This is a genomic window from Stenotrophomonas rhizophila (genome assembly GCF_003651185.1).
GTDB lineage: Bacteria > Pseudomonadota > Gammaproteobacteria > Xanthomonadales > Xanthomonadaceae > Stenotrophomonas > Stenotrophomonas maltophilia_Z.
On record NZ_RCDC01000004.1, the window covers coordinates 114,942 to 172,612 of the forward strand.

Annotated in this window: 45 protein-coding genes (2 of these 45 cut by a window edge); 15 read left to right on the forward strand and 30 right to left on the reverse strand. The window is 66.8% G+C overall.

Annotation, left to right across the window (positions count from 1 at the left end; all coding sequences use genetic code 11):
* A protein-coding gene (recJ, locus tag BCL79_RS00590) for a single-stranded-DNA-specific exonuclease RecJ (RefSeq protein ID WP_121036691.1) crosses the window boundary here: on the forward strand, positions 1-1,169 show its 3' portion. 586 nt of this gene lie to the left of the window's left edge; the window shows 1,169 of its 1,755 coding nt (coding positions 587-1,755); the start codon falls outside the window, past its left edge; the stop codon is at positions 1,167-1,169.
* Positions 1,170-1,184: 15 nt separating this feature from the next.
* Here recJ and BCL79_RS00595 read toward each other — a convergent pair whose 3' ends face one another.
* Positions 1,185-2,234, reverse strand: coding sequence for a DUF1176 domain-containing protein (locus tag BCL79_RS00595; RefSeq protein ID WP_121036692.1), 1,050 nt, complete (start codon positions 2,232-2,234; stop codon positions 1,185-1,187).
* A gap of 148 nt (positions 2,235-2,382) precedes the next feature.
* Here BCL79_RS00595 and BCL79_RS00600 point away from each other — a divergent pair, with 148 nt between their 5' ends.
* On the forward strand, positions 2,383-5,262 hold the full coding sequence (locus tag BCL79_RS00600) for a VIT domain-containing protein (protein WP_121036693.1): 2,880 nt from the start codon (positions 2,383-2,385) through the stop codon (positions 5,260-5,262).
* 4 nt (positions 5,263-5,266) lie between these two features.
* On the opposite strand, the gene BCL79_RS00605 is transcribed toward BCL79_RS00600, so the two are convergent.
* Positions 5,267-6,493 carry an acyltransferase family protein gene (locus BCL79_RS00605; protein WP_121036694.1) on the reverse strand — a complete coding sequence of 409 codons (1,227 nt, stop codon included), beginning with the start codon at positions 6,491-6,493 and terminating at the stop codon, positions 5,267-5,269.
* Between the two features lie 175 nt (positions 6,494-6,668).
* Here BCL79_RS00605 and BCL79_RS00610 point away from each other — a divergent pair, with 175 nt between their 5' ends.
* The 5 genes from BCL79_RS00610 to BCL79_RS00630 all read left to right on the forward strand — a co-directional run bounded on the left by BCL79_RS00610 (position 6,669) and on the right by BCL79_RS00630 (position 13,929).
* Positions 6,669-7,538, forward strand: a complete 870-nt coding sequence (locus BCL79_RS00610; RefSeq protein ID WP_121036695.1) for a LytTR family DNA-binding domain-containing protein — start codon at positions 6,669-6,671, stop codon at positions 7,536-7,538.
* A gap of 103 nt (positions 7,539-7,641) precedes the next feature.
* Positions 7,642-8,767, forward strand: a protein-coding gene (gene prfB / locus BCL79_RS00615; RefSeq protein WP_121036696.1) for a peptide chain release factor 2 whose coding sequence is annotated in 2 segments (ribosomal slippage) — positions 7,642-7,716 and positions 7,718-8,767 — 1,125 coding nt in all. Because the reading frame shifts where the segments join, the coding sequence is not laid out codon by codon here.
* 127 nt (positions 8,768-8,894) lie between these two features.
* Positions 8,895-10,412, forward strand: a complete 1,518-nt coding sequence (gene lysS / locus BCL79_RS00620) for a lysine--tRNA ligase (RefSeq protein ID WP_121036697.1) — start codon at positions 8,895-8,897, stop codon at positions 10,410-10,412.
* 201 nt (positions 10,413-10,613) lie between these two features.
* Positions 10,614-11,753 carry a response regulator gene (locus BCL79_RS00625; protein WP_121036698.1) on the forward strand — a complete coding sequence of 380 codons (1,140 nt, stop codon included), beginning with the start codon at positions 10,614-10,616 and terminating at the stop codon, positions 11,751-11,753.
* A gap of 1 nt (position 11,754) precedes the next feature.
* Positions 11,755-13,929, forward strand: a complete 2,175-nt coding sequence (locus tag BCL79_RS00630) for an ATP-binding protein (RefSeq protein WP_121036699.1) — start codon at positions 11,755-11,757, stop codon at positions 13,927-13,929.
* Positions 13,930-13,992: 63 nt separating this feature from the next.
* Here BCL79_RS00630 and BCL79_RS00635 read toward each other — a convergent pair whose 3' ends face one another.
* The 4 genes from BCL79_RS00635 to BCL79_RS00650 all read right to left on the reverse strand — a co-directional run bounded on the left by BCL79_RS00635 (position 13,993) and on the right by BCL79_RS00650 (position 20,780).
* Complete coding sequence (locus BCL79_RS00635) at positions 13,993-14,862, reverse strand: crotonase/enoyl-CoA hydratase family protein (RefSeq protein ID WP_121036700.1); 870 nt, start codon at positions 14,860-14,862, stop codon at positions 13,993-13,995.
* A gap of 158 nt (positions 14,863-15,020) precedes the next feature.
* On the reverse strand, positions 15,021-16,697 hold the full coding sequence (locus BCL79_RS00640; protein ID WP_121036701.1) for a long-chain fatty acid--CoA ligase: 1,677 nt from the start codon (positions 16,695-16,697) through the stop codon (positions 15,021-15,023).
* Between the two features lie 248 nt (positions 16,698-16,945).
* A complete protein-coding gene (gene acnA / locus BCL79_RS00645; RefSeq protein WP_121036702.1) occupies positions 16,946-19,702 on the reverse strand; it encodes an aconitate hydratase AcnA in 2,757 nt (918 codons plus the stop codon).
* 175 nt (positions 19,703-19,877) lie between these two features.
* Positions 19,878-20,780, reverse strand: a complete 903-nt coding sequence (locus BCL79_RS00650; RefSeq protein ID WP_121036703.1) for a LysR family transcriptional regulator — start codon at positions 20,778-20,780, stop codon at positions 19,878-19,880.
* A 108-nt stretch (positions 20,781-20,888) separates the two neighbouring features.
* On the opposite strand from BCL79_RS00650, the gene BCL79_RS00655 reads away from it, so the two are divergent.
* The 8 genes from BCL79_RS00655 to acnB all read left to right on the forward strand — a co-directional run bounded on the left by BCL79_RS00655 (position 20,889) and on the right by acnB (position 29,639).
* Positions 20,889-21,995, forward strand: coding sequence for a 4-oxalomesaconate tautomerase (locus BCL79_RS00655; protein WP_121036704.1), 1,107 nt, complete (start codon positions 20,889-20,891; stop codon positions 21,993-21,995).
* 85 nt (positions 21,996-22,080) lie between these two features.
* On the forward strand, positions 22,081-23,127 hold the full coding sequence (locus BCL79_RS00660; protein WP_121041034.1) for an ABC transporter substrate-binding protein: 1,047 nt from the start codon (positions 22,081-22,083) through the stop codon (positions 23,125-23,127).
* Between the two features lie 19 nt (positions 23,128-23,146).
* Positions 23,147-23,980 (forward strand): ABC transporter ATP-binding protein, encoded by an 834-nt coding sequence (locus BCL79_RS00665; RefSeq protein ID WP_121036705.1) that lies wholly within the window; start codon positions 23,147-23,149, stop codon positions 23,978-23,980.
* A complete protein-coding gene (locus BCL79_RS00670) occupies positions 23,964-24,740 on the forward strand; it encodes an ABC transporter permease (protein WP_121036706.1) in 777 nt (258 codons plus the stop codon). The genes BCL79_RS00665 and BCL79_RS00670 overlap by 17 nt, the downstream gene beginning before the upstream one ends.
* Positions 24,741-24,861: 121 nt before the next feature.
* Positions 24,862-26,274, forward strand: a complete 1,413-nt coding sequence (locus BCL79_RS00675) for an OprO/OprP family phosphate-selective porin (RefSeq protein ID WP_121036707.1) — start codon at positions 24,862-24,864, stop codon at positions 26,272-26,274.
* A 99-nt stretch (positions 26,275-26,373) separates the two neighbouring features.
* Positions 26,374-26,598: an AbrB/MazE/SpoVT family DNA-binding domain-containing protein gene (locus tag BCL79_RS00680; protein ID WP_121036708.1), complete on the forward strand. Its 225-nt coding sequence runs from the start codon at positions 26,374-26,376 to the stop codon at positions 26,596-26,598.
* Between the two features lie 7 nt (positions 26,599-26,605).
* A complete protein-coding gene (locus BCL79_RS00685) occupies positions 26,606-27,004 on the forward strand; it encodes a type II toxin-antitoxin system VapC family toxin (RefSeq protein ID WP_121036709.1) in 399 nt (132 codons plus the stop codon).
* A 49-nt stretch (positions 27,005-27,053) separates the two neighbouring features.
* Positions 27,054-29,639, forward strand: coding sequence for a bifunctional aconitate hydratase 2/2-methylisocitrate dehydratase (gene acnB / locus BCL79_RS00690; RefSeq protein ID WP_121036710.1), 2,586 nt, complete (start codon positions 27,054-27,056; stop codon positions 29,637-29,639).
* A gap of 93 nt (positions 29,640-29,732) precedes the next feature.
* Here acnB and BCL79_RS00695 read toward each other — a convergent pair whose 3' ends face one another.
* The 24 genes from BCL79_RS00695 to flhA all read right to left on the reverse strand — a co-directional run.
* Positions 29,733-31,031 (reverse strand): hypothetical protein, encoded by a 1,299-nt coding sequence (locus BCL79_RS00695; RefSeq protein ID WP_147433822.1) that lies wholly within the window; start codon positions 31,029-31,031, stop codon positions 29,733-29,735.
* Between the two features lie 105 nt (positions 31,032-31,136).
* On the reverse strand, positions 31,137-32,207 hold the full coding sequence (locus BCL79_RS00700) for a protein-glutamate methylesterase/protein-glutamine glutaminase (RefSeq protein WP_121036712.1): 1,071 nt from the start codon (positions 32,205-32,207) through the stop codon (positions 31,137-31,139).
* Positions 32,204-32,800: a chemoreceptor glutamine deamidase CheD gene (gene cheD / locus BCL79_RS00705; protein WP_121036713.1), complete on the reverse strand. Its 597-nt coding sequence runs from the start codon at positions 32,798-32,800 to the stop codon at positions 32,204-32,206. The genes BCL79_RS00700 and cheD overlap by 4 nt, the downstream gene beginning before the upstream one ends.
* Positions 32,797-33,657 (reverse strand): CheR family methyltransferase, encoded by an 861-nt coding sequence (locus BCL79_RS00710; protein ID WP_121036714.1) that lies wholly within the window; start codon positions 33,655-33,657, stop codon positions 32,797-32,799. Before BCL79_RS00710 ends, cheD begins: the two co-directional genes overlap by 4 nt.
* A gap of 53 nt (positions 33,658-33,710) precedes the next feature.
* Positions 33,711-35,984, reverse strand: a complete 2,274-nt coding sequence (locus tag BCL79_RS00715) for a methyl-accepting chemotaxis protein (RefSeq protein WP_121036715.1) — start codon at positions 35,982-35,984, stop codon at positions 33,711-33,713.
* A 218-nt stretch (positions 35,985-36,202) separates the two neighbouring features.
* Positions 36,203-38,563 carry a methyl-accepting chemotaxis protein gene (locus tag BCL79_RS00720; RefSeq protein ID WP_121036716.1) on the reverse strand — a complete coding sequence of 787 codons (2,361 nt, stop codon included), beginning with the start codon at positions 38,561-38,563 and terminating at the stop codon, positions 36,203-36,205.
* A 96-nt stretch (positions 38,564-38,659) separates the two neighbouring features.
* On the reverse strand, positions 38,660-39,043 hold the full coding sequence (locus BCL79_RS00725) for a hypothetical protein (RefSeq protein ID WP_121036717.1): 384 nt from the start codon (positions 39,041-39,043) through the stop codon (positions 38,660-38,662).
* 173 nt (positions 39,044-39,216) lie between these two features.
* Positions 39,217-39,708, reverse strand: coding sequence for a chemotaxis protein CheW (locus BCL79_RS00730; RefSeq protein ID WP_121036718.1), 492 nt, complete (start codon positions 39,706-39,708; stop codon positions 39,217-39,219).
* A gap of 215 nt (positions 39,709-39,923) precedes the next feature.
* On the reverse strand, positions 39,924-40,703 hold the full coding sequence (locus tag BCL79_RS00735) for a flagellar brake protein (protein ID WP_121036719.1): 780 nt from the start codon (positions 40,701-40,703) through the stop codon (positions 39,924-39,926).
* Positions 40,704-40,885: 182 nt separating this feature from the next.
* Entirely contained in the window at positions 40,886-43,129 is a 2,244-nt protein-coding gene (locus BCL79_RS00740; RefSeq protein ID WP_121036720.1) for a methyl-accepting chemotaxis protein, read from the reverse strand.
* A gap of 392 nt (positions 43,130-43,521) precedes the next feature.
* Entirely contained in the window at positions 43,522-45,489 is a 1,968-nt protein-coding gene (locus BCL79_RS00745) for a chemotaxis protein CheA (RefSeq protein ID WP_121036721.1), read from the reverse strand.
* 45 nt (positions 45,490-45,534) lie between these two features.
* On the reverse strand, positions 45,535-45,900 hold the full coding sequence (locus BCL79_RS00750) for a response regulator (protein ID WP_088435039.1): 366 nt from the start codon (positions 45,898-45,900) through the stop codon (positions 45,535-45,537).
* Positions 45,897-46,205 (reverse strand): STAS domain-containing protein, encoded by a 309-nt coding sequence (locus BCL79_RS00755; protein ID WP_121036722.1) that lies wholly within the window; start codon positions 46,203-46,205, stop codon positions 45,897-45,899. Before BCL79_RS00755 ends, BCL79_RS00750 begins: the two co-directional genes overlap by 4 nt.
* A gap of 70 nt (positions 46,206-46,275) precedes the next feature.
* Positions 46,276-47,289, reverse strand: coding sequence for a chemotaxis protein CheW (locus BCL79_RS00760; RefSeq protein WP_121036723.1), 1,014 nt, complete (start codon positions 47,287-47,289; stop codon positions 46,276-46,278).
* Positions 47,286-48,068, reverse strand: a complete 783-nt coding sequence (locus BCL79_RS00765; RefSeq protein ID WP_088435041.1) for a ParA family protein — start codon at positions 48,066-48,068, stop codon at positions 47,286-47,288. Before BCL79_RS00765 ends, BCL79_RS00760 begins: the two co-directional genes overlap by 4 nt.
* 5 nt (positions 48,069-48,073) lie before the next feature.
* Positions 48,074-49,075, reverse strand: a complete 1,002-nt coding sequence (motD, locus tag BCL79_RS00770) for a flagellar motor protein MotD (protein ID WP_121036724.1) — start codon at positions 49,073-49,075, stop codon at positions 48,074-48,076.
* Between the two features lies 1 nt (position 49,076).
* Positions 49,077-49,817 (reverse strand): flagellar motor protein, encoded by a 741-nt coding sequence (locus BCL79_RS00775; RefSeq protein ID WP_121036725.1) that lies wholly within the window; start codon positions 49,815-49,817, stop codon positions 49,077-49,079.
* 79 nt (positions 49,818-49,896) lie between these two features.
* Entirely contained in the window at positions 49,897-51,729 is a 1,833-nt protein-coding gene (locus BCL79_RS00780; RefSeq protein ID WP_121036726.1) for a chemotaxis protein CheA, read from the reverse strand.
* 5 nt (positions 51,730-51,734) lie between these two features.
* Complete coding sequence (locus BCL79_RS00785; RefSeq protein ID WP_121036727.1) at positions 51,735-52,349, reverse strand: protein phosphatase CheZ; 615 nt, start codon at positions 52,347-52,349, stop codon at positions 51,735-51,737.
* Positions 52,349-52,741 carry a chemotaxis response regulator CheY gene (gene cheY / locus BCL79_RS00790; RefSeq protein WP_179459007.1) on the reverse strand — a complete coding sequence of 131 codons (393 nt, stop codon included), beginning with the start codon at positions 52,739-52,741 and terminating at the stop codon, positions 52,349-52,351. The genes BCL79_RS00785 and cheY overlap by 1 nt, the downstream gene beginning before the upstream one ends.
* Positions 52,742-52,757: 16 nt before the next feature.
* Positions 52,758-53,504: an RNA polymerase sigma factor FliA gene (locus tag BCL79_RS00795; RefSeq protein WP_019182907.1), complete on the reverse strand. Its 747-nt coding sequence runs from the start codon at positions 53,502-53,504 to the stop codon at positions 52,758-52,760.
* Positions 53,501-54,388, reverse strand: a complete 888-nt coding sequence (locus tag BCL79_RS00800; protein ID WP_019182906.1) for a MinD/ParA family ATP-binding protein — start codon at positions 54,386-54,388, stop codon at positions 53,501-53,503. Before BCL79_RS00800 ends, BCL79_RS00795 begins: the two co-directional genes overlap by 4 nt.
* On the reverse strand, positions 54,375-56,027 hold the full coding sequence (flhF, locus tag BCL79_RS00805; RefSeq protein WP_121041038.1) for a flagellar biosynthesis protein FlhF: 1,653 nt from the start codon (positions 56,025-56,027) through the stop codon (positions 54,375-54,377). Before flhF ends, BCL79_RS00800 begins: the two co-directional genes overlap by 14 nt.
* A gap of 149 nt (positions 56,028-56,176) precedes the next feature.
* Positions 56,177-57,671, reverse strand: the 3' portion of a protein-coding gene (gene flhA, locus BCL79_RS00810) for a flagellar biosynthesis protein FlhA (RefSeq protein WP_121036728.1). The gene runs 608 nt beyond the window's last position; the window shows 1,495 of its 2,103 coding nt (coding positions 609-2,103); the start codon falls outside the window, past its right edge; the stop codon is at positions 56,177-56,179.

Here is a 57,671-nt window from a genome sequence, read left to right on the forward strand (position 1 = left end):
AGGCACTGGCCGGCGTCGGGGTCATCTTCTACGTGTTGATGGCGCTGCGCCGCCACCTGCGCGAGCAGGGCGCGTACGCCACGGCACCTGAGCCGGACCTGCTGACCCTGCTGGATCTGGTCGCAGTGGGCACCGTTGCCGATCTGGTCGCGCTGGATGACAACAACCGCGCCCTGGTCTCGGCCGGCCTGCGCCGGCTGCGCAGCGGCAAGGGCTGCGTCGGCCTGCAGGCGCTGATCGAGGCCAGTGGTCGTGACGCCTCGCGGCTCACTGGCAGTGACATTGGTTTCGCGCTCGGCCCACGGTTGAACGCCGCTGGCCGGCTGGAAGACATGGCACTGGGCATCGAGCTGCTGCTCACTGAAGACCGCGCCCACGCGCGTGAGATCGCCACGACGCTGGAGTCGATCAACACCGAGCGCCGTGCGGTCCAACAGCTGATGACCGACGACGCGGAGCTGGCAGTGTCCCGTGCAGTGCTCAGCGCCGAGGGCGTGCGCCCTGTTGCGGCCTGCCTGTTCGATGCCGAATGGCACCCCGGTGTGGTCGGGCTGGTGGCGTCCAAGATGAAGGATCGGCTGCACCGGCCGGTGATCGCGTTCGCACCTTCAGAGCCCGGCGGCGATTCGCTGCGGGGCTCGGCGCGCTCGATTCCCGGCTTCCATATCCGTGACGCGCTGGCCTTGGTCAACGCGGCGCACCCGGGCCTGATCGACAAGTTCGGTGGCCACGCCATGGCTGCCGGCCTCAGTCTGCCGCATGCGCAGCTGGCCGCGTTCGAGCAGGCCTTCGTGGACGTGGTGGAGCGCACGCTGGATCCGCTCTCGCTGCAGCAGCTGCTGCTCACCGACGGCGAGCTGTTGCCGCAGGAGCTGGATTTCGCCCATGCCGAGGCGCTGCGCCTGGCCGGCCCGTGGGGGCAGGGCTTCCCCGAGCCGTTGTTCGATGGTCACTTCCAGGTGGCGCGCTGGCAGGTGCTCAAAGAGAAGCACCTGAAACTGAGCCTGCGCGTGCCGGGCCGGGCCGAGCCGGTCAGCGCCATCCACTTCAGCGGCTGGAGCGGCAACGCGCCGGCCAACCGCGTCCATATCGCGTACCGCCTCGTCAGCGACGACTACCGCGGCGGTGGCGCGATCCAACTGATCGTGGAGCACTGCGCCGACGCGTAACCGGGCGGGTGCGGATTATTCGCGCACCTGCGTCACCAGTGTCGGCATTTCCCAGGCGCCACCGGCGGCGACCAGGCGGCACAACCCGGTGCTGCTGTCCGCCGTCTTCACGAATTGCGTGCCGTTCCAGCCCCAGGTGGTGGAGTACCAGCAATCGCCGAGGCCACGGCCCTTGTGCGCCTCCTGGATGGTGCGCACCTCATCACCGACCGCTGCCGTGGTGACCAGCCGCGGCTGGTACGGCGCGCGGTCGTTGATCACCCAATAGCCGTCACCGGTGTTGTACGCGCCGCGCCAGCAGCTCAGCGAGACCAGCAGCTTGTCGGCGCTGAGCCGCTGCACCGTCAGCGCTTCGGGTTCCTCGCCGGGTGACAGGCTGCCGCTGGGTCCCAGCGCTTCGCAATCGTCGGCTGACGTCACTGCTGCGAGGGCGGCACGCAGCGCCGGCGATGCGGCCAGCGCGGTGTCCGCCGGGCGGGTGGCCACCGGCTTGCCCAGGTGCACGACCGGCACCGGCAGTGCCGGCGGTACCGAGGATTCGGCGAGGGTGCCTTTGCGCATCAGGGCGCCCGGCGTGCCCAGGCGGCCCTGGAACGCATCCATCTTCAACAACACGGCCGAGGCGCCCTGATCAGAGACCGTCCAGCGCGCGCCATCGTCGCCGATCAGCTCGATGCGGCTGTTGCGTGTCAGCGAGGTAAGCAGGGCAGCGAGCTGCTTCGCAGAAAAGGTGGCGGTGCCCTCGGCGGCATCAAACTGCATCGGGCCCAGCGAGGTGCCGTTGATCTGCAGGCTGAGCCGCTGGGTGGCGGTGTTGTCGTCGTATTGGCCGAGCATCAGTTCGGCCTGCACCGGCTGGTCCGGCCCGCCCGCGCGGGTGAGCAGGATCGAGACCGGGTCGCCGCCATTGTCGTCGGCCTGATAACCGGCGGCGCGGCAGGTACGGGTGTTGTCGCAGGCCAGCGTCCAGTCGTGGTGGGTGAACGTCACGCCCTCGATGGCGGCGGCGGCGTAACCGGGCAGGGCGAGGCCCATCAACAGCGGGGCGGTCAACAACAGGCGCATGCGGCATCCTTGGTCCATCAATCCGTGGAGGGCGATCTTGGCCCAGCACGGATGAGGCGTCCATGACCGGAACAGGCGGTTGCCAGCGCTCAACCCCGTTCTCGTGCGCCGTGCGTTCAATGAGGTGTCATCGGATCAGGAGCGTCACATGGGACTCGCACTGCGCAGTATCGGTCTGCTCGCGCTGCTGTGCTGGCAGCTGCCCAGCGCCCACGCACAGGCGCGGCGTTTCCCGCCGCCACGCCCGCCGATCCTGCAGGTCGCCGGCGCCGAGGTGCCGGTGCGGCTGACCGAGGCCCGTATCGACAGTCGTGTCATGGCGGGGCTGGGTGAGACCACGATCGAGTTGACCTTCCACAATCCCAACGCGCGGGTGCTGGAAGGGCAGCTGGCGTTCCCGCTGGCCGCGGGCCAACAGGTGGCCGGGTTCGCACTGGATATCGACGGTGAGCTGCGCGACGCGGTGCCGGTCCCCAAGGCGCAGGGCCGCCAGGTGTTCGAGGCGATCGAGCGCCGCCAGGTTGATCCGGGGCTGCTGGAACAGACCGCCGGCAATCAGTTCCGGCTGCGGCTCTATCCCATCCCGGCGGGTGGTGAGCGTCGCGTCCGTCTGGTGCTGCGCGACAGCCTGCCGACCGTTCCGCAGGGCCTGCAGTGGTCACTGCCCGTGTTCTTCGCACGCCAGGCCGAGCAGGTGACGGTGAAGCTCGAGGCGAGGGGGACGGGCAAGCCGGTCGCCGTGGGCGCCAATCCACTGGGATTCACAGTGAAGACCGGCGCCTATGCGGCGCAGTGGCAGGGGCGGGGCGCGGATCTGCCTGCACAGCTGCAGTGGAGCCTTCCGCTCGCGCGCAGCACTGACGTGGTCACCAGTCTGCATGAGGGGCAGCGCTATCTGCTGGCCAGCGTGCCGGTGCGTGCGTCCACCGCGCCGCGCGCTCTGCCTCGGCGCATCGGCCTGCTCTGGGATGCATCGGGCTCGGCAGGGTCACGCGACCGCGCGGCCGAACTGGCGGTGCTGGATCGCTACTTCAACGCCCTCGGCACCGGTCAGGTCCAGTTGACCGTGCTGCGTGACCGCAGCGAAACGCCGCGGGAGTTCACCATCAACAAGGGCGACTGGTCAGCACTGCGCGAGTACCTGAGGGCACTGCCCAACGATGGCGCCAGTGCGCTGGGCGACTGGACGCCGAACCCGGCCATCGGCGAGTACCTGCTGGTCAGCGATGGCCTGGCCAACTACGGCAGTCAGACGCTGCCCACGCTGTCGCCCGATCAACGCCTGTATGCGCTGAGCAGCGCCGGTGCGAAGACCGACACCCCGCGCCTGCGCGCCTGGACCGGCGCCCATCACGGGCAGCTGCTGCAGGTGAGCAGTGAGGCAGAGGTGCCGGGCGTGATGTCGCTGCTGCTCCAGCAGCCGGTCGACGTGGCCGATGTTGTGGCACGTGGCGTGGAGGACGTGAACGTGGATGCCGCCAGCGCCACGCAGGGGTGGATCCGTGTCACCGGCCGCGTGCTGCGTCCCGATGCGACGGTGCTGCTGTCGCTGCGCGGTGGCGGCACCGATCCACAACCGATCACGCTCAACGTCGCGAACGCACGGGGGGTGGAAGGCGGAATGGTCGCCCACGCGTGGGCGAATGCGCGGTTGGCCGCGCTCGCCGCTGACCCGGCCGGGGCGCAGGCCGCCAAGGCGCTGGCGCAGCAGTTCGGGATGGTGACGGCCGATACGTCGCTGCTGGTCCTTGAGACGCTGGAGGACTATCTGCGCTACGGCATCCGTCCGCCTGGCCCGTTGCGCGCGGCCTACGACCAGCGCCATGCGTTGACGGTGGCCGATGCGGCAAGCGAGCGGAAGCGCCGCCTGGATGGCATCGCCCGCCAGTTCGCCGAGCGCGAACAGTGGTGGAACACGCGCTGGCCCAAGGATGCGCCGCCGCGACCCAAGCCGGAATCCCGATCCGTCGCCGCGCCAGTCGCCATGGCGATGGCCGCGCCACCGCCGGCACCTGCGGCGCCGATGGCGCTGGACCGTGTCGAGCTGACCGCCTCGGCGGTTGCCGATCAGGAAGAGGCAACCACCGAGCGCCGCGCCAAATCGGCACCCAAAGCCAACAATGGCCAGATCACCCTGACGCTGGCGCCGTGGGCACCGGATTCGGCCTATGCACGCCGCCTGCGCGATGCCACGCCGGCGCAGCTGTATCCACTGTATCTGCAGGAGCGCGAACAGCACGCTGGCAGCAGCGCGTTCTATCTGGACGTGGCCGATCTGCTGCTCGCCAGCGGACAACGTGATCTCGCACTGCGGGTGCTGTCCAACCTGGCTGAGATGCAGCTGGAGAACCGCCACGTGCTGCGTGTGCTCGGCTATCGGCTGATGCAGGCCAAGGCGCCGGCGCTGGCCGTGCCGGTGTTCCGCCAGGTGCTGGCGATGGGCGAGGAGGAGCCGCAAAGTTTCCGTGACCTTGGCCTGGCGCTGGAAGCGGCCGGGCAGTACCAGGCAGCGGTGGCATCACTGTATGAAGTGGTGGTGCGGCCGTGGGATGGGCGGTTCGACGGTATCTCGCTGATCGCGCTGGACGAACTGACCCGGCTGATCGCGCGCGAGCGTGTGGATGCTTCCGCGGTCGACCCGCGCCTGCGCCGTGCGATGCCGTTGGACCTGCGCGTGGTGCTGAGCTGGGACAGCGACAACAGCGACATGGACCTGTGGGTCAACGATCCCAACGGCGAGCGCGCGTACTACGGCAACCGGCTCACCTACCAGGGCGGGCAGATGTCGCAGGACTTCACCGGCGGCTATGGCCCGGAGCAGTTTTCGTTGCGTGATGCCAAGCCCGGCACCTACAGGATCGAAGCGAACTACTTCGGCAGCCGCGAGCAGCTGGTCACCGGCGCCACCACGTTGATGCTGCGCCTGAGCACCAAGTGGGGCAGCCGCGACCAGCGCGACCAGCAGGTCACGCTGCGGTTGAAGGACCGGGCGGAGACGGTGCTGGTCGGGGAGTTCGAGGTGAAGTAGCCGCCTAGCCGGCCCGCGGCGATCCCGCTGCTGCTCCAACGGCGGTGGGACTCTGCCCCTGCAACCGCTGCCGGCGCAGTCCGAAAAGAGGGCGCAACCAATCGACGCGACGGATCAGCCCTTCGTGCAGCAGCAGGCAGCCCGCCACCGTCCCGGCCACGACCAGCAGCGGCTCCCACCACAGCCCAAGATGCAGCGGCTTGAGCCAGAACAGGAGCGCGATGATCAGGCTCTGGTGCAGGATGTACCAGGGATACACCGCCTCGGTGCAGTACGGCAGCCAGCGGAATGGGCGATCCAGGTACACCTTGGCCCAGCCGAGCACGGTCAGCAGCACGGCCCACAGGTACAGCGACTGGCTGGCCATCACCTGCACCGTCCAGATGCTGTCCGGCCACTGCCGCAACAGGGAATCGGCCGGCAACACCCGCCCCAGGATGCGGATGCCGAAGTACCAGCACGCCGCAAAGACCGCCACCCCCAGGGTGAGCCGGCGCAGCTCGACCACGCGTGCCCAGAACGGGGTGGCGCGGGCAAGCAGATAGCCGGCCAGGAACACCGTGCCGTACTTGGCGTGCTGGTACCAATCGCCGAACAGCAGGTTGGTGGAGGGAAACAGGGGATCGAGCCAGGCCACCCAGCCGAAGGAGAGCAGCGAGGGCAATCCGATCAGCATCGGCGCCGGCGCCCGGGCATAGCGCTCCACCGCGCGGCGCACCGCAGGGGTATCCAGTACCGGCATCAGCAGCGCCAGCACCAGTGTGTAGACCCATAGGTAGGCCAGGTACCACAGGTGGTTCCAGGTGATGCGCAGTTGCCAGCCGGCAAACGTGTCCTGCGGCCAGGCCGGCATCTGCCAGTAGCGCAGCAGGAAGGCGCCGAAGCCGGGCTCGATCTGTCCGTTGGTCAGTGCCTCGGCGTAGGGCTGGATCGGCACCACGACGAACATTCCGAACAGCAGCGGCAGCAGCAACCGCCACGTGCGCAGCACGGCAAAGCGCGCGATGCGCGCCTCGGGCCGCATCAGGGCGATGGCGATACCGGAGAGCAGGAACAGCAACGGCATCCGCCAGCGGTTCACCAGCAGCATCGGCCACTGCAGCCACTCGGCGGTGTACTCGCTCTTGAGATGGAAGCCCCAGCCATCCACGTAGGCCATGGCGGTGTGATAGAGGATGAGCAGGGCGAAGGCGAGCACGCGCAGGGCGTCGATGTCGTGGCGGCGTGGCATGGACGGGGCAGGCAGGAAAGGAGACTGCACGGTGCGCAGTCGCCGCGCGGTCCGCCATGGCGGAGGGGCCTGCCGCCGGGGGCAAGTGACGAATGGCGGTCGCCAAGGGACGGGTGGGGCGCACTACCATGGCCTGATGAGTCAGGCTGACGACCCTTTGCGAATGGACGATTCAATGGCGAACGGACGTGCCGCGCGGTGGCGGCCGCGTGCGCGGATGCTGGTGTGGTCGGTCATCCTGTTGACCACGGCGGTGGCCAATGCGCTGGTGGAAGTGATGGATGCGGGCCGCCGTGGCGAAGACCTGGGCCTGTGGCAGCCGATGATCTGGGAGCTGAGCAGCGTCACGATGATCCTGCTGACGCTGCCGGTCCTGTGGTGGGGCTGCCAGCGTTGGCCGCTGCACGCCGATACCTGGAAACGACGGCTGCCGCTGTACCTGCTGGCCAGCGTGGCGTGGTCGCTGGTGCATGTCACCGGGATGATGGGGCTGCGCCATCTCGCTTATGCCGCGCTCGGCTACCACTACCAGGACGATGCCACCTGGCCGGTACGCTTGATGTACGAGTACCTCAAGGATGTCCGTGCCTTCTTCACCTTCGTGGCGATCGAGCACTTCTTCAGCTGGTTCGGGCGGCGCCGGCAGGGCGAGGCCCACCTGCTGGTGGCGCCGGATGATGCGCCCCCGGTGGACGCCGTGGAGCGCCCGGAGCGGTTTCTGGTGCGCAAGCTGGGCCGCGACTTCCTGGTCGCCACCGGTGATATCGAGTACGCCCAGGCGGCCGGCAACTACGTCAACCTGCGGGTGCGCGGGCACGACTACCCGCTGCGCAGCACCATGGCGGCGCTGGAAGAACGATTGGATCCGGCGCTGTTCGTGCGTGCCCACCGCAGCTGGCTGGTGAATGTGCGGCACCTGGTCTCGATCGAGCCGCTGGACGGGGGCGAGGCCCTGCTGCACATGGACGATGGCGGCCGGGTGCCGTGCAGCCGCCGGCAGCTGCCCTCGTTCCGGCAGGCGCTGGCCGTGCAGGGGGCGGCGTGAGATCAATGCGTACGGGGGGGGGGGGCGGCACCCCGCAGGCTTGGCCGGGCAAGCCCCGGATACGCTATGATGGACAGTCTTTTCGCACGCATTAATCGCCGACATGATCGAGCTCAATCCTGTCCGCCAGCGCATCACCGATCTCACCGATCGCGTGCTCTCGCTCAGGGGGTATCTTTGACTACGACGCCAAGAAAGAGCGTCTGGAAGAAGTAACCCGGGAACTGGAAAACCCGGATATCTGGAACAACGCCGAATACGCCCAGAACCTTGGCCGCGAACGCGCCAATCTGGAGAAGACCGTCGGCGGCATCGCCACGATCCTCGACGGCCTGGCCGAATCGGGTGAACTGCTGGAACTGGCCGAAAGCGAACAGGACGAAGAAACCGCCCTGGCCGTGGTCAGCGACCTGGACAAGTACCAGAAGCATGTCGAACAGCTGGAGTTCCAGCGCATGTTCTCCGGGCAGATGGATACCGCGGCGGCCTTCGTCGACATCCAGGCGGGCGCCGGCGGTACCGAAGCCCAGGACTGGGCCGAAATCCTGCTGCGCATGTACCTGCGCTGGTGCGAATCGCGCGGCTGGAAGACCGAGCTGATGGAAGTCTCCGGCGGCGACGTCGCAGGCATCAAGTCGGCCACGCTGCGCGTGGAAGGCGATTACGCCTATGGCTGGCTGAAGACCGAAACCGGCGTGCACCGGCTGGTGCGCAAGTCGCCGTTCGATTCGGACAACCGCCGCCACACCAGCTTCACCTCGGTGTTCGTGTCGCCGGAAGTCGATGACAACATCGAAATCGACATCAACCCGGCCGACTTGCGTACCGATGTGTACCGCTCCTCCGGCGCGGGTGGTCAGCACGTCAACAAGACCGAGTCGGCGGTGCGTATCACGCACATCCCGACCAACACGGTCGTGGCCTGCCAGACCGGCCGCAGCCAGCACCAGAACCGCGACAACGCGATGAAGATGCTGGCCGCCAAGCTGTACGAGCTGGAAATCCAGAAGCGCAACGCCGAGCGCGATGCCGTGGAAGCCACCAAGTCCGACATCGGCTGGGGCAGCCAGATCCGCAACTACGTGCTCGACCAGAGCCGTATCAAGGACCTGCGCACCGGCATCGAACGCTCCGATACGCAGAAGGTGCTGGATGGCGACCTCGACGAATTCGTCGAAGCGAGCCTGAAGTCCGGCCTGGCCGTGGGTGCCAAACGCACCGACGCCTGACCGTCGGGGCCGCCACGCGCGGCCCCGATCCGTTGTGCCCGGGCCACGCCCGGTTTCGCAATCCGCCCCGACCATCGGCATGATGGCGGGGACCGTCCCTCCCCCCCGACATACATAGACCCACGCCATGAACGATCAGACCGCCGCGCCGCAGCCCCCCGTCGACGAGAACAGCCTCATCGCCGAGCGCCGCGCGAAACTGACCGCCCTGCGCGGGCAGGGCATCGCCTACCCGAACGATTTCCGCCGCGAGCACTTCGCCGGCACCCTCCAGGCCGAGTTCGCCGATGCCGAGCAGTGGACCGCCGAAGCACTGGAAGCCAGTGACCGCCAGGTCAAGATGGCCGGCCGCCTGATGGCCAAGCGCGTGATGGGCAAGGCCAGCTTCGCCCAGATCCAGGACGAGTCCGGCCGCATCCAGCTGTTCCTGCAGGGCAGCACCCTGGGTGACGCCTACACCGCCTTCAAGGGCTGGGACGTGGGCGACATCATCGCCGTCGAGGGTGGGCTGACCCGGACCAAGACCGGTGAGCTGTCGGTCAAGGCCACCAGCATCCGCCTGCTGACCAAGTCGCTGCGCCCGCTGCCGGACAAGTGGCACGGCCTGGCCGACGTGGAGCAGCGCTACCGCCAGCGCTACGTCGATCTGATCGTGACTCCGGAGTCGCGCGAGGTGTTCATCAAGCGCTCGCGGATCATCCGCGCCATGCGCGCCTGGCTGGACAACCGCGACTTCCTGGAAGTCGAAACGCCGATGATGCATTACATCCCCGGCGGCGCCACGGCCAAGCCGTTCACCACCCACCACAACGCGCTGGACCTGGACCTGTACCTGCGCGTGGCCCCGGAGCTGTACCTCAAGCGCCTGGTCGTGGGTGGGCTGGAGCGCGTGTACGAGATCAACCGCAACTTCCGCAATGAAGGCGTCAGCACCCGCCACAACCCGGAATTCACCATGATGGAGCTGTACGAGGCCTATGCCACGTACACCGAAGTGATGGACCTGACCGAAGGCGTGATCCGTGACGTGGCCAGCAAGGTGCTGGGCACCACCACGGTGGAGTGGGATGGCGCCACGATCGATCTGGCCCCGGCCTTCCGCCGTTGGCGCATGGACGAGGCGGTGCGTCACCACAACCCGGAGATCAGTGCGGCCGACTGCACCGATCGCGATGCGCTGGTGGCCCACTGCGAGCGCCTGAAGATCCGCATCAAGCCTTCCTATGGCTGGGGCAAGCTGCTGCTGGAGATCTTTGAAGCCACGGTCGAGCACACCTTGATCCAGCCGACCTTCATTACCGACCACCCGGTGGAAGTCTCGCCGCTGGCCCGTGCCAACGATGACCAGCCGGGCTATACCGACCGCTTCGAGCTGTTCATCAACGGCAAGGAGCTGGCCAACGGCTTCTCCGAGCTGAATGATCCGGAAGACCAGGCGGCCCGTTTCCAGGCCCAGGTCACGGCGAAGGAGGGCGGTGATGACGAGGCCATGCATTACGACGCCGACTACATCCGCGCGCTGGAGTACGGCATGGCGCCGACCGGCGGCCTGGGCATCGGTATCGACCGGCTGGTGATGCTGCTCACCGGCAGCAGCTCGATCCGTGACGTGTTGCTGTTCCCGTATATGCGTCCCGAAAACTGAGACGTACGTCCGGGCGTGCTTGGGGCACGTCCGGATGGGGGTTCCGCTCCCGTGGCCGCGCGAGTATGGTTTCTGCGTGGCCTTAGCTAGGTGCTATGGCGTGATGGCCACGGACCATGACGGGTTGCAGGAGGTGCCTACACCGGCATCACACTGTGACGACGATCATGAACTGGGGTGTTCATGACGGGAGGCGGACCCATGCAAGGTGCCAGTGTCCAGAGCGGCGGAGTATCCTCTCCGCAGCATGTTCCAGTGTGGTCAAGGAAGAAGGCAGAAGCAGCCTTGAATATTGTCATCGTTGACGATCAGACGTCCGCGCGTACCATGCTGCGCCATGTCATCGAGGACATCGCGCCGGAATTGTCCGTGCACGACTTCGGCGATCCGCTGACGGCGCTCGCCTGGTGCGAGTCGCATGCCGTGGATCTGCTCCTGCTCGATTACCGCATGCCGGAAATGGATGGGCTCGAGTTTGCCCGCCGGTTCCGCCGCCTGCCCAAGCACCGCGACATCCCCGTGATCCTGATCACCGTGGTTGGCGATGAGCCGATCCGCCAGGCCGCGCTGGAAGCAGGGGTGATCGATTTTTTGGTCAAGCCGATCCGCCCGCGCGAACTGCGCGCGCGCTGCTACAACCTGTTGCAGCTGCGCCAGCAGTCGGAGAACGTGAAGCAGCGCGCGCTGTCGCTGGAGCAGCGGCTGCTGGCCAGCATGCACGAGGTGGAAGAGCGCGAGCGCGAGACGCTCTCGCGCCTGGCGCGGGCGATCGAGTTCCGTGATGCCGGCACCAGCGCCTATCTGGAGCGCATGGCGCACGTGGCGGGCCTGATCGCCGAGCAGCTCGGGCTGCCGGAAGAAGAGGTCAAGCTGATCGAGATGGCCGCGCCCCTGCACGACATGGGCAAGATCGCCATTCCCGATGCCGTGCTGCTCAAGCAGGGCAAGCTGAGCGATGAGGAGCAGGCGATCATGCGCCGGCACCCGCGCATCGGCTATGAACTGCTGAGTGGCAGCCAGAACCGGTTCATCCAGGTCGGCGCGCTGATCGCGCTGCGACACCATGAGCGCTACGACGGCAGTGGCTACCCGGATGGGCTGGTCGGCGATGCCATTCCGCTGGAAGCGCGGATTGTGGCGGTGGCCGATGTGTTCGACGCCCTGATCTCACCCCGTCCGTACAAGGAAGCATGGACCATGGAAGCCACGCTGGCCTATCTGTACGCCCAGCGTGGCCGGTTGTTCGACCCGCGCTGCGTTGATGCCCTGCTGCGCGGCCGCCTCCAGCTTGATGAGATCTGCGCACAGCACTCCACTGCGTCATCCCGCCCGGGGATGTGATATGCGTCGTCTGTACCCGCGCCTGAAGCAACGTCTGGCGCAGCGCCCGGATACCGAGCACGGCCAGGCGATCGTGCGCATCGTGCTGATCACCCTGATCCTGCTGTACGTGCTGATGCCGGGGCCGCGGCACGATCTGCCGCCGGCGCAGTACCACGGCGTGCTGGCGATCGTGCTGACCGGCCTGACCCTCTCGCTTGGGCTGTTCGGCTGGCTGCTGTGGCGGCCGGGGCGTTCGGATCCACGCCGGGTGGCCGGCATGCTGGCCGACTACGGGCTGATCGCCGCCGGCATGGTGCAGATGGGTGAGCCGCTGGCCTGGGTCTACATCGTGGTGATGTGGGTGACGGTCGGCAACGGCATGCGCTATGGCAACAACTATCTCTATGTGGCCGTGGCGATGGCCATGGTCAGCTTCGGCAGCACCGCGCTGCTTACGCCTTACTGGGAACGCAATGCGCGGCTGGCGTTCGGCCTGTGGCTGGGCCTGGCCGCGGTGCCGCTGTATTTCTCCACGCTGCTGCGCCAGTTGACCCGGGCGATGGCCGAGGCGCGCCGTGCGAGCGAGGCCAAGAGCCGCTTCCTGGCCAACATGAGTCATGAATTCCGCACGCCGCTCAACGGGCTGTCGGGCATGACCGAGCTGCTGGCCACCACCAAGCTCGATGAAGAGCAGCGCGAGTGCGTCAATACCATCCAGGCCTCCTCGCGCAGTCTGCTGGCGCTGGTGGAAGAGGTGCTGGACATCTCCGCGATCGAAGCGGGCAAGCTGCGCGTCACCGCCGAGGATTTCGCGCTGGCCGATGTGATCCAGGCGATCGGGCTGATCCTGCTGCCGCAGGCCAAGGCCAAGCGATTGGACTACCGCGTCAAGGTCGCCGATACCGTGCCGCCTTTGTTGCGCGGCGATCTCGGTCACCTGCGCCAGATCCTGCTCAACATCGCCGGCAACGCGGTCAAGTTCACCGACCATGGCCGGGTCGAAATCCGCGTCGGCGTGCTCAATGCCGAATCCAATGGCGGGGTGCGGCTGCGCTTTGACATCCTCGATACCGGCATCGGCGTTGCGCCGGAAATGCGCCCGCGTCTGTTCGAAGCCTTCGAGCAGGCCGATGTCAGCATGGCCCGCCGGCACGAAGGCACCGGCCTGGGGACGACCATCGCCAAGGGCCTGGTCGAGGCGATGGGCGGCGACATCGGCTACGAAGAAAACCCGCCGCAGGGCAGTCATTTCTGGTTCGAGCTGCCGTTCGCGCCGCCGCGCGTGCCGTTGGGCGCGGTCACCCCGGCCCTGGTCGGCGACGGGCTGCCGGACCGCAACGGCAATGTCATTGCCTTCGCCGATCCGTTCCTGCGCCACCGCGCGCGCGTGCGCAGCATGCACATCCTGGTCGCCGATGATCATGAGGCCAACCGGATGGTGCTGCAGCGCCTGCTGCAGAAAGCGGGCCACAAGGTGCTGTGCGTCAACGGTGGCGAAGCGGTGCTGGATGCGATGGCCGAGAGCGATTTCGATGCCGCCATCGTCGATCTGCACATGCCCGGCATGAGTGGCCTGGACATGCTCAAGGAGCTGCGCGTGATGCAGGCCGGGGGCGGTCCGCGCACGCCGGTGCTGGTGCTCAGCGCCGATGTCACCCCCGAGGCGATCCAGCGCTGCACCCAGGCCGGTGCGCACACGTTCCTGGCCAAGCCAGTGGTGGCCGTGCGGCTACTGGACGTGCTGGCCGACATCGCCTCCAACGGGCAACTCAAGGCCAGCGCGCCGATCGTGCGCACCGCCACCGTATTGGATGGCGTGCTGGATCCCGGCGTGCTCGACGAGTTGGCTTCGCTCGGCATGGGCGATGGCTTCGAGCGCGAGTTCATCCGCCAGTGCCTGGCCGATGCCGAGCAGTGCGTCGGTGTGGCGCTGGCCGACGGCGAGCGCGGCGATTGGGTGCATTTCCGTGAGCAGGCCCACGCGATCAAGGGCGTGGCCAGCAATCTGGGCCTGGTCCGCGTGGCCAACCGCGCGGGCGACCTGATGCGCATGGCCGATTGGCAGCTCAAGAGTGAGTGGCGTCAGCGCGTGACCCTGCTGCAGGCCGGGATCAAGGAGGGCCGTCAGGCACTGGATGCGCGTGCCCAGCGCAAGGCACAGGGGCACGCCGACGACGGCGGCGACATGCGCTGAGCGGGCAACACTAAAAAAAGCCCGGCGGCAGCCGGGCTTGAACAACACAGGGGAGGGGAGGACTCAGGCGACGTCGAGGGTGGCGCGGCGGGTCTGGGCCTTGATCAGGCGGTCCATGGTGCGCAGCGACTTGTCGCCCAGCGCCAGCGCCGAATCGACCCACACTTTGGTGATCTCCAGCAGTTCGTCGTAGCGCACGGCCTGGGCCAGGTTGCGCGCGGCATTCATCGCCAGGTACGAGTGCGGAATGCGCTGATGCTGGCGGATCAGATCCTCGACCGCCTTGACCCCCTGGCCCTTCGGCACCAGCACGTCGACCACGCCCATGGCGTGCATCTCTTCGGAGGAATACACGCGGCCGTCCAGGATGATCTTCTCGGCCAGTTGGGGGGCCACGCGCTTGCACAGGAACGAGTACGCGCCCATGCCCGGGAACAGGCCGAACAGCACTTCCGGCAGGCCCATGCCGCAGCCTTCCTCGGCCACGATGGTGTGGCAGGCCAGCGCCATCTCCAGGCCGCCGCCGAGCGCGTCGCCCTGGATCAGCGCGATCGAGCGCACGTCGCCACCGAAGCCGGTGTGCAGGTGGTGCACGCCTTCCACGCAGCGCTGTGCGTAGGTCAGCAGGCGGTCGCGGTTGCCCTCGCGGATCAGGCGGGTGAACAGATCCAGATCGCCGCCCAGGTTGTAGGCATTCGCATCGGAGGCGAGCACGAAATGGCGCAGCTTGCCGCTGTTGCGCTCGGCCGGTGTGCGGGTGATGGCGCTCATGAAATTCCACATTTCATCGAGCATGTCCTTCCGGCAGCACGGGCGGATGCCGCTGGCGGCATCGGCGTGCATGTACAGCCAATGGGCATCGTCGTTGCCCGTGGTGTCGGTGCGGATGGTGGCGTAGCGGTGGTTGACGGGCAGCTTTTCAATGGTGCTCATGGCGATTTCCTCGGAGGCTGGCCCGCTGGGAGGACGGTGGGCGGCGGGCCTGACGGGTCCACACGCCGCGATCCTACACCCCCGGCATCTCACGCAATGCAAAAGGCCCCCGCCGTTGCCGGCAGGGGCCCTGTGAAGATGCAGCCGTTGGGGAACCGTTACGGCGCGGGCGTATCGCGCAGCTCGCGGCGCAGGATCTTGCCGACGTTGGTCTTCGGCAGCTCCTTGCGGAACTCCACGATGCGCGGATGCTTGTAACCGGTCAGGTTGGCACGCGCATGCTCCTTGACCATTTCCGCGGTGAGGTTGGGGTCCTTCTTGACGATGACCACCTTGACCACTTCGCCGGATTTCTCGTCGGGCACGCCGACCGCGGCGACTTCGAGCACGCCGGGCATCATCGCGATGACGTCTTCAACCTCGTTGGGATACACGTTGAAGCCGGACACCAGGATCATGTCCTTCTTGCGATCCACGATGTAGAAGAAGCCCTGCTCATCCATGCGCGCCATGTCGCCGGTGTGCAGCCAGCCCTCGGCATCGACCGCCTGCGCGGTGTCCTCCGGGCGCTGCCAGTAGCCCTTCATCACCTGCGGGCCCTTGATGCACAGCTCGCCGACTTCGCCGGCGGCCAGCGTCTTGCCGGCGTCATCCTTCACGCAGGCATCGGTGGACGGGATCGGCAGGCCGATCGCGCCGTTGTACTCGGCCAGGCTGAGCGGATTGATGCAGGCGGCCGGCGAGGTCTCGGTCAGGCCGTAGGCCTCGACCAGGGTCACGCCGGTGACCTTCTTCCAGCGCTCGGCGACGGCGCGCTGCACCGCCATGCCGCCCCCCAGGGTGACCTTCAGCGAGGAGAAATCGATCTCGTCGAAGCCGGGCGTGTTGAGCAGGCCGTTGAACAGCGTGTTGACGCCGGTGATCGCGGTGAAGCGGGTCGCCTTGAGCTCCTTGACGAAGCCCTTCATGTCGCGCGGGTTGGTGATCAGGTAGTTGCAGCCACCGAACTTCATGAAGACCAGGCCGTTCGCCGTCAACGCGAAGATGTGGTACAGCGGCAGGGCGGTGATGATCACCTCCTTGCCCATCTCGATCCCCGAGGCGGAAATCCAGGCCGAAGCCTGCTGCATGTTGGCGACCAGGTTGCGGTTGGTCAGCATCGCACCCTTGGCCACGCCGGTGGTGCCGCCGGTGTACTGCAGGAAGGCGACGTCGTCGTGATCGATCTCGACCTTGGGCAGGGTGTGGCGGCTGCCCAGCTTGAGCGCCTGGTTGAAGCGGATCGCACCGCGCAGGCTGTAGTTGGGCACCATCTTCTTGATGTACTTCAGCACGAAGTTCACCACGATGCCCTTGGCGCCGAGCATGTCGCCCAGGCCGGTGGTCACCACCTGCTTGATCGGGGTATCAGCGATGACCTGCTGCACGGTGTCGCAGAAGTTGTCGACCACCACCAGCACGGCCGCGCCGGAATCCACCAGCTGGTGCTTGAGCTCGCGGGCGGTGTACAGCGGGTTGACGTTGACCACGGTCAGGCCGGCACGCAGCACGCCGAAGGTCGCGATCGGGTACTGCAGGCAGTTGGGCATCATCAGGGCAACGCGGTCGCCCTTCTTGAGCTGCAGCTCACCGAGCAGGTAGGCGGCGAACTGTTCGACCAGTGCGTCCGTTTCCCCGTAGGTCAGAACCTTGCCGAAACTGGAGTAGGCGGGGCGGTCGCGGAACTTGGCCACCGAGGTGTCGAAGACGGCCGACACCGAATGGAACTCGTTGACGTCGATCTCGGCGGGTACGCCTTTGGGATAACTCTGCAGCCAGGGTCGTTCCAGACTCATATTCCCCCTCCAGGAAACGTGGATGATGTAACGCGATGACGGAGAGTATCCGTCGTTTCATGCCTCGGCAGCATACCGTCCCGAATGGGAAACGCGAAGGGCCGGTGAAGAAAGGCGGCGGAGAGGGTTCCCGGGCGCGCTGTTTGCGACATGCCAGGTCGATGCCCACGACCAACGGTCGTGGGCTACCGTGGGGATCACGACCGTTGGCGGTGTGACCCGGTGCCGCCGAGCGCGCGGCGGCTGGCTTACTTCTTGCCCGCCAGCTGGCGCAGCACGTACTGCAGCAGGCCGCCGTGCTTGAAGTACTCCACTTCCTTCGGGGTCAGCAGCATCACATGCGCCTGGAAGGTCTTCCTGGTGCCATCGGCGCGGGTCGCGGTGAGGGTGGCCGACTTGCTGGCGCCATCCTCCAGGCCGGTGATGTCCACCACTTCCGAACCGTCCAGGCCCAGGCTCTGTGCGTTGTCGCCGTTCTTGAACTGCAGCGGCAGCACGCCCATGCCGACCAGGTTGGAGCGGTGGATGCGCTCGAAGCTCTCGGCGATCACCGCCTTGACGCCCAGCAGGTTGGTGCCCTTGGCTGCCCAGTCGCGGGAGGAACCGGTGCCGTATTCCTTGCCGGCGAACACCACCAGCGGGACGCCCTCGGCCTTGTACTTGACGGCCGCATCATAGATTGCCAGCTTCTGCGGTTCGCCGCCGTCCTTCGGGAAGTACAGCGTGTTGCCGCCTTCTTCGCCGCCGAACATCAGGTTCTTGATCCGGATGTTGGCGAAGGTGCCGCGCACCATGACGTCATCGTTGCCGCGACGGCTGCCATAGCTGTTGAAGTCGGCCGGCTGCACGCCACGCTCCTGCAGGAAGCGGCCCGCCGGGGAATCCTTTTTGATGTTGCCGGCCGGGGAGATGTGATCGGTGGTGATCGAGTCGCCGAACAGGCCCATCACACGCGCGCCGTGCACGTCGTCGATGTGGCCGACGTCCATGGTCATGCCGTCGAAGTAGGGCGGGTTCTTGATGTAGGTCGAGGTGCCATCCCACTCATACAGATCGCCATCGGGCGACTTGATGGTGTTCCAGCGGGTGTCGCCCTTGAATACGTCGGCATAGTTCTTCTTGAACATCTCCGGCCCGATGGTCGCGGCGATCACGTCGCCGATTTCCTTGTTGCTGGGCCAGATATCGCGTAGGTACACCGGCTGCCCATCACTGCCCGTGCCCAGCGGCTCGGTGGTCAGGTCGATATCGGTGGTGCCGGCGATGGCGTAGGCGACGACCAGCGGCGGGCTGGCCAGGTAGTTCATTTTGACTTCCGGGTGCACGCGGCCTTCGAAGTTGCGGTTGCCCGACAACACCGATGCCACCACCAGGTCACCAGCAGCGATGCCCGCGCTGACTTCGGTCGGCAGCGGGCCGGAGTTGCCGATGCAGGTGGTGCAACCATAGCCGACCACATAGAAACCGATCTTCTCCAGCTCGGCGAGCACACCGGCTTTTTCCAGGTAATCGGTGACCACGCGCGAGCCCGGGCCGAGCGAGGTCTTGACCCACGGCTTGCGGTCCAGGCCCTTGGCCGCAGCGTTGCGGGCGAGCAGGCCGGCACCGATCATCACCGCCGGGTTGGAGGTATTGGTGCACGAGGTGATCGCGGCGATCACCACCGCGCCATCTTTCAGGCGGAATCTGTGACCATCCAGCTCGACATCGCTGTAGCCCTTGGCCAGCTGTTCGTTGCCGACCGCCGCACCGCCGCCTTCGTTGACGAACTTGGAGACGTCGTCATTGCGCTTGTCGCGGTTGGTGGTCAGGCCGACCAGGTTCTCGCGGTAGTTCTGCTTGACGTCTTCCAGCAGCACGCGGTCCTGCGGGCGCTTAGGGCCGGCCAGCGACGGCTTGACCTGACCCATGTCCAGTTCCAGCGTGGCGCTGTAGCTGGCGTGCGCGGTGTTGGCGTCGTGCCACAGGCCCTGGGCCTTGGCATAGGCTTCGACGAGATCGATCTGCGCTTCGCTGCGGCCGGACAGGCGCAGGTAGGTCAGTGATTCCTCATCGATCGGGAAGATGCCGCAGGTCGCGCCGTACTCCGGCGCCATGTTGCCGATCGTGGCACGGTCAGCCAGCGGCAGATGCTGCAGGCCCTCACCGAAGAACTCCACGAACTTGCCGACCACGCCGTGCTTGCGCAGCATCTGGGTGACGGTCAGCACCAGATCGGTGGCGGTGGCGCCTTCGGGCATGCGGCCGGTCAGCTTGAAGCCGACCACCTGCGGGATCAGCATCGACGACGGCTGGCCGAGCATGGCGGCCTCGGCTTCGATACCGCCCACGCCCCAGCCGAGCACGCCGATGCCATTGATCATCGTGGTGTGGCTGTCGGTCCCGAACACGGTGTCCGGGTACGCCACCGCCTTGCCATTCTTGTCCGCGGTCATGACGACGCGGGCCAGGTTTTCCAGATTCACCTGGTGGACGATGCCGGTGTTGGGCGGCACCACCTTGAAGTTGTCGAAGGCCTTCTGGCCCCAGCGCAGGAAGCCATAGCGTTCCTGATTACGCTGGAATTCGATCTTGCCGTTGAGGTCCAGCGCGTCGGGCGTACCGAACACATCGACCTGCACCGAGTGATCGATCACCAGCTCGGAGGGAATCTGCGGATTGATCTGCTCCGGCCGACCGCCGAGCTTGACCACCGCATCGCGCATCGCGGCCAGATCGACCACGCAGGGCACACCGGTGAAATCCTGCAGCACCACGCGGGCCGGCATGAAGGCGATCTCGATGTCGGGCTCGGCCTTGGGGTCCCACTGGGCCACGGCCTGGATGTGGTCCTTGCCGACGGTGACGCCACCATCCTCATGCCGGAGCAGATTCTCCAGCAGGATCTTCATCGAGTAGGGCAGGTGGGAGATGTCGAACGTCTGTCCGAGCTTGGGCAGGCTGAAGTAGTCGTAGGTGGTGCCGCCGACGTCCAGCTGGCTGCGGGTGGAGAACGAATCGCTCATTGCAGATGACTCCTTTGCTGATGGCTTGCAGCGGCTGCGCCGGAACGCGCGCCTGCTTGCGGCTGCCGTCGGGCTCGCTGCGCCCGCCGATCCCTCGCAGTATGCGACAGCGGCGGGGGCGTGCCAGCCCTTGGGCTCAGGACGCAAGGTTACACGGGCATGTGTAGTGCCGATGTCACGGCTGGCCGCGCCACTGGCTCATCAGCATCTGCAGGAAGCGCTCGGCGCTGGGCGAGAGCAGGGCGCCGCGGCGGCGCACGATGCCGATGGTGCGCGAGACCACCGGGTTGCCGATCGGTCGGGTGACCAAGGTCGGGTGCTCGCCATCCGGGGTCGCCATCTTCGGCAACACCGACACGCCGATGCCGGCCTCGACCATGCCCAGCGAGGTGGACAGGTGGGTCACTTCGTAATGCCAGCTGAGCTTGAGGTTCTCGCGCGCCAGCGCGCCATCGAGCAGCGTCCGGTTGCCGCTGGTGCGGTGCACCGTGATCAGCTGATGGCGGGCGAGGTCGGCCCATTCAACCTTCTTCTTTTTCGCCAGCGGGTGGTCGCGGCGGCAGGCGAGCACGAACGGGTCTTCTGCCAGGACGTCGAAATCCAGATTGGGATCGTTGGCACCCATGAAGTTGATGCCGAACTCGACCTCGCCACGTTCGACCGCCTGCAGGCCTTCAGTGGCCGGGATGTCCAGGATGCGGAAGCGCACGTTCGGGAAGGCCTCGTGGAAGCGGGCCATCACACTGGGCAGGAAGTAGAACGCGGCCGTGGGCAGGCAGGCGATGGTGACCTGGGCACCGCGGGTGTCGTCCTGGCCCCGCACCGAGAACAGCGAGCCGTCGAATTCTTCCAGCATGCGCCGCACCAGCGGCAGCAGGTTCTCGCCGACGGCCGTGGTGGAGACGCTGCGCGTGGTGCGCTCCAGCAGCGGCGCCCCGACGGCCTGTTCGAGCTTCTGGATGCGGCGGCTGAGCGCAGGCTGGGACACGTGCAGCGCTTCGGCCGCGCGATGGAAACTGCGCGTCTCGGCGATCAGCAGAAAGGCGCGGAGATCCAGGATTTCGCAATTGATGCTCATGGGGTATCAATCATCCAAAAAAGAGCAATTCACAGATTAATTATGCTCATGCCAGTATCGGATCACAGAAGTTCATTGATCTGATAGGCGCATCAATCTAGCACACGTATGTCCAACGATCTCACCAGCATTCCCTGCGTTCTGATGCGCGGCGGCACCTCCAAGGGGCCGTTCTTCCTCGCCTCGGACCTGCCTGCCGATACCGCCCGCCGCGATCGCCTGCTGCTGGAGGTCATGGGTTCGGGTCATCCGCTTCAGATCGATGGCATCGGTGGCGGCAACGCCCTGACCAGCAAGGTGGCGATCATTGATCGCGCCAGCCGGCCGGACGCCGATGTCGACTATCTGTTCGCCCAGGTCAAGGTCGAGCAGCGTGTGGTGGATACCTCGCCCAACTGCGGCAACATGCTGGCGGCCGTAGGTCCGTATGCGATCGAGAAGGGCCTGGTGGCTGCGCGCCATCCGCGCACCGAGGTGCGCATCCACAACGTCAATACCGGCAAGATCATCCTGGCCACGGTGGAAACGCCGGGCGGCCAGGTGGTGTACCGCGGTGACACGCGCATCGCCGGTGCGCCCGGTAGTGCAGCACCGGTCCGGTTGTCGTTCCTGGATGCGGCGGGCGCACGCACCGGTCGCCTGCTGCCGACCGGCAATGCGCAGGAACAGATCCACGGGGTGACGGTAAGCCTGATCGATTGCGCGATGCCGATGGTGCTGATGCGGGCGTGCGATCTGGACCTGCGTGGCGGCGAGAGCCCGGCCGAACTGAATACGAATGGCGCATTGCTGGCGCGGATCGAAGCGATCCGCATCGAGGCCGGTGCACGCATGGGCATTGCCGATGCCGGGGACAAAGTGATTCCCAAGCCGGTGCTGTTGTCGGCCCCTGAACACGGCGGCGACCTGCAGGTGCGCTACTTCATGCCCCACCATTGCCATACGGCACTGGCGATCACCGGCGGCGTCGGCATTGCCACGGCGGCCGCCACCGAAGGCACCTTGGCCAACACTTTCGTCGGGTGTGTGGACCTGCCTGTGGGGATTACCCTCGAACATCCGAGCGGTGCCCTGGAGGTGGGCTTGAGCCGCAGCTCGGAGCACGCGCCGGTCGTGGCCAGCGTGGTGCGCACCGCCCGTCGCCTGTTCGAGGGTCGCGTGTTCGCCACCTCGTCTCTGGCGACCGACGCCGCCCAATGGACGTCCGCGGCATGACCTGACTTCGTCGGGAGGGGGCGCCGTGCTGGTGTGCCCTCCGGACCCCTGAAAGCAACAACGCACCACAATCCTGGGAGGGATGATGTACAAGCAGATGTTCAAGGCCGCGCTGGTCGCGGCAACGCTGGCGCTCGCCGCGTGCGGTAAAGGTGACGCCGAAGGCGCCGCCGGTGCGGACAACGCGCCGGTCCGCATCAGCGTCGGCTCCTACAACCTCAACAACCTGCCGTTTTTTATCGCCGATGCGAACGGCTATTTCGACCAGGTCGGGTTGAAGGTGCAGACGGAGAATTTCGCCCAGGGCGGCTCGAAGGTTCTACAGGCCCTGGTGGCCAATTCCACCGATGTGGCGGTGGGCTTCTACGATCACACCATCCAGATGCAGGCCAAGCACAAAGAGGTGGTCGGCTTCGTCCTGCTGTCACGCAACTCGGGCCTGGTGATGGCCGGGCGCGAGGACGGCAGCTTCGACCCGGCGCGGCCGGAGACGATCAAGGGCCAGAAGGTGGGCATCACCGCACCGGGCTCTTCATCGGATTTCTTCGTGCGCCATTTTCTTGCCCAGCACGACATCCCGGTGGACAGCATTGCGCTGATCGGGGTCGGCTCGGGTGCCGCCGCGGTGGCCGCACTGGAGCAGGGCAAGATCGATCTGCTGGTGAACTATGACCCGGCAGCGACGCTGATCACCGAGCGCAAGGTCGGGCGCATCATCATCGATGCACGCAGTGATGAGGGCGCGCGTCAGGTGTACGGCGGGCTGTATCCGACCTCGGTGATGTATGCCAACCAGAGCTTCCTGGACAAGCGTCCGGAAGCGGCGACCAAGATCGCCCGTGCCCAGCAGATGGCACTGCGCTTCATCGCCGACAACACCGCCGAAGACATCGTCGCCGCGTTGCCGGATGCCTACATCTCCGGTGACCGCAAGACCTATGCGCGCGCCGTGGAAAACGCCCGCGCCATCTTCACCACCGACGGCCGCTTCGTTCCTGCCGATCTGGAAACTCCGCTGGCGGTGCTGCGCGAGTTCAACAAGGACGTTGCCGGGACCGAGATCGATCTGTCCAAGACCTATACGAACGCCTTCGTCGAACGTGCCAGCGCCTCGGCGCCGGCCCAACCGTAACCCACAAGGGAGACTCCCCATGGCACTCAATGCCACCGTGCGTCAGTTCAATGGCGCGCCGCAGCTGGAGCCTGCGCAGACCATGGTCAGCATCAACCGCATGACCATGTCCTTCGGCGACTTCACCGCCGTCCGCGATGTCGACATCCAGGTCGGCAATGGCGAGTTCCTCGCCATCGTGGGGCCAACCGGCTGCGGCAAGAGCACCATCCTCAACTCCGTCGCCGGGCTGCTCAAGCCGTCGGCCGGCGAGATCGCCATCGATGGCAAGCCGGTCGCCGGCGTACAGGAGGCGGTTGGTTACCTGTTCCAGCAGGACGCGCTGTTGCCGTGGAAGACGGCGTACCAGAACGTTGAGCTCGGCCTGCGTTTCCGTGGCGTTGCCGACGCCGAACGCAAGCAGAAGGTCAACGCCTGGCTGGCCAAAGTCGGCCTGACCGGTTTCGAGCACCGCTACCCGCACCAGCTCTCCGGCGGCCAGCGCAAGCGCGTGCAGATGGCGCAGGCCCTGATCGTGGAGCCCAAGGTGATCCTGATGGATGAGCCGTTCTCGGCCCTGGACATCCATACCCGGCACCTGATGCAGAACGAGCTGCTGCGGCTGTGGCAGGAAGATCGCCGCTCAGTGATCCTGATCACCCATGACCTGGAAGAGGCGATCGCGCTGGGTGACCGCGTGGTGGTGTTGTCCTCCGGCCCGGCTGCACGGGTCGTGCGCAGTTTCGATGTCGATCTTGAGCGGCCGCGCAACGTTGCCGAAATCAAGCTGGATGAACGTTTCACCGACCTGTACCGCGATATCTGGGCCTGCCTGCGCGGCGAAGTGGAGAAGAGCTATGCACGCCAAGACTGACCGTTTCATCCAGATCGCGCTGGTCGTCACCGTCTTCGGTGGCTGGCAGGCCGGCACCACGCTGGGCATCATCGACCCGTTCTTCTTCCCGGCACCGCTGGATATCGGCCGGCAGATGTATGCCTGGCTGGCTGATACGTCGTTCTACCAGCACGTCTACATCACCCTGACCGAAACCGCGCTGGGCTATCTGATCGGCACCGCGCTGGGCGTGGCCGGCGGTGTGTGGCTCGGCCTGAGCCGTCGTTCGGCGCGCATCCTGGATCCGTTCATCAAGGGCTTCAACGCGATCCCGCGCGTGGTGCTCGCGCCGATCTTCGTGTTGTGGCTCGGCCTGGGGTTGTGGTCCAAGGTGGCTCTGGCCGTGACGCTGGTGTTCTTCACCACCTTCTTCAACGCCATGCAGGGCGTGCGTGAAGTGAACCCGGTCGTGCTGGCCAACGCCCGCATTCTCGGTGCAGGCCGCAGCGATCTGCTGCGCCATGTGTACTTCCCGGCCGCCGCGAGCTGGATTCTGTCCTCGTTGCGTACCTCGGTAGGCTTTGCCGTCGTCGGCGCCATCATCGGTGAGTATCTGGGCGCCTCGGCGGGCCTGGGCTACCTGATCGCACAGGCCGAAGGCAACTTCAACGCGGTCGGCGTGTTCGCCGGCATCATCATCCTGGCCGCGTTCGTGCTGGTCATCGATGCGTTGCTCGACGTGGTCGAGAACCGTCTCATCACCTGGCGCCCGAACGCCCAGCAGTCAGCCACCAGCTGACCGATCGCCCGGCGGCGCCGGCTTTCTGGCCGGCGCCGCTGCTGCTGCGACCTCCCACGTTTTTTCCGCACCCCTGCAACAGGCCAGCACCGGCTGCGTGCCGGTTGGCCGGAGAGACCTCATGCATACGTCCCATGTGCTGCCCCGCGCAGCGCTGTCGGTGGCGCTCGGCCTGCTGTTGGCCAGCGGCCATGCCGGCGCCCAGACTTCCACCGCCCCTGCGCCACTGAGCCAGGCCGAACTCAGCCAACTGGTCCAGCGGCAGGCGCTGCAGATCCAGCAGCTTGAAGCCCGGTTGCGTGCAGTGGAGGGCAATGCTGCGCCGGCCGCTGCACCGGCATTGGAGCAGCGCGTCGCCGCCGTCGAAACGGCCCAGTCCAAGGCGCCGAAGGTATCCTGGTCCAAGGGCGCACCGGAATTCAGCAGTGCCGATGGCGAATCCACATTCCGCCCGCGCGGACGCTTGTTCGTGGATCAATCCAGCACCTCCGGATCCGGATACGGTGCGCGCAACCTGTCGGGCACCGAAATCCGTTCGGTGCGCCTGGGCGCGGAGGGCCGTCACGGCGTTCTGGGCTACGTGGTGGAAGGTGATTTCGCCGACAACGCGGTGGCGTGGAAGTCCGTGTACGCCAGCGTGGATCACACGCTGTTCGGGCAGGCGGCTGACCTGACCATCGGCAATCGCCTCAATGACCGCGGTCTGGATGGCTCCAGCAGTACGTCCAACACGCCGTTCCAGGACCGCAACGTGGTCGGCACACTGATGCTGCCGCAACGCGGCCTGTTCGGTGTCGGTCTGACCGAGCGGGTGTACGGCAACGGATGGCACGCCAGCGTTTCGGTGGCCGGCAACGATCTCAACAACAGCGGCAGCGACAATGACAGTCTGACCTGGGCCACGCGCGTGCACTGGAATCCAGTGTTGGGCAGGAACGCGACCGTGCATCTGGCCGGCTGGGCGTTCCACGAGGAGATATCCGCGGGCGCCTCCGGTGTGCTGCGCTCATCTGCGATCAGTGGTCACTTCAATGACGAGATCAAGATTGCGCCGGGCACGCTGCTCGGCGCCGAACGCAGCAATGCCTGGGGACTGGAAGCCGCAGGCTTCTTCGGGCCGTTCTGGACCAGCGGCGAATGGGGTACCCGCACGCTGCGGGGCGTGGATGCGCGGGGCCGCTATGATCTGGATCATGCGGCGTGGGCGGTCGGGGCAGGGTGGTTCGTTTCCGGCGCGCGGCCGTCGTACTCGGCCAAGGCCGGCACCTGGGGCAAGGTCAAGGTCGCCGAGCCAGTCACCGCAGGCGGGCATGGCGCCTTCGAGCTGAAGGCGCGCTATGAGGATGTCGATTACGCAGAACTCCCCACCGGCGGTACCGGCCGGGCCTGGACGGTCGGCGGCAACTGGTACCTGAACGACTACAGCCGGGTGATGCTGGATGTGGTCCGTTGGCGGACCGACAACCGCAGTGGCGCTTACACCGGTCCTGACGAGGGCACGACCTTCAACACCCGCCTGCAGCTGGTGTTCTGAACGCATGGCAGGGGGGCGCTTGAGCCCCGATCGCCCTGGATGCTGGCGGTATGCCCTCGCAGGTATGTATAATTCGTACATACCGAAGAGGGCCTACCCATGGAAGCCACTGTTGCTGAACGCGGACAGATCACGCTGCCCAAGGCCGTGCGTGATGCCCTGGGGCTGACCAAGGGCACCCAGTTGACCGTGGAGCTGGAAGGCGGCCGGATCATCCTGCGCAAGAGCGTGGACGATGCGATCTCGCGCGCCCGCGGCAAATTCGCACTCGATGGCTTCGAATCGTCCGAGGCCGCGGTGAAGGCTGTCCGTGACGAAGAGTGAGCCCGCCATGATCGCCGTCGATTCGCCGGTGCTGATCGAACTGCTCAGCAACGGCCCGCAGGCCGATGCCGTGGAGGCCTGCCTGCGGCAGAGCCTGGTCGGCGGGCGCGTGGTGGTCTGCGGCGCGACCCTGGCCGAGCTGTGTGCCTCGCTGCGCGGCGGCGCCGAAGTGCTTGAGGCCCTGGAGGAGATGGGGGTCCATTTCAACGCGCTGGAGGCGAAATCCGCCCTGCGCGCCGGCGAGATGCAGCGCCGCCACCGGCAGCGTGGCCAAGGCCGGCGCAGCCTGGACGACTTCATGGTGGGGGCCCATGCACTGCTGCAGTGCGATGGCCTGATCACCTGGAACGACACGTTTTACCGCGACTACTTCAAGGGCCTGAAGCTGATCGTGCCGCACGCCTGAGCCCATACTTTTAAACCGCATTCTTTCAAAGAATCACCCGGGAGTTGTCATGTTGGAAGCCTACCGCCACCACGTAGCCGAGCGCGCCGCGCTTGGCATCCCGCCGCTGCCGCTGAGCGCCCAGCAGACGGCCGACGTCATCGAGCTGCTGAAGAACCCGCCCGCCGGCGAAGCCGAGTTCCTGCTGGAACTGCTGACCCACCGCGTGCCGGCCGGCGTCGATGACGCGGCCAAGGTCAAGGCCTCGTACCTGGCCGCGATTGCCCTGGGCAGCGAAGTCAATCCGCTGATCACGCGCGAGCGCGCCACCGAACTGCTGGGCACCATGCTCGGCGGTTACAACGTCGCCCCGCTGGTCCAGCTGCTGGACGACAGCGCCGTGGGTGCCATCGCCGCCGATGCGCTGAAGAACACCCTGCTGGTGTTCGATGCGTTCCACGACGTGCAGGAAAAGGCCAAGGCCGGCAACGCGAACGCCCAGGGCGTGCTGCAGAGCTGGGCCGATGCCGAATGGTTCACCAGCCGTCCGCAGGTGCCGGAAAGCCTGACCATCACCGTGCTCAAGGTGACCGGCGAAACCAACACCGACGACCTGTCGCCGGCCCCGGACGCCACCACCCGCCCAGACATCCCGCTGCACGCCTTGGCGATGCTGAAGAACAAGCGTGATGGCATCGAGCCGGAAGAAGACGGCAAGCGCGGCCCGGTCAAATTCATCGAATCGCTGAAGGACAAGGGCCACCTGGTCGCCTACGTGGGCGACGTGGTCGGTACCGGTTCCAGCCGCAAGTCGGCCACCAACTCGGTGCTGTGGTTCACCGGCGAAGATATTCCGTTCATTCCGAACAAGCGCTTCGGCGGCGTGTGCCTGGGCTCGAAGATCGCGCCGATCTTCTACAACACGATGGAAGACGCCGGCGCGCTGCCGATCGAACTAGACGTGTCGCAGATGAACATGGGCGATGTGATCGAGCTGCGCCCGTACGACGGCAAGGCCCTGAAGGACGGCGCGGTCATTGCCGAGTTCAAGGTGAAGTCCGACGTGCTGTTCGACGAAGTGCGCGCCGGTGGCCGCATTCCGCTGATCATCGGCCGCGGCCTGACCGCCAAGGCGCGTGAAGCGCTGGGCCTGGCCCCGACCGATCTGTTCCGCCTGCCGATGGACCCGCCGGATACCGGCAAGGGCTTCTCGCTGGCGCAGAAGATGGTCGGCCGCGCCTGTGGCCTGCCGGAAGGCCAAGGCATGCGCCCGGGTACCTACTGCGAACCGAAGATGACCTCGGTGGGCTCGCAGGACACCACCGGCCCGATGACCCGTGACGAGCTGAAGGACCTGGCCTGCCTGGGCTTCTCGGCCGACCTGGTGATGCAGTCGTTCTGCCACACCGCAGCGTACCCGAAGCCGGTGGACGTCAAGACCCACCACACGCTGCCCGAGTTCATCTCCACCCGTGGCGGCATCTCGCTGCGCCCGGGCGACGGCGTGATCCACAGCTGGCTCAACCGCATGCTGCTGCCCGACACCGTCGGCACCGGTGGCGACTCGCACACCCGTTTCCCGGTGGGCATTTCGTTCCCGGCCGGCTCGGGCCTGGTCGCCTTCGCCGCTGCCACCGGCGTGATGCCGCTGGACATGCCCGAATCGGTGCTGGTCCGCTTCAAGGGCACGATGCAGCCGGGCGTGACCCTGCGTGACCTGGTCAACGCGATCCCGCTGTACGCGATCAAGTCCGGTCTGCTGACCGTGGCCAAGGCGGGCAAGAAGAACATCTTCTCCGGCCGCATCCTGGAAATCGAAGGTCTGCCGGAGCTGAAGGTCGAGCAGGCGTTCGAACTGTCCGATGCCTCGGCCGAACGTTCGGCCGCCGGTTGCTCGGTGCACCTGAACAAGGAGCCGATCATCGAGTACCTCACCAGCAACATCACGCTGCTGAAGTGGATGATCGCCGAGGGTTACCAGGACGCCCGTTCGCTGGCGCGCCGCATCGAGAAGATGGAAGCCTGGCTGGCCAACCCGGAGCTGCTGGCCCCGGATGCCGACGCCGAGTATGCCGCCGTCATCGAGATCGACCTGGCCGACATCCACGAGCCGATCGTGGCCTGCCCGAACGATCCGGATGACGTCAAGACCCTGTCCGACGTGGCCGGTGCGGCGATCGACGAAGTGTTCATCGGTTCGTGCATGACCAACATCGGTCACTTCCGCGCGGCCGCCAAGCTGCTGGAAGGCAAGCGCGACATCCCGACCAAGCTGTGGGTGGCCCCGCCGACCAAGATGGATGCCTCGGAGCTGACCAAGGAAGGCCATTACGGCACCTTCGGCACCGCCGGCGCACGCATGGAAATGCCGGGCTGCTCGCTGTGCATGGGCAACCAGGCGCAGGTGCGCGAAGGCGCGACGGTGTTCTCGACCTCGACGCGCAACTTCCCGAACCGTCTGGGCCGCAACTCCAACGTGTACCTGGGTTCGGCCGAGCTGGCCGCGATCTGCTCGCGTCTGGGTCGCATCCCGACCAAAGAAGAGTACATGGCCGACATCGGCGTGCTGGATGCCAGCAGCAAGGACATCTACCGCTACATGAACTTCGACCAGATCGAGGACTACCAGGAAGTGGCCGGTACGGTTGCTGCCTGATCCGGGCGCCGGGCGCTGCCCGGCCTTGGTAGCCATCGACCGTTGGTCGATGGATGAGAGACTAAAACACCCGGCGCGAGCCGGGTGTTTTTGTTACGGGAGAACCTGGGTGGCGGAGAGGTCAGCCTGTGGCGGCGCGCCGCTGCTGCCGGTCTCGTCGCCTGACGCGCTCTGCTGTTCGTCCGCCGACTTGCTGCAGGTCTGCGGTGCAGGGCGCACCTGCTGTGGCGACAGGCTGCCGTCGGCCTTCACCTGGCGGATGTGCAGGCGACACATGCTTTCGGCCACATCCATCTCGACCTCGTAGTCCTGACCTGGCCTGGGCACGAACTGTGCCGACAGCGTGCCCGCGCAGTGATAGTTGGCACTGTTTTCAATGCGGGCGTCGACAATGAGCGGTTTGCCGCCCGCCACCTCGTATTCTTCGTAGTTGGGCATGGAAAACAGCACGCTCTTCATGTTGCGCACCGTATTGGTCTCGGGGATGCCGATCACGATGTTCTTCGGGGCGCCGCCGAACAGCCCGCCGATGGCCCGCGCGTTGGACCGCTTGACCTCGATCTTGCCGCGATAGTCAGTGCTGCAGGTCGCCTCGGTATACACGGTGATGCCGCGTCCCGAGGCGCCGAAGATACGTACTCGTGCCGGCGGGACTACGCCGCCCGCATAGTCACTCAGGTCTTCGGTCGCAAGCGGGCGCGGGTAGAACGTGGGCATCTTTCTGGCCAGCTGGCCCACACAGTTCAGCGCAATCTCCGAGGAGGCAAGCTTGACCATGGCGTAGTCGTTGGCCTGCCATTGGTCCAGTGTGGCGGTTCGGTCGCTGTTGCTGCAGGTGGTCACCCCGTCCAACGTTCCATCGGCCCATCGCTGTTCGACCGAGGTACGGTGGTTGAGCCGGTATACCGGATTGTCGCGGCGATTGCCTTGGTGGACCAGCGCCCACTGGCCGACCAGGAACCGCAACGTGCTGCCTCCTGAGGGCAAGGCATCGGGAGCATGGCGAAAGTAGCTGGCCACCATTGCGTTGGCCATTGCGGGCATCAGCGTGATGCCCGGGCTCGGTTGGCTGTCGATGGTGCTACCGGGCAGCTTGTCGCGCAGGTAGTACTTGGGTCGGTTGTCGCCGAACACCTTTCCCAGGCCGGTCTGGTTGAGACTCTTGCTGTCCTCTGGCGTGACGATGCGCAGGACAAGGTCGGTCTGGCCGCGCCATAACGAGGTGGTGTCCGGGGCGCTATCGATCCGCACCCGGTCGGCCCAGTTGGCAGGATTCTCCGGGAGGGTGGCCGCGCCGACATTGTCGTTTGCGGGGGCCGCATTCGCGGCTGCCGAGGCGAGCAGAAGAGGGGCCAACAGGCGCCTGCTTGTGGGGGAAAGGCGTAATGCCATGATCTAACTCCTTGAAGGGCAAAAACAGAAACGCCGGCCATTCCTGGACCGGCGATGTTCATTGTGACGGACAAGAATGCAGGCGTGCGGCTACGCGATCAGCGGTCAACCCCGGGCCAACGCCATCAATCGCTCTGCAATCCGCTCCAGCGGCACCATTTCCTCGGCCGCGCCGATCCTCACTGCGCTGCCCGGCATGCCCCAGACCACGCTGGTGGCTTCATCCTGCACGAGGGTGGGGGCGCCGGCGTTGCGAAGATCCAGCAAGCCGCGCGAACCGTCGTCGCCCATGCCGGTCAGGATCGCGCCGATGGCGTTGGCGCCGGCGCTTTCGGCCACCGAGCGGAACAACACGTCCACCGCCGGCTTGTGCCGGTTGATCGGCGGGCCGTCGTCGATCCGGCAGCGCCAGCGGGCGCCGTCGCGGATCACGCGCAGGTGCTTGCCACCGGGCGGCAGGTAGGCGTGGCCGGGCAGGACCGCTTCGCCGTCGCTGGCTTCGCGCACGGACATTGCAGAATGGCGGTCCAAGCGCTCGGCGAACGGGGTGCTGAACTGTGCCGGCAGGTGCTGGGTCATCACCACGGCCGGGGCATCGGCAGGCAGGCCTTCCAGCACCACGCGCAGGGCTTCGGTGCCCCCGGCGGAGGCGCCGATGGCGATCAGGCGGTCGGTGGTGCGGAACTGGATGGAGCGCGGTGTCGCCACCGGCGCCACGGCACCCAGGGTGATCCGGGGCGGATTGGGCCGGGACAGCGGGCGCACGCGCGAGCGTGCGGCCATCTTGACCTTGGCGATGATCTCGTCGGCGTAGCCCTGCAGGCCACGTGCGACATCCAGCTTGGGCTTGGACACGAAGTCCACCGCGCCCAGGGCCAATGCCTGCAGCGTGGTGTCAGCGCCACGCTCGGTCAGCGAGGAGATCATCACCACCGGCAGCGGATGCAGGCGCATCAGGTTTTCCAGGAAGGCCAGGCCATCCATCCGTGGCATTTCCACGTCCAGGGTGATCACGTCCGGCGCCAGGCGCTTGATCTTCTCGCGCGCCAGCAGGGGGTCGGCAGCGGTGCCGACGACCTCGATGCCGGGATCGCTGGCGAGGATCTCGCTCAGCATCTGGCGGACGACCGCCGAGTCGTCGACGATCAGCACTTTGCAGGGCACACCGTGGGTCATTCGAACAGCTCCACGCCGCCGGTGACCGGGGCCTTGGACAGGCGGGCGCGCACCGCAGATTCGGTCGCGGCCACTTCGGCTTCATGCGCGTGCGGCAGGCGCTGCACGACCACGCGGCCGGTATCGGCGAAGAACCACACCTTGCGTGGATGGATGCCGCACAGGTCCTCGGCGATGATTGGAATGTGCTCGGCCTGCAGGTACTGGCGCACGAACTCGGCGTTGCGGGTGCCGACCGGGTTGCTGGTGAAGCCCTTGAGCACGTTGGCCCCGCCGAACACCTTGGCCTCCAGCCGCTTGCGGTGTGCGCCGCGCTTGAGCAGATCGTTGATCAGCAGTTCCATCGCGTAGCTGCCGTAACGCGCGGGCGCGCCATCACCGACGTTGCCCTCGGGCAGCAGGAAGTGGTTCATGCCGCCGATCTTGAGCACTGGATCGCGCAGGCAGGCGGCCACGCAGGAGCCCAGCGTGGTGGTCAGTGCGGTGTTGTCATCCACGGCGAGGTATTGGGTCGGCAGCAGCTTGGCGGCGGTCACCTGGAAGCGGCTGTCGAAATAGCGCATCACCTCGTCGTTACGGATCGGCAGACTCATACCGGTGCTCCCGGCGCGCGTTTGTACAGCGTGCGGCCGCAGGGCTGGATCAGGTCGGCGGCGTGCAGGTAGTTCTCCGAGTGGCCGGTATAGAGCAGGCCGTCATCGCCCATGTGCTGGATGAGACGCGAGAGGATCCCGCGCTGGGTCGGTTTATCGAAATAGATCATCACGTTGCGGCAGAACAGGGCATCGAACGGGCCGCCGACGTCGTAACGGTTGGCGAGCAGGTTGAGCGGGCGGTAGTCGATGAGGTCACGCAGGGCCGGATTGACCCGGCAATGGCCTTCGTTGGGCCCGGTACCGCGCTGGAAGTAGCGCTTTCGGAGGGCCGGATCCAGCCCGGCGACGCGGTCGATCGCGTACACGCCGCGGCTGGCGGTGGCCAACACCTGGGTGTCCACGTCGGTCGCCAGGATGCGTACCGGCGGTTTGAGCGTGCCGAAGGTCTCGCAGGCCGTGATGGCCATCGAGTAGGGCTCTTCGCCGGTCGAAGCCGCGCATGACCACAGCTGCAGCGTGCCATGGCCGGCGCGAAGGCGCAGTTCCTCGGTGAGCTTCTCGAAGTGGTGCGGTTCGCGGAAGAACGCGGTGAGGTTGGTGGTCAGCGCGTTGGTGAACGCCTGCCATTCGTCACCGCCGTGGGCTTCGAGCTGGTCCAGGTAGTCGCTGAAGCTGCGCATGCCGAGCGCACGCAGCCGCCGCGACAGCCGTCCATAGACCATGTCGCGCTTGGCCGGCGCCAGCGAGATGCCGACGCGCTGGTAGATCAGCTCGCAGACGCGGCGGAAGTCACGGTCGGCGAACTCGAATTCGCGAGCGTTCGGTGAAGCGGCGTTGGCGGGGGGCGTGGACACGGGCGGACTCGCAGGGGAAGGGGGTGCGGTGATCGCGGGATCGCCGCGGGAACTCAGAATGCTTGCCAGTTGCCGTCATCGGCCGGCGTGCTGCGCGGGGTGCGCACCGGGGCGGCGGCAGGCGGTGCCGGCGGTACCGGGCGGCTGGGGCGGCGCATCGGGGCCAGCTCGGCAACCGCACGGGCGGTCACGGCACTGACCGCCTGGGCGACCTGATTGTCCAGCCGGAAGATCGCCACCGCATCGGCCAGCTGGGTGGCCTGTTCTTCCATCGCGCGGGCGGCGGCAGTGGCTTCTTCCACCAGGGCGGCGTTCTGCTGGGTGGTCTCGTCCATCTGCACCACGGTCTGGTTGACCTGGTCGATGCCGGCGGACTGTTCCTGCGAGGCAGCGGAAATCTCGGCCATGATGTCGGTCACGCGCTGCACCGAGGCCACGATCTCGCCCATGGTGGCACCGGCCTGGTTGACCAGCTGGGAGCCCTCGGCGACCTTGCCGACGGAGTCGTCGATCAGGCCCTTGATCTCCTTGGCCGCGCCGGCCGAGCGCTGGGCAAGCGTGCGAACCTCTGAGGCGACCACCGCAAAGCCGCGGCCCTGCTCGCCGGCACGCGCGGCTTCCACCGCGGCGTTCAGCGCCAGGATATTGGTCTGGAAGGCGATGCCGTCGATGACCGAGATGATCTCGGCGATCTTCCTGGAGGAGGTCTGGATCGCGGCCATGGTGGTCACCACTTCGCCAACGACGTTCCCGCCCTGGGAGGCCACCGTGTGTGCGCCGATTGCCAGCTGGTTGGCCTGGCGGGCATGTTCGGCGTTCTGGCGCACCGTGGAGGTGAGTTCCTCCATCGAGGCGGCGGTCTCTTCCAGGTTGGCGGCCTGCTGCTCGGTGCGGCGCGACAGATCGCTGTTGCCGGTGGCGATTTCACCGGCGGCCAGGTTGATGCTGCCGGCGGCCTCCTGGATCTGGCCGACGATCTGGGTCAGCTGCGCAACGGTGGCGTTGGCATCGTCACGCATGGTGGCGAAGACGCCCTGGAAATCGCCGTGCATGCGCGCGGTCAGATCGCCTTCGGCAATGGCCGACAACAACTGCGAGAGCTTGCCCAGGTTCTCATCGCTGACCTGCATCATCGCGTTGAGGTGACCGATCATCCTGCGGAAATCGTGATCGAAGCGGGCGGTATCGCCCCGCTGGCTGAAATCGCCGGCGGCGGCGGCCGCAGCCAGGCGCTGGATCTCGCCATTGATGCTGCCCAGGTTCTGCTTGACCGCATCGACGGTGCTGGTGATGGCGGCCTTCTCCCCCGGGTAGCGCGCGATATCCGCGCTGAGGTCGCCCTGTGCGTAATGCTGCACCACCGCCAGTACTTCGTCCATGGTCTGCACGTGCGCGCCGACCAGGGTGTTGGTCTCGTGCACCATCAGGCCGTACTCGCCGGGGAAGGCGGTTTCGTCCATGCGGTAGCCGGTGTTGCCGGCGTCATGACGGCTGGCCATCTCGCGCTGGCCGCTGATCACCGCGTGCAGCTGTTCCTGCATGCGCGCCATGCTTTCCAGCAGGCGGCCGGGTTCGTCATGGGCCTGCTCGCCGATGCGGCTGTCCAGCTTGCCGCGGGCGATGCTCTCGGCCACATGGGTGGCCTGGCGCAGGGGCAGGGTGATGCGGTTGCCGATCAGCCAGCTCAGCGCCAGCACGATCAGCACCACGCCGCCGCCGGTCGCCGCCATGATGGCGGTGAACACCAATGCCTGCTGCTGCACATCGTCCATGTAGACGCCGCTGCTGATCACCCAGTTCCATGGTGCGTACATGCCGGCATACGCGACCTTCTCCACCACCTTCTCGGTGCCCGGCTTGGCCCACTGGTAGGAGACGAAGCCGCCGCCGAGGCGGGCCATGCCGATCTGGTCGTAGTACACGCGCACCCCGTCATCGGTGCGGTAGTCCTTCATGTCCTGCCCGATCAGCTCCTTGCGGAACGGATGCATGAGCATGCGGTAGTTCGTGTCGTACACGTTGAAGTAGTAGGTGTCGCCGTCGGCACGCATGCTTTCCAGCGCCGTCAGCGCGGCCTGCTTGGCCGCGGCTTCGGTCAGTTCACCGCTGTCCGCCAGCCGGTGGTAGTGCTCCAGGATGCCGTAAGTGAGCTCGACCTGGGTCTTCAGGCTGTCCTTGCGGGTGTCGGTCAGATCCAGGTACTGCATGCGCGCAGCGACCACCGACAGGGCGATGACACCCAGGGCGATCAGCACGGTCAGCAGGTTGAGCTTGCGCCTGACGGACAGGTTGGAGAAATACGGGTTCCAGCGGCGGAATAGATTCATGGGCAGGGCATCTGAGCGGGCAAAAGCACGTGGCGATGCCAGGAGCACGCGGTGGCGATCACCATCCTGGCTGGCCGCGACGACGTGTCGGGCAATGCTGTTATCGGCCGGATCCGGCGAGTATTGAGTGCGTTGCCTATCGGCCATTCAGCCGGCCAACAAAAAACCCCGGTGCCGAAGCACCGGGGCCTGTCATTCACAACACGCCGCAGGGCGGCTTAGAACTCCTGCCAGTCGCCGTCGGCCAGTTCGGTGGCCACCGGTCGCGAGGCCGGGCGACGCACTGCAGCCTGCGCCAGCGGCGCGCGGACGGCGCGCGGCGGGGCTGCCACGACCGGAGCGGGTGCGAGCTCATGCTCGTCCAGCTTGAAGATCGACACCGCATCGGTCAGATGGCCGGCCTGTTCTTCCATCGCACGGGCGGCGGCGGTGGCTTCTTCCACCAGCGCGGCGTTCTGCTGGGTGGTCTCATCCATCTGCACCACGGTCTGGTTGACCTGCTCGATGCCGGCGGACTGCTCCTGCGAGGCCGCGGAGATCTCGGCCATGATGTCGGTCACGCGCTGCACCGAGGCGACGATCTCGCCCATGGTGGCGCCTGCCTTCTGCACCAGCGCCGAGCCATCATTGACCTTGCCGACGGAGTCGTCGATCAGGCCCTTGATCTCCTTGGCCGCACCGGCCGAACGCTGGGCCAGGGTGCGTACTTCGGAGGCCACGACCGCGAAGCCGCGCCCCTGTTCACCGGCGCGTGCCGCTTCGACGGCCGCGTTCAACGCGAGGATGTTGGTCTGGAAGGCGATGCCGTCGATGACCGAGATGATCTCGGCGATCTTCTTGGACGAGGTCTGGATCGCGCTCATGGTCGTGACGACCTGGCCGACCACGTCACCGCCCTGCGAGGCCACGGTGTGCGCACCGATGGCGAGCTGATTGGCCTGGCGGGCATGCTCGGCGTTCTGGCGCACGGTGGACGTCAGTTCCTCCATCGAGGCCGCGGTTTCTTCCAGGTTGGCGGCCTGCTGTTCGGTACGGCGCGACAGGTCACTGTTGCCGGTGGCGATCTCGCTGGCGGCCGAGTTGATCTGCTGGCTGGAGTGCTTGATCCGGGTGACGATGCCGCTGAGCTGCTCGGCGGTGGCGTTGGCGTCGTCGCGCATCCTGGCGAACACGCCCTGGAAGTCGCCGTGCATACGCACGGTCAGGTCGCCCTGGGACAGCGCGGCGAGCAGGTTGGAGACCTGTTCGATGCTGGCCGAGTTGGCATCCAGCAGGCCGTTGAGCTGCTGGGCCAGCTGCAGGAAGAAGCCTTCCTTGCCATCGCTGTCGATGCGGCCGGAGAGGTCGCCGGCTGCGGCCTGGGCGATCACGCGCGCCACTTCGGCTTCCACCAGGGCTTCCGGAGTGCGGTCGCGCCATTCGATGACGTGGCCGACGGTCTCACCCTGTTCGTTGGCGATCGAGGAGATGACCTGGGCGAACTGGGCTTCGCCGAACTGCATCGGGCGGCGGCTGACGCCGTGCTGCTGCAGCTGGGCCAGGGTCTTGGGATCCATTTCGCTGCCGTGCTCCAGCGCGGCGGCCGACTTGCCGATCAGCGAGGCGGCGGCGTCGAAGTCCGGCAGGTCCTTGCGGATGTCGGCTTCGTACTGGCTCAGGGTCTGCTGCAGGGCGCGGTTGCTGTACACGATGGTGTGGTGCGCATCGGTCAGGTAGACGCCAGTGGAGCTGTAATCCAGCGCAGTCCGGATGCGCAGGTTCTCGCGGGCGATGGCCTGGTCGGTTTCGGTACGCTCGCGCAGATCGCGCTGCATGCGCTGCATGGCCTGCAGCAGATCGCCGACTTCATCCTTGCGGCTGACATCGATATGGCCGTCCAGCTTGCCGCTGGCCACATCGTTGGCGACCGAGACGGCGCCGCGCATGCTGCCCACCAGCGAACGGGCAAACAGATACACCAGCACCAGGCCCAGGGCGGCGCCGCCGAGCAGGGTGATGACGGTCAGCGTGGCCGAGGCGGCATAAGTGGATTCGGCTTCTTCGCGGGAGGCGCGCGAGAGGCGGTTGTCTTCGGCGATCAGCGCTTCGAGCGCGGCCGAGGCCTTGCGATGCTTGGCGCGGGTTTCACCGACAAAGGTGTCCACGGCATCGTCGGGCAGGTCCAGCTCGAGCATTTCGGTGACGGCGTCGTAGGACGCCAGCGAGTCCGTCCAATCCTTGGCGAAGGTGTCAAACAGCTTCTTCTGCTGCGGATTGTCGATCAGCGCGGGGTATTTTTTGATCGAGGCATCGATCTGGGTGCGAAGCTCCGCCGCGCGGGACTTGGCTTCGGCCTTGACGTCATCGCTGGCGCGGATGAGGCCCTGGTAAGCGGAGTTGCGGTACTCGCCGACCATGCCACGTAGCTCGCCGGCCATGCGGATGCTGTCCATCCGGGGTCCGGCCAGTTCGGTGGTGACGTTGTTGAGTGAGTGCAGGCCACGATAGGCCACGATGCCCTGCAGCAGCATTACCAGCAGGAGGACGCCGAAAGTCAGCATCAACTTGGGCATCAGTTTGAGGTTGTTGATCCACGGCATGGCAGGTGCGGTCTCCAGTGGCAAACGCGTCCGGCCGTCGGGGCCGGTTGCAGCGACCACGCCGGCCTGGGCCGGCGTGGCAGGGCGTACGGGGAATTACTTGATGTTGGCCAGCTTCAGGCCGGCCGGCGAGCTGACTTCGATTTCAGCGCGCGAGGCATCGCGGGCGATCTTGCCGATCACGCAGACGGTCTTGCCTTCCAGCGATTCCAGCGGGAAGCTGAACTTGTCGCGGTTGGCGCCGGCGATGCGGGCCGAGAAGGTGTGGCGCGGGAAAGCGCCGCCCATGTACAGGAAGGTCGGCTGGCCTTCAGAGCCTTCGGCGTACCGGGCCTTTTCGACCTTGCCGCAGACCATGCCGTCCTTGCCGACCGAGCGCGGGGCCATTTCCGGCGGAATCATTTCACCGGACTGGGCGAATGCAGTAGAGGTGGAAGAGGCGATCACGGCGACCGAGAACAGGGCAAGCAGGGACTTCATCGGGAAGATTCTCCGGGGATATGGGCAGTTGGCCCGGCCATGGGCGATCCAGTGCAGCCGGGTTCTGAAACCAGCTATCGGCCGGTCCGGGCGGAACTGAAGCACGTTTTTTCGTCAGTGGCCGCCACGGTACGTACCGGGCGCAGACAGCGCTTTGTTCTGTGACGTATGTCTCAGGCTGCGACGTCGTCGATGACCGGGGCCTGGCCCATGTCGGCGCTGTCGAGCAGGGTTTCGATATCCAGCAGGATCAGCATGCGATCGTCCTGGGTGCCGATGCCGGAGATGAAGCGGGTATCGACGGCGGCGCCGAACTCGGGCGTCGGGCGGATCTGATCGGCAGCCAGCGGGATGACGTCGGAGACGCTGTCGACGACGATGCCGACGACGCGGTCTTCGACGTTGAGCACGATCATGACGGTGAAGGCGTCGTAGGTGGCATTTTCCAGGCGCAGCTTGAGGCGCAGGTCGATGACGGGGACGATGGTGCCGCGCAGGTTGATGACGCCTTTGATGTAGTCCGGGGCATCGGGGACGCGGGTGACGGAGTCGTAGCCGCGGATTTCCTGGACTTTGAGGATGTCCACGCCGTAGTGCTCGGCGCCGAGGGTGAAGCTGAGGTATTCGCCGCCGTCGCTGGCGGCGTTGGTATTCTTGTCGTTCATCGAGGGGTCCTGGGTCGGGCGTGGCGGTCGAATAACCGGGGGTCACGCTGGATATCGGCCTGGCCGGGGGCGACTTTAGGGTGCTTGGCGAGAGCAACGGCGTTGGCGGTGCTGCGTTCGGCGGCTGGGCTGGTGTGGGTGGGGGCGTGTCCCGCCAACCCACCCGCGCCGACCCAGTCACGCAGCATCAAACCGCCGAGCAGTTGAGGCAGCCATCAACTCTCCCCATTCTTCCTCGCACTGCGCTGCCGGTCGATGCGGAAGATGTAGCGCTGGATCGCGCTGTCGCCACCGCGCGGGAGGTCGTCGAAGCGCATGCCGATGCGCTTCATCTCGACACCGTTGGGCAGCTTGACCGCCAACTGGTTGCAGACGATCAGCGAGACATGCAGCGGGCTGCCGTCGGGGAGGTCGAGCTGGGCGGCGTAGCGTTTCTGCAGGGAGAATACGTTGCAGTCCACCGGCACCGTGACGGCCAGGCCGCCGCCGCTGATGTCCACCACGCGCAACTGCAGGATCTCACTGCGGTCTTCGTTGATCGGGAACTGCAGGTGGGGCGAATCGGTGATCGGCGTTTCCAGCCGGTACAGTTCGCGGCGCTGCAGGTGCACCAGCTCGTCGGGGAAGGGCACGCGGAAAGCAACATGCCCTTCGTTGCGAACGCGTTCCAGGCCATCCAGGCGGAAGCGCACCATCACCCGGTCCAGCTGGGCGAAGCAGAGCAGGTGGCCGGCGTCTTCGGCGGCGCGGTTGGCGGGCTCGGACGGGCTGCCGTCCAGCAGCAGCCAATCGTCGTCTTCGTCCAGTTCCAGCACCGCGGTGGGGAAGGATTGATCGCGGCCGCCCAGATGGGCGTTGATCAACGAACGCTGGTCGATCAGCGCCTGCAGCAACTGCCGGATCTGGCGGGGATTGCGGACCAGGTACCTGTCATCCGTGCCGTCGTCGTGCGCGGCATGGGATCGGTCGTGTGCGTCGAGGCTGCCTTCGGACATGGAATCTGCTGAGTTGGGCGGGTGCTGGCATGCGTAGATGCCGGGGCTCAGTCCGTTTATCGGCAGTAGTTCACATTTATGTAGGGGAATTGTGCGGCTGTGGCGTGGCATGGCACCGGCGAAACGACGACACCCCGCCGGAGCGGGGTGTCGAAGGTCGATCGATCACGTGCCGAACGCGATCAGAATTCCTGCCACTCGGTATCGTTGGCCAGGGCCGGTTCACGGCTCATGACACGGCGGGGCGCGGCCACCACGCTGCGCGGCTTGGCCGGTGCCGCAGCGCGCGGCGGGGCGGGTGCGCGGATGACGGCTGCGGGTGCTGCGTGCGCCTGGCCCTCCAGCTTGAACAGCGCGACCGCATCGGTCAGATGGCCGGCCTGTTCTTCCATCGCACGGGCAGCGGCGGTGGCTTCCTCCACCAGCGCGGCGTTCTGCTGGGTGGTCTCATCCATCTGCACCACGGTCTGGTTGACCTGCTCGATGCCGGCGGACTGCTCCTGCGAGGCCGCGGAGATCTCGGCCATGATGTCGGTCACGCGCTGCACCGAGGCGACGATCTCGCCCATGGTGGCGCCGGCCTGGTTGACCAGTTGCGAGCCTTCGGCGACCTTGCCGACCGATTCGTCGATCAGGCCCTTGATCTCCTTGGCCGCGCCGGCCGAGCGCTGGGCCAGGGTGCGCACTTCGGAGGCGACGACCGCGAACCCACGACCCTGCTCACCGGCACGGGCGGCTTCCACCGCGGCGTTCAGCGCCAGGATGTTGGTCTGGAAGGCGATGCCGTCGATCACGGTGATGATGTCGGCGATGCGGCGCGAGGAGGCGTCGATTTCGTGCATGGTGCTGACCACGCGGCCCACCACGTCACCGCCCTGCGAGGCGACCGAGTGCGCGCCGATGGCAAGCTGGTTGGCCTGACGGGCGTGTTCGGCGTTCTGGCGCACGGTGGAGGTCAGTTCCTCCATCGAAGCCGCGGTTTCTTCCAGATTGGCGGCCTGCTGCTCGGTACGGCGCGACAGATCGTTGTTGCCCGAGGCGATCTCGCCGGCCGCGGTGCTGATGCTGGAGGACGCCTGCTGGATGCGGCCGACGATCTGGGTCAGCTGGGCAACGGTGGTGTTGGCGTCGTCGCGCATCGAGGCGAACACGCCGTGGAACTCGCCCTGCATGCGCGCGGTGAGGTCGCCGTTGGCGATGGACTGCAGCAGGTGCGAGAGCTGGGACAGATTGCCATCGGCGACCTGCATCATCGTGTTGAGGTGCTCGATCATGACCCGGAAGTCGTGGTCGAAGCGCGTCGCATCGCCACGCTGGGTGAAGTCACCTGCAGCAGCGGCCTGGGCCAGCGACTGGATCTGGGTGTTGATCGCCAACAGGCTGGCCTTGGCCGCATCCATTGATTCGTGCAGGATAGCGCGGGTGCCGGGCAGGCGGCGGGCGTTCGGCGAGAGGTCGCCGGCGGCGTACTGGTTCAGGACGTTGATCGCGTCCTTGATTGAATCCAGGTGCTCGAAGATCACCGTGTTGATGCCAGCGGCCAGCTGGCCATACACGCCCGGGAAATCTTCCGGAATACGGTGGCTGATGTCCGGGCCGGCGTGCATTTCCACCATCTGCTGGGTCTGCTCGGAGAAGCGGCGCAGCATCACGGTCATGTCGCGGGTGGCGGTCAGCATCTTGCCGGCTTCATCCTTGCTGGTGGCCTGGATGTTGACCGACAGATCGCCACGGGCGACCGACTGGATGGCGTGCACGGCCTGGCCGAGCGGGCGGGTGATGGCGCGCGAGATCACGACGCCCATCACGGCAGCCAGCAGCGACAGCAGCACGATGCAGCCGAGGATCGCGTAGACGCTGTTCTGGTGCGTGGCGTTGGCGCTCTCGATGCGGCTGGCCATCACGCCGTTGCTGAACTCACCCAGGTCCTTGAGCGCGGCGAACAGCGCACGGCGCGCCGGGCGCGACTGTTCATCGGAAATCTGCTGGGCAGTGACGCCGTCGCCAGCGGCGATGGCATCCTTGATCAGGCCGTTGGCCTTGAAGTAATCGGCGGTGCGGGCGGCAACCACTTCGTACAACTGACGTTCCTTGTCGCCGGCCGGCAGCAGCGCGTAGGCGGCCAGCTCGGCGTTGACGATCTTGCCGGTGTCGGCCATGCGCTTGTCGTAGTCGGCGACCGACTCCGGCTTGTCCAGCACGGTCAGCTGGGCCATTTCGTAGGTGCGGAACTCGCCGAGCTGCGCACGCACTTCGCCCAGGTGCTGCACGGAGGGAATGTCGTTGGTGCTCATCGCGCGCAGCTGGGCGTTGGCTTCGCCCAGGCGGAGCAGGGCGAAGCTGCCCAGGGCCAGTGTCATCAACGTGGTGAGGGTGAAGCCTACCGCCAGCTTGCGGGCGATGGGCAGGTCGTGGAACCACTTCATGATTGGAACTCCGGGCAGGGCAGTGACGCACAGCCGTGGGGTGCTGGGCGGAATCAGCGGGGATGGGAGAGAGTGGAGCGGAGGAGCGCGACGGTTGCCGTAGTCGCTACTTCGGATAGCGGCGCTGATCGACCGCAACTTGATAGTGCTGCGTCACATTTTTTTCACGTTCGCCATCACGGTTCAGCGGGCGGCGATGGTTGCTGTTGCAAGGGTTTGAGCGGGCTGGTCCGTACGCAAGCGGACGGCAGGAGGGGAGGCTCGCTGCCATCGTCCGCTGATGGAGTTCACAGTTCAACGCACCGTGATCACCGACGCCCACGCACGCCCACAAACGAACGCCGCCGCTCCCGGGGGAGCGGCGGCGTCGGGGACAGCATGCTGGAGGCGCGTTATGCGGCCTGTGGCACCTTGAGCGACCGCACCAGGCCGCCGATGTCGACGATCAGCGCGACCCGGCCGTCGCCGAGGATGGTCGCACCGGAAACCCCGCTGATACGGCGGTAGTTGTTCTCGATGTTCTTGACCACGACCTGCTGCTGGCCGACCAGTTCGTCTACTTCCAGCGCGATCTTCTGGCCGTCGCCCTCGACGACCACCACCAGCGGATCGTCCATGGCACGGCCACCGTAGCCGTAGTACTCGCTGAGCGAGAGGATCGGCAGGTATTCGCCACGCACCCGCAGCACCCGGCCTTCGCCGGCCATGGTGCGTACATCGTCGGCCTGCGGTTGCAGGGCTTCGAGCACATAGGCCAGGGGAAGGATCAACGTTTCGCCGGCCACCGAGACGGTCATGCCATCCAGGATCGCCAACGTCAGCGGCAGGCGGATCAGCACGCGGGTGCCGTTGCCGGCCTGGCTTTCCAGCTGTACTTCGCCACCCAGCGCCTGGATGTTGCGGCGGACCACATCCATGCCGACGCCACGACCGGACAGATCCGTGACGGCATCAGCGGTGGAGAAGCCCGGCTGGAAGATGAGATCCCAGACCTGCGCGTCGGTGGGGTTGTCCGGCACGCTCAGGCCGCGTTCGAGCGCCTTGGACAGGATCTTGTCGCGGTTCAGGCCACGGCCGTCATCGCTGACTTCGATCACGATGTGGCCGCCCTGATGCGAGGCCGCCAACGTGATCGTACCGGTTTCGTCCTTGCCCGCTTCGCGACGCACGTCCGGCATTTCCAGGCCGTGGTCGATCGAGTTGCGGACCAGGTGCACGAGCGGATCGGCGATCTTCTCGATCAGGCCCTTGTCCAGCTCGGTGCCTTCGCCGATGGTGCGCAGGCGCACGTGCTTGCCCAGGCGCGAGGACAGATCGCGGACCAGGCGCGGGAAGCGCCGGAAGACCGCGTCCACCGGCAGCATGCGCACGCCGATGACCGCTTCCTGCAGATCGCGGGTATTGCGTTCCAGCAGATCCAGGCCGGTCAGCAGCTGCTCGGCCTGCGCCGGATCCAGCGCGTGCGAGACCTGCTTGAGCATGGCCTGGGTGATGACCAGTTCGCCGACCAGATTGATCAGCGCATCGACCTTGTCCACGCTGACGCGGATCGAGGTCTCGGCTTCATGGGCGGCGGCGGGCGGTGCGGCCGCAGCCGTGGGGGCGACGACGGCGGGTTTGGCCTCGACCGGCGCGCTGGTGGCCAGGCTCGGCGGTGCGGCCGGACGGATGTCCAGTTCGCAGTCGTCCACGACCCAGGCGAAGGTATCTTCGATCTTGCTGCGCGGTACCTTGCCGACCAGGCCGAGGTCCCACGCCAGGTGCGCTTCGAGCGGATCGAGCTGGTCGAAGCCGGGCAGGCGATCCAGGCGTGCGGCGACCTGCAGCGAGCCCAGGTGCTCGAGCTCGCGGATGATGCGCAGCGGGTCGTTGCCGCTCATGAACAGCGACGGCGCCGGCACGAAACCGATCTGCCACGCCTCCGGGGTGTCATCGACCTTGGCGGCGGCGACCGGTGCCGCAGCAGCGGCCTGGCCGGACAGCACCGCTTCCAGGCGCGCCTTGACCTCGGCGACCGCGTGCGGATCTGCGGCCTGGCCGTGTTCGGCTTCGCGCAGCAGGGCGCGCAGCACGTCCACCGACGCCAGCATCGCATCAACCGCGGCCGGCTCCAGCGCCCGCTTGCCGGCACGCAGTTCGTCCAGCAGCGTTTCCAGTACGTGGGTCAACGCGGCGATCGCGTCGAAGCCGAAGGTGCCGGCGCCGCCCTTGATCGAATGCGCGGCACGGAACACCGAGTTGATGATCTCCGGGTCCTGCTGGCCCGATTCGAGCGCCAGCAGGCCAGCTTCCATCGCATCCAGCCCCTCGCGGCTTTCTTCGAAGAAGGTGGCGTGGAAACGTTGCAGATCCATGCTCATGGTGCGGGGTGTCCAGGTGCGAGGGGAGGGAAGGGTGAAGCGGGATCAGCCCAGGACTTTCTGGACGGTGGCGACCAGCTGTTCCGGGTTGAACGGCTTGACCAGCCAGCCGGTCGCGCCGGCGGCCTTGCCTTCGGACTTCTTGTCCGCGGCCGATTCGGTGGTCAGCATCAGCATCGGCGTGAACTTGTAGTCCGGCAGCTGGCGCAGCTCACGGATCAGCGCGATGCCATCCATGTTGGGCATGTTGACGTCGGTGACCACCGCGTTGAAGCGTTGGCCCTTGGCACGACCGAGGGCGACCGCGCCGTCTTCGGCTTCCTCGACGGAAAAGCCGGCCGAGGTGAGGGCGAAAGAGACCATCTGGCGCATCGACGCCGAATCGTCCACCACCAAGATACGTGCGCTCATGCAGCGTTCTCCACAGATTTCAGGTTGTCATGGGGTGCATCCAGGCCGAGGGCCTGGGTGACGCCGAGCAGACGCGCGGCATCACGGAAGGTTGCGGTGCAACCGTGGAATCCGGTGGGATGCCCGGCCTTGCGGCGGGCCTCGACGAATGCGCACAGCACCTGCACCGAGGCGGTATGGATACGGCCGACCTGGCTGGCATCCAGCGTCAGATCGCCGGCCTGATCCACCAGGGGGGCCAAACGTGTTTTCAGCTCGGTGCTGGTCTCGATGCCGAGATCATCACCCAGGGCCACAGTGCTCATCATTGCTCCGGACAAACGGTTCCGAGGTCTATAACGGCAATAACCCGGGAAGCTTTAGCCGTTCCGGCGGTCAGTTCAGCAGCTGCGTCGCATCCAGCAGGATCATCGGCTGGGCGCCACCGCGGGCCACGCCCCGGAAGAGGTCGTTGGAGATCTGGCAGATGCGGGCGGTATCGGGGGGCTCGATCTGCGAATCGGTGAGGTTGGCGACATCCTCCACGGCCGAGACGCGCAGGCCCATGGTCTCGCCGTTCTCTTCCAGCACCACGATGCGGGTATTGGCGTCGTTACCGGCGGCGCTGCTGCCCAGGTGGATGCCCAGGTCCATCACCGGCACCACCTGGCCGCGCAGGTTCATGATGCCCAGCATTGCCGGCGAGGTGCCGCGCAGCGGCAGCAACGGCACCGGCAGGACCACTTCCTGGACCTTGAGCAGTTCCAGCGCGTAGGCCTGGGCGCCGCAGCGCAGGCGCAGCCAGCGGGAGGTGCGTTCGCTGGCGCGACGGTTCTCGCGCGGGCTGGAGGCCGGGTCACGTGCCTGGCGTTGTAGTTCCTCCCAGCTGCCGGGGCGGCTCTGTGCCAGCGAAGGGCTGCCGGCGCGGACGCTGGTGGCGGCCGGCATCGGCGGCATCGGCGTCATGGAGGGCATCGGCCGGGCGATCGGTGCGCGGGCGCTTGGCACCGCCGCGATCGGTGCCGGGGCGGGGGCTGTTGCGGGCGCGTCGGCACCTGTGGCCACGGGATCTATTTCGTAGACGACCTCGGGCGGCAGGTCGTCCCAGCTGGGGCGGGCTTCGTCCACGGGTGCAGGCATCGCGCCGCTGAGGAGGGGGTCGTTGCGCAGTTCATCGAGCAGGTCGTCGAAGCCCGGCGCGACAGCAATTGATTCAGCCGCCGAAGCTGCTTCGGTGACGCCCACGTCGACGGTGGCAGACCCGGCGTCCACTGCTTCGATGGCTTCGGTTGCGGCGAGAGCATCCACCACCTCGGCCACTGCGACCGGCACCGGCGCCTCTGTCGGCGCCGGCATCGCGTCGCCGAGCAGCTGCTCCAGGTAGTCGTCCAGGACGCCGGCGGTGTTCATGCCGCGCGCTCCATCTGCTGCGCATCGTCGGCCAGGATCCATTCCAGGGCGCGGCGGTAGGCGGCCAGGCCACGCCCGGGGTAGTCCTCCGATTGCGGTGGCACGGTGAGGCTGGCGGCGTTGCAGATCCGGGTGTCGACCGGGATCGCGTCTTCCCAGACGCGGTGGCCGTGCTTGTCCTGCATCAGCTTGACGGTTTCGTTGCCAGCGCGGGTGCGGCGGTCGAACAGGGTCGGCAGGATCGACATCGGCAGCGGGCGGCGGCGCGAGCGCTCGACCATTTCGCCGGTGCGGACCATCCCATCCAGGCCGTGCAGGGCCAGCGGCTCGGCCTGGGTGGGGATGATCAGGCGGTCGGCTGCGGCCAGTGCGTTGATCATCAACAGGCCCAGGGTGGGCGCGCAGTCGAGCAGGATGTAATCGTGCTGTCCCTGATGGCGGCCCAACGCATTCTGCAGGGCCAGGCCGAGGCCGGGCTGGTTCGCGCTGCGGCGCTCCAGCGTGGCCAGCGCGGCCTGCGCGCAGACGTAGTCCAGGCCCGGGATGTCGCTGTGGTGGGCGAGGGTGGAAAGCTCGGCCGGTGGCGCGGCGAACAGTTCCAGCACGCCCTGCGGCGGTGGATCCAGCGGCACGCCGAAGGCGCGGGTCAGCGACGAATGCGGATCCAGATCGATCAACAGCACGCGGTGGCCCTGCGTAGCCAAGCCGCGGCCGAGCGCGAGCGTTGTGGTGGTCTTGCCCACCCCGCCTTTCTGATTGGCAACAGCCCAGATACGCATGCGGTTCACTCCTTCATTGCGGGCGGAACGGCGGCGCCAACGCGGCTGCCGGCCGGCACCGGTGGCAACTGCACCGGTGCGATGGGGGTAACAGGGGTGCTGGCGGCCGGTGCCTTGGCCGCATCGGCGGCGTCGGCATCGGCGCTGAGCCGGTCGGTGATCGGATCGATGCTCTGCGCGGTATCGGCCAGGATGATCACCATCACCCGCCGGTTGCGGTTGCGGCCTTCGGCGCTGGCATTGTCTTCGCGCGGGCGGAATTGGCCATAGCCAACCATCGCCAGCCGTGCCGGCTGCAGGCCCTGATCGGCGAACAGGTGCACCACGCTGGCCGCGCGCCCAGCCGACAGCTCCCAGTTGGAGGGGAACAGCGAGGTGGCGATCGGGATGTTGTCGGTGTGGCCTTCCACGCGCACGCCGTTGGGTGCATCACGCAGCACTACGGCCAGCTTGGAGAGGGTGTCGCGCGCGTGCACATCCAACGTGGCCGAGCCGGTCGGGAACAGGATGTCGCTGTTGATCTCCACTTCGATCCACAGCTCTGTGCGACGCACGGTGATCATGCCGCGTTCGATCAGCGGCGCCAGCGTGGCGGTGAGCTTGTCGGCGATGCCGTTGAGCTGACGCTCGGCGCGCTGCAGCTGTTCCTGGTTGCGGATCGAGACCGGCATGCGCATCTGCGAGGCCATCGCCGGCAGCAGGGTCGGGTCGTTGCTGGGGGCGGGGGCGGAGGGGCCGATCTTGGTCCCGGCCCTGATCACCGAGGGGCTGTCCCAGCCGCCCCCCTGGACCTGCTGGTTGCCGACCTGCACCGGGTTGATGGTGCGCGGCGCGCCACCGAAGGCGGTGGTCAGCGCGTCGGCCATGATCCGGTATTTGCCCTCGTTGAGCGAGGAGATGGCGTACATCACCACGAAGAAGGCGAGCAGCAGCGTCATGAGGTCGGCGTAAGGGATCGCCCAGGCCTCATGGTTGGCATGTTCTTCGTGGTGCTTGCGGCGGGCCATGTCAGTGCAGGAACCCGGACAGGTTGGTTTCGATGTTGCGCGGGTTCTCACCCTGGGCGATGGAAATCAGCCCTTCGATGATCATTTCGCGGTCGCGGCTGTTGTGGTGGATCACGCTCTTGAGCTTGGCCGAGACCGGCAGGAACAGCAGGTTGGCCGAGGCGATGCCGTAGATGGTGGCGGTGAACGCCGCCGCGATGCCGTGGCCGAGCTTGCTCGGGTCGGCAAGATTCTTCATCACCGCGATCAGGCCGAGCACCGCGCCGATGATGCCCAGCGTCGGCGCATAGATGCCCATGCCCTCGAACACCTTGGACGCGGCCAGATCCTGGCTTTCCTGGCTGCTCAGCTCGATCTCCATCATGTGCCGGATGGTCTCCGGCTCCACGCCGTCCACCAGCAGCTGCAGCCCCTTGCGCAGGAACGGATCGTCCTGGGCGTCGACCTGCGCTTCCAGACCGAGCAGGCCCTGGCGGCGGGCGATGTTGCTCCACTCCACGATCTGCTGGATCAGGTGGCGGCGGTCGCTGCTCGGCGGCAGGATCACCCACTTCACGATCTTGAAGGCGTGCTTGAACACGGCCGGCGAGGTATGCAGCAGGATCGAGGCGATGGTGCCGACGATGACGATCACGAAGGCGGCCGGCGACCACAGCGACGCCAGACCGGCCCCCTTGAGGATGCTGCCGCCGACCAGTGAGGCCAACGCGAGGAAAAGTCCAATGAGGCTGAGTCTGTCCATGGGTCCGTTATCGGCTTGTGTGAATGGGACTTGAGACGCCGAAGGAATCCAGTGATGCGGCGGTCACACTTTCACGCGGTCAATCGTGGTGGGTACGCAGCCCGTCCACGTCCAGGATCAGCGCCATGCGGCCGTCACCGATGAGGGTGGCGCCGGCATAGCCACGCAACCCGCGCAGGGCTTTCGGAAGCGGCTTGATCACGACTTCCTCGCGGCCGCGCACCTGGTCCACCACCAGGCCGAAGCGGGCTTCACCGGCCTGCAGTACGACGATGGTCAGCAGTGAGGACGGCATCGGCTCGACATCGAGCCAGTGGCGCAGATCGACCAGCGCGAGCGTGTGCGATTTGCGGTCCAGCACGGCGCGGCCGTCGAACCAGCCCAGGGAGGTGTTGGGGGCATGCAGCACCTCCATCACGCGGGCCAGGGGCAGGGCGTAGACGTCTTCGCCGGCCTGCACCAGCAGGGTCGGCAGGATCGCCAGGGTCAGCGGCACGCGGATCATGAAGCGGCTGCCGCGGCCCAGCTCGGATTGGATCTGGATCTGGCCGCTGAGCTCGCGGATGCGGGACTGGACCACGTCCATGCCCACGCCGCGGCCGGAGATGTCGGTGACCTGTTGCTTGGTCGAGAAACCGGGCAGGAACACCAGGTGCAGGCATTCCTCGCTGCTCAGGCGGGCAGCGGCTTCCGGATCGATCAAGCCCTTCTCGCGTGCCTTCTGGCGCAGGCGTTCGGGGTCGATACCCGCGCCGTCGTCCTGCACTTCGATGCTGACGTAGTCGCCTTCCTGCTGCGCGGACAGGCGCACGTGGCCACTGCGCGGCTTGCCCTGGGCCTCGCGCAGGTCCGGCATTTCCACGCCGTGGTCGATCGCGTTGCGGACCAGATGGACCAGAGGATCGGCCAGCGCTTCGACCAGGTTGCGGTCCAGCTCGGTTTCCGCACCGATCAGCTCAAGTTCGACCTCCTTCTTCAGCGAGCGCGCGACATCGCGCGCCACCTTGGGGAAGCGCGAGAACACCTTGCCGACCGGCTGCATGCGGGTGCGCATGACCGCCGACTGCAGGCGGGCGGTGGCGATGTCCAACGTGGAGACCGCACGGTCAAGCTCTTCATCGTGCAGGCGCGCACGCAGGGTCTTGAGCCGGTTGCGTGAGAGCACCAGCTCGCCGATCAGGTTGACGATCGCATCCAGGCGCTTGGTGTCCACGCGCACGGTGTGTTCGGCTTCGGCGACCGGTTTGGCCGGGGCCGGCTTGGCGCCCGGTGCGGCCGGCGCAGCCACGGCGCGCGGTGCAGCCACCGGCGCGGCGGCACCGGCCTTGGCGCCGGGAACAGCGCCACCGTGCAGCTGGTCCAGCAGGGCTTCGAACTCGTCCTCGCCGATCAGGCCGTCATCTTTCTTCGGGGCCGCGATGGCGGTCGGTGCGGCACCGCCATGCAACTGGTCGAGCAGCGCCTCGAACTCATCATCGGTGATCATCTCGCCGCCGCTGGCCGTGGTGGCAGCCGCCGGCGCCGGCGTGGCCGGCCCGCTGACGTCGAACTGGGCGATCAGCTCCGGCGGGGCGTAGCCCGGCTCGGTCCCGGCCGAGACCGAATCCAGCATCGACTGCAGGTAATCCAGCGATTGCTGGGCCGCATCGAAGTGGTGGGCCTGCAGCGTGGCCTGGCCGGAGCGGGCCATGCCGAGGGTTTCCTCGGCGGCGTGGCACAGCTCGACCATCGCCTGGATGCCGAGGAAGCCGGCACCGCCCTTGAGCGTGTGGAAGCCACGGAACACGGCGTTGAGCTGGTCGGCATCCTGGGGCGCCTGCTCCAGCGACACCAGCTGTTCGCCGAGGCGATCCAGGATTTCCTGGGCCTCGAGGATGAAGTCGGCAGCGATATCGTCTGGCACAGCACTCATGATCGTTACAGTCCCAGGTCCGAGAGCAGGTCGTCGGCGTCGTTCTGTGACACCGCATGGCGATCCAGGCCCTTCAGGGCCGGGCCGGCCAGGCCGTTGTTGTCGCGCTTGTTCTCGTCTTCCTGCGGGGGCAGGCCGAGCGCACCGAAGCCCTCATGCACGCGACGCACGATCCCGACCACGCGGCGGATGATCTGCCCGGTCAGGTCCTGGTAGCTCTGGGTCAGCGCGATTTCGGTGAGGTTGTGGCGGATCCGGTCCAGTTGCTGGCCCTGGTCGGGCGTCAACCCGTTGGCGCGCAGCTGTTCGGTGAGCGAGCGACATTCTTCGGCCAGGTCCAGCGTGCGGTGGGTGGCCTGTTCGGTCATCGCCACCACGTGGTCCAGGCGCGCGCAGGCGTCATCCAGCTCGCCGGCTTCGCTGGGCAGGCTGGGCAGTTCGCCCAAGGCCTGGCCGAGCTCGCGGGCCAGGCGGTTCAGGCCGGCCATCATCGGCTGCGTGCGCAGCGCGGCGAGGGCGTCGATTTCCCGGCGCCAACCGGCTTCGTCACCGCTTTCCAGCGCGGCCAGGGCATCCTGCAGGCGCTGCACCAGCGCGGATTTGTCGCTCAGGGTTTCCATCAGGCGCTCGCCGCCAGGCGTTCAAAGATCTTGCCGAGCTTTTCTTCCAGGGTCTGGGCGGTGAACGGCTTGATGATGTACCCGTTCACGCCGGCCTGCGCCGCTTCAATGATCTGCTCGCGCTTGGCTTCCGCGGTCACCATCAGCACCGGGAGCGTCTTGAGCTTGGCGTCGGCACGCACGGCCTTGAGCAGGTCGATGCCGGTCATGACCGGCATGTTCCAGTCGGTGACCACGAAATCGAACGGCTGGCTCTGCAACAGCGCCAGCGCGGCATGCCCGTCCTCGGCTTCGGCCGTATTGGTGAAGCCCAGATCGCCCAGCAGGTTCTTGACGATACGACGCATGGTCGAGAAGTCGTCGACGATCAGGATACGCATGTTCTTGTTCAAAGCACTTTCCTCGATTTCAATGGTTCTCGAGGCCGGCGTCTGCCGCCTCGAAGATCTTCAGCCGGCCCCGCAGGCGCAGCACGGCCTGGCCATGGATCTGGCACACGCGCGATTCGCTGACACCCAACACGGCGCCGATCTCTTTCAGGTTCAGTTCCTGCTCGTAGTACAGCGACAGCACCAGCTGTTCGCGCTCGGGCAGCAGGCCGATCGCGTTGCCCAGCTCACGCCCGAACTCGCCGCGTTCCAGCACCTGCTGCGGGGTCGGGCCGCCCTGGGCGACGGTGTCCAGTTCGCCCTGGTCCTCGATCCGCGATTCCAGGCTCAGCACCTGGCCCCGCGAGGCGTCTTCCATCAGGCGCAGGTAATCCGGCAGCGGCATGTCCATCGCGGCGGCCACTTCGGTGGCGCTGGCGGCACGGCCGGTGCTCTGCTCCAGGCGACGGATGGTCGCGGCGGCATCGCGGGCGCGGCGGTGCACCGAGCGCGGCACCCAGTCGCCACGGCGGATTTCATCGATCATCGAACCGCGGATGCGGATCGAGGCGTAGGTTTCGAACGAGGCGCCCTGGTCGGCGTCGTAGCTGCGCGAGGCCTCGATCAGGCCCATCATGCCGGCCTGGATCAGGTCGTCGACCTCCACGCTGGCTGGCAGACGTGCCGCCAGATGATGGGCGATGCGGCGGACCAGATCCGAGTGCTGGGCAATGCACTCGTTGGCCGCGGTCCGCTGGACTTCTTTGTATTGTGCTGCGCCCTTCATACCGTCACCCCGCGTTGCTTGAGGATGCGTTCCAGGAAGAATTCGACCCCGCCACGCGGCTCGGTCGGGGCCTGCCAGCGGGCGGTGCGGCGCGCGATCTCGGTCAGCGCCAGGGCGGCCGGGCTGGACGGGTAGGCCTTCACCACCGGCTGCTGGCGCTGCACCGACAGGCGCAGCCAGTCATCCTGCGGCACGCAGCCCAGGTAGTTCAGCGAGACATCGGCGAGGAACTTCTCGCAGACGCGGCTCAGCTTTTCGTACAGCACGCGGCCTTCGTTCGGGTCGCGCACCATGTTGGCCACCACCTGGATCCGGTCCACGCCGCGCTCGCGCGAGAGGACCTTGATCAGCGCGTAGGCGTCGGTGATCGAGGCCGGCTCATCGCAGACCACCACCACGGTGTCCTGTGCGGCCTGGCAGAAGGTCAGCACGCCATCGGTGATGCCGGCGGCGGTATCCACGATCATGATGTCCAGCTCGCGCTCGAGCTCGGAGAACACGTTGACCAGGCCGACGTGCTCGGCCGGCTGCAGCTCGGCCATGTGGCGGCGGCCGGAGGCGGCCGGGACCACCAGCACGCCGCCGGGGCCTTCCATGATCACTTCTTCCAGCGTGCAGCGCCCGGCGACGAGGTCGGCCAGGGTCACCTTCGGCTGCAGGCCGAGGATCACGTCGATGTTGGCCAGGCCGAGGTCGGCATCCAGCAGCAGCGTGCGCTTGCCCATGTCTGCCAGCGCCACGGCCAGATTGGCCGAAACGTTCGTTTTGCCCACGCCGCCCTTGCCGCCGGTGACGGCGATGGTGCGGACCGGGCCCAGCGGCTGGCTTCGGGTAGCCGACAACGGGAAGGTCTTGGTCAGCTTGGCGTACTCACGCGACGGCATGGTTCAACTCCGGGTTGCAGGGCATATCGGCCGCGCGGCGCAAATCTTCAAGGCGAAGTACAAGATTGGCCGCACTGGCACGGTGCAGGTCGTCAGGAACGTCCTGGCCATCGGTGACCCAGGTGATCGGCAGGCGGTGATCCACGGCCACCGATAGGGCGGTACCGAAGCGGCCGGTTTCGTCCAGCTTGCTCAGCACCACGCCCTGCGGGTTGGCGGCGCTGAAGCGGCGGACCACCTCGTCCATGTCGCCGAAGCTGGTGTTGGCCGGCAGCACCAGCAGGGTGCGGATCTGCTCGGCGGCACGCAGCCACTGCAGCTGGGCCGCCAGGGCGCGGTCGCGCGGGCCCAGGCCGGCGGTGTCGATCAGGACCAGCTTGTAGTCCTTCAGGCGTTCCAGCAGCTGGTTCAGATCGCTGCCGCTGCTGGCCTCGTGGACGGCGATGCCGAGCTGGCGGCCGAAGCCGTACAGCTGCTCGCGGGCGCCGATGCGGCCGGTATCGGTGGTGACCAGGGCGACATCGCGGGCGGCATGCGCCTCGGCGAAACGCGAGGCCAGCTTGGCGATGGTGGTGGTCTTGCCGGCGCCGGTGGGGCCGACCAGGGCGATCACGCCGCCGGCTTCCAGCGGATCGACCGGGGCGATCGGCAGCTTCTTGGAGAGCAGGCCGAGCATCAGGCCGCGGCCACGGTGGGCCTCGGTATCCAGCGGAATCTGCATGGCCACGTCGCGGCTGATGCCGGCGTCGAAGCCGTATTCGTCCATCAGGTCCAGTGCGGCGGCGCGCACCGGCGAGCCGCGCAGGCGCTCATCGGTGAAGCGGTGCATCTCGCGCTCGATGACATGGCGCATGCCGGCCACTTCATGGCGCAGCTGGCGGATTTCTTCGTCATCGCGCTGGATGACCGTCAGTTCCGGCACGCTGGCCCCGACCGGTGCCGGTTCATTGGCGGCGGCGATGACGGTCTCGGCGATCGGCAGCGGGAGGGCCGGCGGCAGGGCAGCCGCGACGATCGGCAAGGGCGCGAGCGCAGCGGCGACCGGCAGCACGGTCTCGTCCGTCTCCTCCAGTGGCGGATCGATCACGAAGCGGGCGCGGTTGATCGGGGCGGGTGCGGCGATGGCCTCTACCGGTGCGGCAGGCGAGGCGGCGGCGGCCTGCTCGACGTTGAACGGCGCGAAGATCTGCTCCGGCAGCGACGGTTCATTGACGGCAGGGCTGACGCTGGCGCGGGCCAGGGTGGCAGCGAAACCGTCGCTGCCCGGCGGCGGCACGATTTCGTTGGCGGTATCCAGGGTGCGACCGGTCGCGCCGACGGCGGCGCGGGCCAGTGCGGCCACGGCCGAGGTGGTTGCGGCCACCGGCTCGGGCGTGGCGACCGGGGCCTTGCGGCGGGTCACCGCGGCAATCACGGCATCGGCGGCGCTGCGCGGGCGCGGTGCCGGCGGCGCGACGTCCTTGCGGGCCGCTTCCAGCGCACGCTGCACGGCGCTTTCGTCGTAGTTGGCCGCCGCCACGATTTCGACACCTTCGGCGATCCGGCGGTTGGACAGGATCACTGCGTCCGGCCCGTGTTCCTTGCGCACCAGGTTCATGGCCGAGCGCATATCGGAGGCGACGAAGCGTTTGATTTTCATGCTGTGGTACCGGGACTGGGGCGGCGGAGTGGTGGAAGGGAAACGCTGGTTGTCGGTGGTCTGCACGGTCAGGGAGTCCCTTTATTTCCTGCTGCGGTGAAATCGAATGAGGTGTCTGTTTTCTGTCGCGGTGCCGTCGGGTGTCCGGCTCAACTGATCGTGCCGACCAGCTTCAACCGTTTGTCCTCGGGCACCTCGCTGTAGGCGAGTACGGACAGCGAGGGGACGCTGTGGCGTACCAGCCGTGCCAGCGCGGCACGTACCGGGCCGGGCACCAGCACGACCGCCGGCTCGTTCTTCGCTTCCTGCTTGCCGACACATTCGGCCAGGCTTTGATGCAGTCGCTCGGCGAGTCCGGGTTCCAGCGCGGCGCCGTTGCCCTGTGTGGACTCCTGCAAGACGCGTTCCAGTTGCGGGTTGAGGGTGAAGACCGGCAGCTCCGGCGACATCCCGGCGATCTCCTGCACGATGAAACGGCCCAGCGCATTGCGCACGGCAGCGGTGAGCACGGCCGGGTCCTGGCTGGTCGGCGCGCTTTCCACCAGCGATTCAACGATCTTGCGCAGCTGGCGGATCGGAATGCGCTCGATCAGCAGGTTCTGCAGCACGCGCACCACGGCCGACAGCGGCAGCGACTTGGGTGTCAGATCTTCGACCAGCTTCGGCGCGCTCTTGGCCAGGTTGGCCAGCAACTGCTGCACTTCTTCATGGCCAAGCAGCTCCGGGGCGTGCTCGCGGATCAGGTGCGACAAATGGGTGGCGACCACGGTGGCCGGGTCGACCACGGTGTAGCCCATCGATTCGGCATTGGCACGCTGGTGTGGCTGGATCCAGGTCGCATCCAGCCCGAAGGCAGGATCCTTGCCGGCGATGCCCTCCAGCGTGCCCAGGGCGCTGCCCGGGTCCAACGCGAGTTCGCGGTCGGGGTGGATCTCGGCGGTGGCCACCGGCACGCCGTGGATCAGCAGGCGATACGCGGTGGCCGGCAGTTCCAGGTTGTCGCGGATATGCACGGAGGGAATCAGGAAGCCGATGTCGTGGGTGAGCTTGCGGCGCACGCCCTTGATCCGCGCCATCAGCTCGCCGCCCTGGTTCTTGTCCACCAGCGGAATCAACCGGTAGCCGACTTCCAGGCCGAGCGGATCGACCGGGCGCAGCTCATCCCAGGTCAGCTCGGCGGTGGGCGAGGGCGCCGCGCCGGGCAGGCCGAGGGTATCGGGACGGTTGGCGGCGGGAGATTCGGCGGCGCGGGCTTCGGCCGTGCTCTTTTTCCAGGCCTTCCAGGCGATGAAGAAGAGGATCGCGGCCAGCGTCAAGAAGGCGACGTTGGGCATGCCCGGCACCAGGCCGACCACCGCCAGAATCGCGGCGGCGATGGTCAGCGCGCGGTACTGGCCGAACACCTGGCCCATCATGGCCTGGGCCATGTCCTGCGAGCGCGAGGCGCGGGTGACCAGCATGGCGACCGCCGAGGACACCAGCAGCGCCGGGAGCTGGGCGACCAGGCCGTCACCGATGGAGAGCAGGGTGTAGGTCGCGGCGGCATCACCAAACGGCATGCCGTGCTGGAGCACGCCGACCGCCAGGCCACCGACCAGGTTGATGAACAGGATCAGGATGCCGGCGATCGCATCGCCGCGGATG

Bases quoted from the DNA above. Each gene is read 5' to 3' on its own strand.
- acnB (WP_121036710.1), top strand. From the start codon at position 27,054: ATGTTGGAAGCCTACCGCCACCACGTAGCCGAGCGCGCCGCGCTTGGC.
- BCL79_RS00740 (WP_121036720.1), bottom strand. From the start codon at position 43,129: ATGAAGTGGTTCCACGACCTGCCCATCGCCCGCAAGCTGGCGGTAGGC.
- BCL79_RS00730 (WP_121036718.1), bottom strand. From the start codon at position 39,708: ATGAACGACAAGAATACCAACGCCGCCAGCGACGGCGGCGAATACCTC.
- BCL79_RS00670 (WP_121036706.1), top strand. From the start codon at position 23,964: ATGCACGCCAAGACTGACCGTTTCATCCAGATCGCGCTGGTCGTCACC.
- BCL79_RS00660 (WP_121041034.1), top strand. From the start codon at position 22,081: ATGTACAAGCAGATGTTCAAGGCCGCGCTGGTCGCGGCAACGCTGGCG.
- BCL79_RS00800 (WP_019182906.1), bottom strand. From the start codon at position 54,388: ATGCCGTCGCGTGAGTACGCCAAGCTGACCAAGACCTTCCCGTTGTCG.
- BCL79_RS00720 (WP_121036716.1), bottom strand. From the start codon at position 38,563: ATGCCGTGGATCAACAACCTCAAACTGATGCCCAAGTTGATGCTGACT.
- BCL79_RS00775 (WP_121036725.1), bottom strand. From the start codon at position 49,817: ATGGACAGACTCAGCCTCATTGGACTTTTCCTCGCGTTGGCCTCACTG.
- BCL79_RS00675 (WP_121036707.1), top strand. From the start codon at position 24,862: ATGCATACGTCCCATGTGCTGCCCCGCGCAGCGCTGTCGGTGGCGCTC.
- BCL79_RS00780 (WP_121036726.1), bottom strand. From the start codon at position 51,729: ATGAGTGCTGTGCCAGACGATATCGCTGCCGACTTCATCCTCGAGGCC.
- BCL79_RS00725 (WP_121036717.1), bottom strand. From the start codon at position 39,043: ATGAAGTCCCTGCTTGCCCTGTTCTCGGTCGCCGTGATCGCCTCTTCC.
- BCL79_RS00655 (WP_121036704.1), top strand. From the start codon at position 20,889: ATGTCCAACGATCTCACCAGCATTCCCTGCGTTCTGATGCGCGGCGGC.
- BCL79_RS00760 (WP_121036723.1), bottom strand. From the start codon at position 47,289: ATGAACACCGCCGGCGTCCTGGACGACTACCTGGAGCAGCTGCTCGGC.
- BCL79_RS00735 (WP_121036719.1), bottom strand. From the start codon at position 40,703: ATGTCCGAAGGCAGCCTCGACGCACACGACCGATCCCATGCCGCGCAC.
- BCL79_RS00785 (WP_121036727.1), bottom strand. From the start codon at position 52,349: ATGGAAACCCTGAGCGACAAATCCGCGCTGGTGCAGCGCCTGCAGGAT.
- BCL79_RS00750 (WP_088435039.1), bottom strand. From the start codon at position 45,900: ATGAGCGCACGTATCTTGGTGGTGGACGATTCGGCGTCGATGCGCCAG.
- BCL79_RS00605 (WP_121036694.1), bottom strand. From the start codon at position 6,493: ATGCCACGCCGCCACGACATCGACGCCCTGCGCGTGCTCGCCTTCGCC.
- BCL79_RS00630 (WP_121036699.1), top strand. From the start codon at position 11,755: ATGCGTCGTCTGTACCCGCGCCTGAAGCAACGTCTGGCGCAGCGCCCG.
- cheD (WP_121036713.1), bottom strand. From the start codon at position 32,800: ATGAGTCTGCCGATCCGTAACGACGAGGTGATGCGCTATTTCGACAGC.
- BCL79_RS00665 (WP_121036705.1), top strand. From the start codon at position 23,147: ATGGCACTCAATGCCACCGTGCGTCAGTTCAATGGCGCGCCGCAGCTG.
- acnA (WP_121036702.1), bottom strand. From the start codon at position 19,702: ATGAGCGATTCGTTCTCCACCCGCAGCCAGCTGGACGTCGGCGGCACC.
- BCL79_RS00745 (WP_121036721.1), bottom strand. From the start codon at position 45,489: ATGAGCATGGATCTGCAACGTTTCCACGCCACCTTCTTCGAAGAAAGC.
- BCL79_RS00635 (WP_121036700.1), bottom strand. From the start codon at position 14,862: ATGAGCACCATTGAAAAGCTGCCCGTCAACCACCGCTACGCCACCATC.
- motD (WP_121036724.1), bottom strand. From the start codon at position 49,075: ATGGCCCGCCGCAAGCACCACGAAGAACATGCCAACCATGAGGCCTGG.
- BCL79_RS00600 (WP_121036693.1), top strand. From the start codon at position 2,383: ATGGGACTCGCACTGCGCAGTATCGGTCTGCTCGCGCTGCTGTGCTGG.
- BCL79_RS00680 (WP_121036708.1), top strand. From the start codon at position 26,374: ATGGAAGCCACTGTTGCTGAACGCGGACAGATCACGCTGCCCAAGGCC.
- BCL79_RS00715 (WP_121036715.1), bottom strand. From the start codon at position 35,984: ATGAATCTATTCCGCCGCTGGAACCCGTATTTCTCCAACCTGTCCGTC.
- BCL79_RS00640 (WP_121036701.1), bottom strand. From the start codon at position 16,697: ATGAGTCTGGAACGACCCTGGCTGCAGAGTTATCCCAAAGGCGTACCC.
- BCL79_RS00685 (WP_121036709.1), top strand. From the start codon at position 26,606: ATGATCGCCGTCGATTCGCCGGTGCTGATCGAACTGCTCAGCAACGGC.
- BCL79_RS00650 (WP_121036703.1), bottom strand. From the start codon at position 20,780: ATGAGCATCAATTGCGAAATCCTGGATCTCCGCGCCTTTCTGCTGATC.
- BCL79_RS00595 (WP_121036692.1), bottom strand. From the start codon at position 2,234: ATGCGCCTGTTGTTGACCGCCCCGCTGTTGATGGGCCTCGCCCTGCCC.
- BCL79_RS00755 (WP_121036722.1), bottom strand. From the start codon at position 46,205: ATGAGCACTGTGGCCCTGGGTGATGATCTCGGCATCGAGACCAGCACC.
- flhF (WP_121041038.1), bottom strand. From the start codon at position 56,027: ATGAAAATCAAACGCTTCGTCGCCTCCGATATGCGCTCGGCCATGAAC.
- BCL79_RS00610 (WP_121036695.1), top strand. From the start codon at position 6,669: ATGGCGAACGGACGTGCCGCGCGGTGGCGGCCGCGTGCGCGGATGCTG.
- lysS (WP_121036697.1), top strand. From the start codon at position 8,895: ATGAACGATCAGACCGCCGCGCCGCAGCCCCCCGTCGACGAGAACAGC.
- BCL79_RS00795 (WP_019182907.1), bottom strand. From the start codon at position 53,504: ATGAAGGGCGCAGCACAATACAAAGAAGTCCAGCGGACCGCGGCCAAC.
- BCL79_RS00695 (WP_147433822.1), bottom strand. From the start codon at position 31,031: ATGGCATTACGCCTTTCCCCCACAAGCAGGCGCCTGTTGGCCCCTCTT.
- BCL79_RS00625 (WP_121036698.1), top strand. From the start codon at position 10,614: ATGCAAGGTGCCAGTGTCCAGAGCGGCGGAGTATCCTCTCCGCAGCAT.
- BCL79_RS00765 (WP_088435041.1), bottom strand. From the start codon at position 48,068: ATGCGTATCTGGGCTGTTGCCAATCAGAAAGGCGGGGTGGGCAAGACC.
- BCL79_RS00700 (WP_121036712.1), bottom strand. From the start codon at position 32,207: ATGACCCACGGTGTGCCCTGCAAAGTGCTGATCGTCGACGACTCGGCG.